This is a genomic window from Marinovum sp., from assembly GCF_034669705.1.
Classification (GTDB): domain Bacteria; phylum Pseudomonadota; class Alphaproteobacteria; order Rhodobacterales; family Rhodobacteraceae; genus Marinovum.
This window is the reverse complement of the sequence record NZ_JAXMOR010000001.1, coordinates 221,707-273,630: the sequence shown is the minus strand read 5'-3', so window position 1 is coordinate 273,630 and position 51,924 is coordinate 221,707. Positions and strand designations below refer to the sequence as shown.

The following is a 51,924-nucleotide window of genomic DNA, read 5'->3' as shown; positions in this document are numbered from 1 at the left end:
CACCCGCTGCTGATGGGGTTGATCCTGGCCGCGCTCGCCACCCGACGCCTGCCCGCCCGCGCGCTGACCGTGGCGGCGCTGGCGGCACTCGCCGTGGCCCTGCCGGCCCTGCGCAGCCCGGCCCCGGCCGAGGCGGCGCAAGGCGCCACCCGCTGGGCCGGTTTCGATCAGGCCAGCCTCGCGGCCCATGTGGCCGAAGGAAAAATCGTGCTGGTCGACGTCACCGCCGACTGGTGCCTGACCTGCAAGGCCAACAAGGCGCTGGTGCTCGACCGCGATCCGGTGGCGGCGCAGCTGTCGGGTGACGCGATCCTCGCCATGCAGGCCGACTGGACCCGCCCCGACCCCGCGATCTCGGCCTATCTGCAAAGCTTCGGCCGCTACGGCATCCCGTTCAACGCGGTCTACGGCCCGGCCGCGCCCAATGGCATCGCCCTGCCGGAAATCCTCACCGAAACCGCCATCTTCGAGGCAATAGAGGCCGCCGGCGGCTGACCGGGTCCAGCCTTCTTCTGTTCACAAATACCCTCGGGGAGCGCGAGGGGCTGGCCCCTCGTTCCTGCCGCCGGCCACAGAGCCTAGCCGTCGAACTCTGCCAGCCCCTGCGCCACCACCTGCCGCCGCGGGTCCTCGGCAGGCAGCCCGTCCAGCAGGCCCTCGGCCGCCCGGTACGCCTCAGCCGCCAGCGCGCGCTCGCCCAGCACCCCGTAGGCGCGGCCAAGCTGCAGCCAGCCGTCGAGGTCGTCCGGCGCGTCCTCGAGCCGCGCCGCGAGGCCAGCCACCATCGAGCGGATGAAGGCGTCGCGCTCCTCGGCCGTCATCTCCTGCGCCGCCTCGACGTCCTCGGCACTGGGACCGCGCAGGTTGACGAAATCGCCAAGCGCCACCGGCTCAGCGCCGGTCTCGGCGCCGATCCGGTTGGCCTGCTGCACGAAGATCTCCATCCAGGGCTGCAGGTCGCTCTCCTGCTCCAGCCGCAGCAAGAGCAGCTCGCGGGCCTGGCCGGCGCGGCCGTCCTGTTCCAGCCATTGCGCCTTGTAGTAGCTCGCCGCCGGGTTCAGCACGTCCATCGCCAGCGCCCGGTCGATCGCCGCCCCGGCGCTGGTGGTGATCACCCCGTCGTTGGCCGCGATCAGCGCCTCGGCCCATTGCGTCAGATGGCCGGAATGCGCGTCCTCGCGGTCGACGATGCGGCCCAACGCCTCAGCCGCGGCGGCGTAGCGGCCCATCTTCATGTAGGTCTGCGCCAAGAGCTCCCAGCCCTCGGTCGGCCCGCCCGCCTCATCCGTCAGCAACCGGTTGCGCAGCTGTTCGGTCAGATCGACGATCTTGCGGTCCTCGGTCCGCTCTGCCTCGCGCGCGACAAACGGCAGGCTCTCGGCGCCGGGTGCGCCGATGGTGACATAGACCGCGCCCGCCAGCAGCGGCACCAGCACCGCCAGCCCCATCAGCACCGGCGCCCCGCCGGTGCCCACCGGGCCGCCGCGCCCCTGGCGTTCCACCGCCAGCATCCGACGCTTGATCTCGATCTGCGCCGCCGCGGCCTCGGCCGGCGAGATCAGCCCGCGGTTGCGCTCGGCCTCGATTTCCCTGAGCTGGTCGACGAAGATCGCCAGCGCGCCCTCGCGGTGCCCGACGGTGGCGCCAGAGCGGCGCCAAAGCGGCAGCAGGATCACCAGCACGGCCAGAAGCGCCAGTGCGGCAGCGGGTACCCAGAATGTCATGCGTCAGATGTCTTTCCTGTTCGCGTCGCCGTCATAGCGCGCCACCAGTTCGGCCACGCGCGCCTCGTCCTCGGCGCTCAGCGCCTCTGCCCCGCCGCGCCCGCCGCGCCGCCGCAGCGCCATGCCGGCGGCCACGCCCCCCAGCGCCAACAGGCCGAAGGGCGCCAGCCAGAGCGCATAGGTGGCGGGCTTGAAGGGCGGCTTGAACAGCACGTAATCGCCGTAGCGGTCAACCAGGTACTGCCTGACCGCGTCATCGCTGTCACCGGCCAGCAGCCGCTCGCGGATCAACAGCCGCAGGTCGCGCGCCACCCCGGCGTTGGAACTGTCGATCGGCTCGTTCTGGCAGACCACGCAGCGGATGTCCCTGGAGATCTCGCGCGCGCGGGCCTCGAGCAGCGGGTCGTCGAGGATCTCGTCGGGCTCCACCGCCGCCGCCATCCCGGCCAGCACGATCAGCAGCGTGGCAAGAAGCCCCCTCACGTGCCCGCCCTTTCGCGCGCCGCCGCCAGCGCCTGGCGCAGGTCGTCCTGCGCCTGCTCGGTGGCGATCGGCCCGACATAGCGCCAGACCACGGTGCCGGTGGCATCGACGAGAAAGCTCTCGGGCACGCCGGAGATGCCCCAGTCAAGCCCGGCGCGGCCGCTCTCGTCCGATCCGATCCGCAGGTAGGGATTGCCCAGCTCTTCGAGCCATGCCTTCGCATCCTCGGGCTTGTCCTTGTAATTAATGCCGAAAAGCGGAAATCCCTCTTGCGTCGCCAGCCGTGTCAGGACCTTGTGCTCGGCCCGGCACGGCACGCACCAGGAGGCAAAGACATTGACCAGCACCGGCTCGCCGCCGGCCAGGTCACCGCTGGCCAGCCCGGGCACATCGACGCCGTCTATCGGCGCCAGGTCGAAGGCCGGCACCGGTTTCGAGATCAGCGCCGAGGGAATGGCATTCGGGTCGCGGTCCGGGTTCAGCCCCCAGACGAAAAAGCCGCCGAGGATCAGCACCACCAGGATCGGCAGCAGGACGAGGATACGTTGCATGTCGTTTACTCCGCAGGTTGCGCCATCTCGGGCGCCCGGGCGCGGCGCGGCGCGCCGACGCGCAGGCGCCGGTCGCTGAGGCTGAGCGCCCCGCCCAGCACCAACATGAAGGACCCGAGCCAGATGAAGTTGACCAGAGGTTCGAACAGCACCCGCAGCGTCCAGGCATTGCCCGCCGTGGCCGCCGCCGGCTCTGCCATCGAGGCATAGAGGTCGCCGCCAAGGGTGTGGCGGATGGCGCTCTCGGTGGTCTGGCTGCGCGCCACCGGGTAGTTGCGCCGTTCCGGGTAGAGGTATTGCAGGAATTCACCGTCGCGGCTCACCGCGAGGGTGCCGCGAGAGGCGGTGTAGTTCGGCCCAGGCACCTGCTCGACGCCCTGGAACTCGAGATCATAGCCTGCCACCTGCACCCGGGTGCCCGGCTCGGCAAAGACGATCACGTCCTCCTTCCAGGCCGAAGAGCCGACAAAGCCGAAGATGCAGACCGCCAGCCCGAGATGCGCCAGGCTCATGCCATGGCTCGCCCGCGGCAGGTTGCGCGCCCGGCGCAGGCTCTCTGACAACGGCGCGCGGAACAGCTTGATCCGCGCCGCCCAGTCCTGCGCCGTGGCGACGAACAGCCAGATGCCGAGGCCGAAGGCCAAGACCGCCAGCGCCGGCCCGCCGGTCACAAGGTACCAGATCACCAGTGCCGCCAGCGCCGCCAGCGCCAGCGCCAGCCAGAGCCGTTGCAGCACGCCCTTCAGGTCGGCCCGCTTCCAGGTCAGCAGCGGTCCCAGCCCCATGACAAAGACCAGGGGCAGCATGATCGGCACGAAGGAGGCATTGTAGAACGGCGGACCGACCGAGATCTTGTCGCCGGTCACCGCCTCGAGAAACAGCGGGTAGAGCGTGCCGAAGAGCACCGTGCCGGTGGCCACCGCCAAGAGCAGGTTGTTGATCAGCAGACCGCCCTCGCGGCTCACCGGGGCAAACAACCCGCCGCCCTCCATCGCCGGCGCGCGCACCGCATAGAGCGTCAGCGAGCCGCCGATCGAGACGCCCAGCAGCCCGAGGATATAGACCCCGCGCTCGGGGTCGACGGCAAAGGCATGCACGCTGGTCAGCAGGCCGGATCGGACGATGAAGGTGCCCAGCAGCGACAGCGAAAAGGTGAGGATTGCCAGCAGGATGGTCCAGGATTTGAACGCCCCGCGCTTTTCCGTGACGATGGCGGAATGCAGCAGCGCCGTGCCCAGCAGCCACGGCATGAAGCTGACGTTCTCCACCGGGTCCCAGAACCACCAGCCGCCCCAGCCGAGCTCGTAATAGGCCCACCAAGAACCCAGCGCGATGCCGGCGGTCAGGCTCATCCAGGCGGCCAATGTCCAGGGCCGCACCCAGCGCGCCCAGGCGGCATCGACGCGCCCCTCGATCAGTGCCGCCACGGCAAAGCTGAAGACGATGGAGAAGCCGACATAGCCCACGTAAAGCAGCGGCGGATGGATCGCGAGGCCGATGTCCTGCAGCAGAGGGTTGAGGTCATTGCCGTCCAGCGGCGGCGGCAGGATGCGCTCGAACGGGTTCGAGGTGAACAGCATGAACGACAGGAACCCGACCGAGATCCAGGCCTGCACCGACAGCGTCCGCGCCCTGAGCGCATGCGGAATGTTGCTGCCGAAGACCGCGACACCGGCGCCGAACAACGTCAGGATCAGCGTCCAGAGCAGCAGCGAGCCCTCGTGGCTGCCCCAGGTGGCGGCGACCTTGAAGATCATCGGTTTCAGAGAGTTGGAGTTCTCGGCCACGTTCCTGACGGTGAAATCGCTGACCACGAAGGCCCACATCAGCGCGCCAAAGCCAAAGCCCACGAAGAGCAACTGCCCCAGCGCGGTCGACTGCGCCGAGCGCATCCACAGCAGGTTGCCGCGCGCCGCGCCCGCCATCGGCACCAGCGATTGCACCAGCGCCAGGGCCAGCGCCAGCGCCAGGGCGAATTGTCCGAGTTCCGGGATCATGGCACCACTCCCCAAGGGCTGTCAGATCATTGCAACAGTCCTAGCCCCTGACACGTGAAGATTTAAGTCACCATTTCGTTGAAACGCGTATCATTTGGTCGCAGCCCGGTGGCTGACCGGCAAAACTTTCCCGCCCGGCCCATTGCCTCCTGCGCCGCGATGGGGTCACTTCCGGTGACCTTTCAAAGCCGCAGGATCGCCCATGTCGCTTCGCATCTTTATCAACGGATTCGGCCGCATCGGCCGCACCATCACCCGCATGGTGCTGACCGATCACTCCGATATCGAGATCGTCGGCATCAACGACATCGCGCCACTGGACACCTGCGCCTATCTCTTCGCCTACGACAGCGTCTTCGGGCCCTTCCCCGGCGGTGCCGAAGCGCGCGACGGGGCGCTGCAGGCCGGCGGGCGGCAGCTGCCGATGCACCGGCTGGAAGACATCTCGACCCTCGATCTCGCTGGCGTCGACATCGTGCTGGAATGCACCGGCAAGGCACAGACCCGCGACATTGCCGAGCGTGGCCTGACCGCCGGCGCGCGGCGGGTGCTGATCTCGGGGCCGTCGCCCGCGGCCGACGACACCATCGTGCTTGGTGCCAATACCGAACGTCTGGCGGATCAACCCGTGATCTCCAACGCCTCCTGCACCACCAATGCGCTGGCGCCGCTGTTGCGCCTGCTTGACGCAGCGGCGGGGGTGGAATCCGGTCACATGACGACGGTGCATTGCTACACCGGCTCGCAGCCGACGGTGGATGCGCCACGCGGCGATCTGGTCCGCTCGCGTGCGGCCGCGCTGTCGATGGTGCCCACCACCACCTCGGCCGGGCGGCTGATCGGCGTGGTGCTGCCGCATCTGGCGGGCCGGATCGAGGCGCGCGCGATCCGCGTGCCGACGGCCTCGGTCTCGGCCATCGACCTGACGGTGCAGACCCGCGCGCCGATCACGGCGCAGGCGCTCAACAGCCTGGTCCGCGATGCCGACCCTGCGCTCTTCGGCTATACCGACCAGCCGCTGGTCTCGACCGACCTGCGCGGCCGCCCGGAATCGCTGGTGGTGGCCGGCCGGGAAACCTCGGTCTCGCTGGGCGGCGTGCTGCGCATCTTCGGCTGGTACGACAACGAATGGGGCTTCTCTGCCCGCATGCTCGACATGGCCCGCCGCATGGCCTGAGGCCGGCGGCAGCGCAACAGAGCCGACGGCAGCGCAACAGGGGGCCAGCCCCCTCGGCCTGCGGCCTCACCCCCGGAGGTTTATTTTGCAAGATGAAGGAGCGGACGGTCTCCCCTGCTTCATCTTGCCGGACAAACTCCCGCCGGAGGCATGAAAGTTCTTCCTTGCACCGCCCGCGCCTCGAACGCGCCCCCGTAGGGTGGGTTTCCAACCCACCGCGCCGGCAAGGAAAAGGGCGGCCCCCAAGGACCGCCCCCCTCTCGAGCCCGGGACCGAAGGCTCAGCCCGCCGCAGCGACCGCCCGCCGGGTCATCACCGCCACCAGATGGGCGCGGTAGGCTCCGGTGCCATGCAGATCGCCGATCATCCCGTCGCCGGAGACCGAGAGCCCCTCGAGCGCGCTCTCGGCAAAGCTGCCGCCCAGCGCCTGCTCCGCCTCGGTCCAGCGGAACACGCCTTCCTCGGAGGCGCCGGTGACGCCGACGCCGACCCGGTCGGCGAACTTCGCAACGAAGACACCCACCAGCGGAAAGCGCGAGGCCGGCTGTTCGAACTTGATGTAGGCCCCGCGCTCGGGGATCGGGACTTTGACCGCGGTGATGATCTCGCCTTCTTCCAGCGCTGTGGTGAACATGCCCTGGAAGTAGTCATCCGCCGCGATCTCGCGATTGTTCGTCACGATCGTCGCGCCGCAGGCCATGGCGGCCGCCGGGTAGCAGGCCGAGGGGTCGTTGTTGGCCAGCGAGCCGCCGATGGTGCCGCGGTTGCGTACCGCCGGATCGCCGATCTTGGAGGCAAGATAGGACAGCCCCGGGAAGCTGTCCTTGGTCTCGCGCGCGATGGTGCCGTGCGTGGTGCCACCGCCGATGGTCACCGTGTCGCCGTCGCGGCGGATGCCCCTGAGCTCCTCGATGCCGGTGAGGCTCACCAGTTTCGACGGGCTGGCCAGCCGCTGCTTGAGCGTCGGGATCAGCGTCTGCCCGCCGCCCAGCGCCTGGGCCTCGTCGTCGGCCAGCGCGGCCAGGGCGTCGGCCAGTGACGTGGGCCGTTCGATGTCAAAGCTGTACATAGGTCAGACCTCCCTCAGGACGCAGAGTTGATGGCCGCCCAGACCCGCGAGGGCGAGGCCGGCATGTCGATGTGATCCACCTTGTGACCGCCGGAATTCAGCGCGTCCAGGATGGCGTTGATCACCGTCGGCGGCGAGCCGATGGCGCCGGCCTCGCCGCAGCCCTTCACCCCCAGCGGGTTGTGGGTGCAGGGCGTCTGGCAGGAGTGGTCGACCGTATAGGCCGACATCTCCGGCAGATCGTCGGCCCGCGGCATGGCGTAATCCATGTAGGAGGCCGAGAGCAGCTGGCCGTTCTCGTCATAGGCGCAGTTCTCGAGCAGCGCCTGGCCGATGCCCTGGGCGATGCCGCCATGCACCTGGCCCTCGACGATCATCGGGTTGACCACATTGCCGAAATCATCCGCCGAGACGAACTTCTCGATGGTGGCGACGCCGGTCTCGGGATCGACCTCGACCTCGCAGGCATAGGCGCCGGCCGGATAGGTGAAGTTCGACGGGTCGTAGAAGGCCGTCTCCTCCAGCCCCGGTTCGATGTCCTCGAGCGGGTAGTTGTGCGGCACATAGGCCGCGAGGCAGACATCGCCCCAGGCCACCTGCTTGTCTGTGCCCGCGACCGAGAACTGGCCGTCCTTGAGCTCGATATCCGCCTCGGCGGCCTCGAGCAGGTGGGCGGCGATCTTCTTGGTCTTGGCGATGATCTTCTCGGCCGCGCGCACCATGGCCGAGCCGCCGACCGCCAGCGAGCGCGAACCATAGGTGCCCATGCCCATCGGCGCATTGGCGGTGTCGCCATGGACGATCTCGATCTGGTCCTCGGGGATGCCGATCATTTCCGAGATCACCTGCGGGAAGGCGGTCTCATGCCCCTGCCCGTGGCTGTGAGAGCCGGTCATCACCACAAGACCACCCGTGGCGTTAACCCGTACCGTGGCGCTTTCGTAAAGCCCCGCGCGTGCGCCCAGCTGGCCCACCAGGTTCGACGGCGCGATGCCGCAGGCTTCGATGAAGCAGTTGATACCGAGGCCGCGCAGCTTGCCCTTGGCCTCGCTCTGCTTGCGCCGCTCGGCAAAGCCGTCGCGGTCGATCAGCTCGAGCATCTTGTCCATGGTGGCGTGGTAGTCGCCGGTGTCATATTCCACCGCCACCGGGGTCTGATAGGGGAACTCGGTGATGAAATTCTGACGCCGCAGTTCCACCGGGTCGACGCCGAGCTCTCGTGCCGCCTTGTCGATCACGCGCTCGAGTTGATAGGTCGCCTCTGGCCGTCCGGCACCGCGATAGGCATCGACCGGCACGGTGTTGGTGAACACCGCCTTGACGTTCACATAGACGTTCGGCGTCTTGTAGTTGCCGGCCATCAGCGTGCCATGCAGCCAGGTCGGCACCGAGGGTGCGAAGGTCGACAGATACGCCCCCATGTTGGCATAGGTCTCGGTGCGCACGGCGGTGAAGTTGTTGTCGGCATCGAGCGCCAGTTCGATCTTGGTCACGTGGTCGCGGCCATGGGCGTCGGACATGAAGGCCTCCGACCGGGTCGAGGTCCACTTGACCGCACGGTTCAGCGCCTTGGCGGCGAAGGTGCAGAAGGCCTCCTCGGCGTAGTGGAAGATCTTGGTGCCGAAGCCGCCGCCCACGTCAGGCGCCACCACCCGCAGCTTGTGCTCTGGAATGCCGAGCACGAAAGCGCCCATCAGCAGCCGGATCACATGCGGGTTCTGGCTGGTGGTGTAGAGCGTCGAATCGCCGGCGGCGCGATTGTAATCGCCCACCGCGACACGCGGCTCCATCGGGTTGGCCACGAGACGGTTGTTGACCAGTTCCAGCGTAGTGACATGGGCGGCCTTGGCAATCGCCTCCTCCACCGCGCCCTTGTTCTCCTCGACGAACCCCCAGTCGTAGCAGAGGTTGTCCGACAGATCGTCATGCACCCGTGCCGAGCCCTCGGCCAGCGCCGCCTTCATGTCGACGACGGCCGGCAGCTCCTCAATGTCGAGCTCGATCGCCTCGGCGGCGTCGCGCGCCTGCTGCAGGGTGTCGGCGACCACGGCGGCGACCGGTTCGCCGACGTGACGCACCTTGCCCTGGGCCAGCACCGGGTGGCCCGGTTCCTTCATCACTTCGCCGTGGCGGTCGGTCACCTGCCAGCCGCAGGGCAGTCCGCCGACGCCTTCGAAATCGGCGCCGGTGAAGATGCGCACCACGCCCGGCATCGCGGACGCCGCGCTGGTGTCGATATTGCTGATCCGGCCATGCGCCACGTCCGAGCGCAGGAACTGCACATAGGCCTGGCCGTGCACGTTGATGTCATCGGTGTAATTGCCGGCGCCGGTCAGAAAGCGCACGTCCTCGCGGCGCTTTGTGCTGGCTCCTATGCCTTGATCTTTCGGCATTCTTTGTCCTCCCATGGGATCGGTGGGTTACAAACCCACCCTACGGTCGGTGCGTGTTCACTGCGCACCCTGGCGAGATGTCATTCGGCGGCGACCGCCGGAACCTCCTGGCCCGACGCCGCGAGGATCGCGCGGACGATGTTGTGATAGCCGGTGCAGCGGCAGATGTTGCCCTGCAGGTAGCTGCGCACCTCGGCCTCGGTCGGCTTGGGGTTGTCCTTGAGCAGCGCCGCCGCCGACATCACCATGCCGGGGGTGCAGAAGCCGCATTGCAGACCGTGGTAGTCCTGAAACGCCTGCTGGATGGTGTTGAGCGAGCCGTCGGCATTGGCCTGACCCTCGATCGTCGCCACCTCGGCGCCCTCCGCCTCGGCCGCGAACATGGTGCAGGCCTTGACCGCCTCGCCGTTGACATGCACCACGCAGGCGCCGCACTGGCTGGTGTCGCAGCCCACATGGGTGCCGGTCAGGCGCAGGTCGCTGCGCAGGAACTCGACAAGCAACGTGTTGCCCGCCACGTCACCGCTCACGGATTTGCCGTTCACGGTCATCGATACCTTGGTCATGAAGTCCTCCCTTGGTTATTTCTTTGATGAATGTGCCGGATCGCCGCTCACGAGACGATCCGCTTGAACCAGCCCTTTTTCGGGGCCTCACCCTCGCCGGTCGCGGCCCCTGTCTCGGCGCCGGCATCAGCCTCCGCCGCGGCCGGCTCCGCCTCGGACGGGCCCTCGACCGCGGCCTTGAAGTTGTCAAAGAACTGGTCGGCCATCTTCTTGGCAAAGCCGTCGATGATCCGGCTGCCCAGCTGCGCCAGCTTGCCGCCGACCTTGGCCTCGACGTCATAGCTCAGCAGCGTGCCCTCGCCCTTGGGTTCCAGCCGCACGTCGGCGCCGCCCTTGGCAAAGCCCGCCGCCCCGCCCTTGCCTTCGCCGGTAAGCGTCAGGCTCTCGGGACGGTTCATCTCGGACAGGGAGACGGTGCCCTTGAAGGTGGCCTTCACCGGGCCGACCTTCTGGACGACCTTGGCCTCGAAGCCCTCTTCGGGGCTGCCGGTCATCTCCTGGCAGCCGGGCACGCATTGCTTGAGCACATCGGGGTCGAGAATGGCAGCCCAGACGATCTCTGGCGCGGCGGCAATCTCTCGGGAATCGGTTAGTTGCATGGTGTTGGTCTCCTCGGGTCCGAACCTAGGCGTGGAACGCCGTAACCTGCTATTATACAAAGGTGCCGAATGGCCCCAGACAGCGGCGGCGCGCGCCATGCGACCTTTGGACAAAGGACCGGCGCCGGTATCGCCGCTAAGCTGAGCCTACCGCAGAACGGACAGTGCACAATGACCAATGACCCCCTGACGCCGATAAACGGCATTTCCCGCGCCCTGGTGATCGACGACCACCCGCTGTTCTGCGATGCGCTGGTGCTCACCCTGCGCTCGCTCTGCACCGGCGCCAGGGTCGAGACCGCTGCCAGCCTCGCCGAGGGGCTGACCCGGGTCGCGGAGGCGCCGGCGCCCGACATCGTGCTGCTCGATCTCAACCTGCCGGACGTCAACGGCCTTGACGGACTGCTGCGGCTGCGCGCGGCGCTGGGCCAGACCAGCCCGGTCATCGTGGTCTCCTCGATGGCCGACAGCCGGACGATCTCCAAGGCGCTCTCGGCGGGAGCTGCGGCCTTCGTGCCGAAACACAGCCAGAAACCGGCCTTTCACAAGGCGCTGAGCGCGGTGCGGCGCGGCGAGGTCTATACGCCGGAAGACTACCTGCCCGACGCGCATGAGGGGTCCGAGGAGAACGACGCCATGGAGCGGCTGGCCACGCTGACCAACCAGCAGTCGCGCATCCTGCAGCTGATCTGCGAGGGCAAGCTGAACAAGCAGATCGCCTTTGACCTGTCGATCGCCGAGACCACGGTCAAGGCGCATGTCACCGCGATCATGCGCAAGCTGGGGGTGCAGAGCCGCACCCAGGCGGTGCTGGTGGCGCAGGACGCGCGGCTTGGCGGCAGCTTGCCAGACCCGTCGCATCACGCGTAAGCTGCGCCGCAGCACGCACGAGGGACCATCGCGCGCCGCAGGGAGGCTGGCGCGCCGCGAAAGGGAGAGCGCGGCCCCCCAAGAGGGCAGCGCACAACGAGGCAACAACGCGGGACAACCGAGAACTTGGACGGCCAGTCAGCAGACCCGGCCGCCGTGGGAGGACAGGGATCGGGGCTGCGCAATGCGCAGGTCTCGGTGCATGACACCGATCCGGTGGGCGCCATCGCGGCGGGGCTCGGCCCCGGCCCGTTCGAGCTCGTGCTGCTGTTTGTCAGCAGCCACGGCGATTTCGACCGCATCGCCGCCGCGGCCCATGCGCGGCTTGACGCCCGCCATGTCTCGGCCTGCACCACCGCCGGGGAAATCGGCGCTTCGGGCTACGAGGACGACCAGATCGTGGCGCTGGGGTTGCTGCCGTCGCATTTCCGCGCCGCCTGCTATCTGGTCGACGGGCTCGACCGGCTCGATCCGCAGTCCGAGATCGACAAGCTGATCCGCCACCGCGTGGCGCTGGCCGACGAGGCGCCGAAGTTCATCTCGGAATTCGCCTTTCTCGCCATCGACGGGCTGTCGCTGCGTGAGGATGAGCTGACCGCCGTGCTCTCGACCGGGCTGGGCGGCGTGCCGCTCTTTGGCGGCTCGGCCGGCGATGGCGAACGTTTCCGCCGCACGCGGCTGGCGCTTGACGGCGAGACCCGCGACAATGCCGCGGTGGTCTCTCTGGTGCGCTCGGTCGGTGCGATCCGTGTGTTCAGCCTCGACCACCTGACCCCTACCGACATCAAGATGGTGGTGACCGAGGCCGATCCGGCGCGGCGCATCGTCTGCCAGATCAATGCCGAGCCGGCGGCGCGCGAATATGCCCGCATCGTCGGCAAGATGCCCGACCAGCTCGACCAGTTCACCTTTGCCGCCCATCCGGTGGTGGTCCAGCTGGGCCAGCGCCACCACGTCCGCGCCATCCAGCGGGTCAACGAGGACGGCGAGCTGGTGTTTTTTTCTGCCATTGACGAGGGCATGGTGCTGACCCTAGCCACCACCGAGGACATGGCCGGCCACCTCGAGACCGAGCTCTCGGGGCTGTCACGCGACCGCGCGCCGGAGATGATCCTCGGCTGCGACTGCATCCTGCGGCGGCTCGAAGCGGGGCAGAACCAGCAGACCCGCGCGGTCTCGGAGGTGCTGCGCCGCCACAAGGTGCGCGGCTTTTCCACCTATGGCGAACAGCTGGGCGCGCTGCATGTGAACCACACCATGACCGGCGTCGCCTTCTATGCGCCGGATGACGGCACATGACCCTGATCAACCCCGCAGACAGCGTCGAGCGCCAGAACGAAAAGCTGCTGCGCATCACCCAGTCGCTGATGCGCCGGGTCGAGCAGCAGCAGGACCCCTCGGGGCTGGCCTATGCCCAGTTCGAACGCGCCGCCCTGCTCGAGGACCAGGTGCGGTCGCGCACCCGCGATCTCGAACGCGCGCTCGACCTGCTGCATGACAGCAACCTGCGACTGGAACACGCCAGCGCCGAGACCGAGGCGGCGCGCGCCAACCTCGCCGATGCGATCGAGGCGGTGCACGAAGGCTTTGCCCTGTTCGACAGCCAGGACCGGCTGGTGCTGTCGAACAGCCGCTTTTGCCAGGACATGCGCGACATTGCCGACCAGCTCACCCCCGGCCTGCCCTTCGATCGCTACGTCGAACTGGTCAGCCAGTCGGCCTACCTTGCCCTGCCGCAGGGCGACACCGCGCTGAGCTGGGCGCTGAAACGCAAGGCGCGGCACCGCGAGAATGACGCGATGTTCAACGTCCGGCTGACCCAGGACCTCTGGCTGCAGGTCTCTGAGCGGCGCACTGCCAGCAAGGGCACCGTGGTGCTGCAGACCGACGTGACCGACCTGATCCGGCTCGAGCGAAAGGAGCGCGCCAGACTGCAGAACAAACAGGCCCGGCTGATCGCCGCGACGCTGGAACACCTCAACCAAGGGGTCTGCATCTTCGACGACGCCGCCCGGCTGATCGGCTGGAACGCCCGGGTGGCAGAGCTGTTGCGGCTGCCGCTGACCCGGGTGCAGCGCGGCGCGGGGTTTGCCGCGCTGATCGACCAGATGCCCGAGGATTTCACCCTGTCGCACGGCATGTCGCGCAAGCGGCTGCTGGAATGGGCCGATCGCCCCTCGCGGCGCGGCGCGCTGCGGTTCGAGGCGGCGCAGGGGGCGGCGCTGACGCTCGATGCCTTTGCCCAGGGGCTGCCGGACGGCGGCTTCGTGATCTCCTTCACCGATGTCACCGCCGAACGCAACGCCGCCCGCGCCCTGCGCGAGATGAACGAACGGCTCGAGGCACGGGTCGCCGAACGCACCACCGAACTGGCCTCGGCGCTGGCCGAGGCCGAGCGTGCCAATGCGTCCAAGAGCCGCTTCGTCGCCGCCGCCAGCCACGACCTGCTGCAGCCGCTCTCGGCCGCCAAGCTGTTTGTCGGCACGCTCTCGGGCGAGGACCTCACGCCGGTCGGCACCGAAACACTGGGCAAGATCTCTTCGGCGCTGGGCTCGCTCGAGCATATCATCGAGGCGCTGCTGGACATGTCCAAGCTCGACAGCGGCCGCGCGGCGTTTGACCTCCGTCCGGTCGATCTGGGGCAGATCTTCTCGACCCTGAACACCCAGCTCGAACCGCTGGCGGCGCAGAAGGGGCTGGACCTGCGGGTGCTGCCCACCACGGCCCGGGTCGAGACCGACCCCTCCTATCTGCGCCGCATCCTGCAGAACCTGCTGGGCAACGCGGTGCGCTATACCGCGCGCGGCAAGGTGCTGATGGGGCTGCGACGTCAGGGCGACCGGGTCAGGATCGAGGTCTGGGACACCGGGCCCGGCATCGCGCCCGAACACCGCGACATGATCTTCCGCGAGTTCAGCCGGGTCGACGCGCCGGCCTCGGCCTCCGAAGGGCTGGGGCTGGGGCTTGCCATCGTCGACCGCGCCTGCGCCGGCCTCGGCCTGCCGCTGGGGCTGCGCTCCGAGCCGGGCCGCGGCACGGTGTTTTCCGTCACCGTGCCGCTGGCCTCGCGCGCGTCGCGCGCCCCCGCCCGCCGCAGCGCGCCGCGGGTGCCGTCGCCGGGGCTGGCCCCACCGGGGCTGCCGGTGCAGGGCCGGGTTGTCTTTCTGGTCGAGAATGACACTGACCTGCGCCGGGCGCTGACCCTGTCGCTCGAGGGCATGGGTGCGGATGTGATCGACGTCGGCAATGGCCGCGAGGCGCTCGACCTGCTCGACGAGCTCGAGATCACCCCGGATGCGCTGATGCTCGACGAAGACCTCGGCCCCGGCATGACCGGCACCGAGCTTCTGGGCGAGATCACCGGGCGCTACGGGCCGATCCCCGCGCGCATCATCTCGGCCCAGCGCGCGCCGACGCTGCGCGAACGCTGTCAGTCGCTTGGCGTGCCGCTGCTGTCCAAGCCGCTCGAACGGCGCGACCTGGAACTTTTCCTGTCGGAGCTGGTGTGAGGTTTGCGGTGACCCTCCGGTTTGACGCCGGCGGGCGTGCCGTGGCGGGAGTGACCGGCAACCTCCGGCGGTGGTGTCGAGCCCCCGGAGCACGTCCGGGGCGCGGGGCGGGAAAACCGGAGACCGTCAGCTCTCAAGAAAACCGACGTCCCGGACCTGATCCTGGTCCTCCTGTGGCGGGGTAGAGGCCCCGGAGCAGGTCCGGGGCATGGGGGCGAAAAAATTGGAGACCGTCAGCTCTCGGAAAAACCGCCGTCCCGGACCTGATCCGAGACCTCCTGCGGCGAGGTAGAGGCCCCGGAGCAGGTCCGGGGCGTGGGGCCGGACAATCGGCCCCGTCAGACCCGTGTGCCGAATTCCACCGGCGCGTTCTTCCCCACGCCGCCTCGCCTCCATGCGACCAAAGTCCGGCCCGAACAGGCGAGACACCCCCGGCAGACCTGCTAAAGTGCCGCGCGGGAGGACCTGTGATGAAGGGCATACCGGAAACCGCGCTCGACTGGCACCGCGCCGGCAAGGGCGCCGCGCTGGCAACGGTGATCGAGACCTGGGGCAGCGCCCCGCGACGGATCGGCGCGCAGCTGGCGATCAGCGGCGCCGGCGAGATGGAAGGCTCGGTCTCGGGCGGCTGCGTCGAGGGCGCGGTGGTGATCGAGGCGCTCGACGCGCTCGAAGAGGGCAAGCCGCGGGTGCTGGAATACGGCGTCTCTGACGGCGATGCCTTTGCCGTCGGCCTCGCCTGCGGCGGCACCATCCGGGTTCTGGTCGAGCCGGTCGGCCCCGCCCTGCCAGAGGACATGCTGGCCGATCTCGTCGCCGCCCGCGCCGCGCGCCGGCCCATGGCCTACGTGGTGGATGTCAAGAGCGGCGCCCGCCGGCTCGACGCCACCGGCCACGAGAGCCGCTTTCGCATGGACCGCTCGGGCTTCGAGGCCGACGGCACCACCTTCGTGGCGATCCACAACCCGCCGCTGCGGCTGATCGTGATCGGCGCGGTGCATATCGCCCAGCATCTGGTGCCGATGGCGCGCGACACGGGCTTCGACCCGGTGGTGATCGACCCGCGCGAAAGCTTTGCCGCCCCGGCCCGCTTTCCGGGCACCCGGCTGCTGCACGACTGGCCCGACGAGGCGGTCTCAACCCTGGGCCTCGATGCCCGCACCGCGCTCTGCCTGTTGACCCATGACCCCAAGCTCGATGATCCGGCGCTGATCGCGGCGCTCTCGGCCGAGGTCTTCTACATCGGCGCGCTGGGCTCGACCCGCACCCATGGCAAGCGGCTCGAGCGGATGGCCGAGGCCGGCTTTACGCCGGCGCACTGCGCCCGCATCCACGGCCCCATCGGCCTTGACATCGGCGCCGCCAGCCCGGCCGAGATCGCGGTTTCGGTCCTGGCCGAGATGATCCGGGTGCTGAGGCACGGCGCATGAGGTTCGGCCCGCTGCCCCTCACCCTGGCCGAGGGCGCGGTGCTGGCGCATTCGGTGCGGCTGGCCGGCGGTCGGCTGCGCAAGGGCGTGACGCTGACCGCGGACCACCTGACGCAACTGGCCGCGGCCGGCGAGACCGAGGTGATCGCCGCCAGGCTCGACCCCGGCGACGTGCATGAGAACGCCGCCGCCGCCCGGCTGGCCGCCGCGCTGGTGCCCGATCCCGAGGATGCCGGGCTGCGGCTGACAAAGGCCTTTACCGGCCGCGTCAACCTGCTGGCGGCGGGGCCCGGAGTGGCGATGCTGGATATCGACCGGCTGCACCGGCTCAACCGGATCAACCCGATGATCACCCTCGCCACGGTGCCCGACTGTCAGCAGATGACCGAAGGCGGCATGGTCGGCACGGTCAAGATCATCTCCTATGCGGTGCCCGGTACCGATCTCGACGCCGCCTGCGAGACCGCCCGCGGCGCGCTGGGGCTCGCCCGTCCGGTGCTGCGCAGGGCGACGCTGATCGTGACGGAGATCCCCGGCGGTGCCGGCGAAAAGGGCGTGCCGGCAATCCGCAGCCGGCTCGAGGCCTTGAACCTGACACTCGACCGGGTGATCCCGGTGCCGCACCGGTGCCAGGCCATCGCCGAGGCCTTGGGAGAGGCTGACAGCGAGTTGGTGCTGATCCTCACCGGCTCGGCCACCTCGGACCCGCATGACGTGGCGCCCGAAGCGCTGCGCCGGGCCGGCGGAAAGGTCGAGCGGTTCGGCATGCCGGTCGATCCCGGCAACCTTTTGTTTCTGGGGGACCTCGCGGGGCGGCCGGTGATCGGCCTGCCGGGCTGCGCGCGGTCGCCGGCGCTCAACGGCGCCGACTGGGTGCTGTCGCGGGTGGCCTGCGGCCTCGCGGTCAACCATGACGACATCGCGGCGATGGGCGTCGGCGGGCTGTTGAAAGAGATTCCCACCCGGCCCCAGCCCCGGCGCGGCTGACGACCTGAGGTCCTGCGCCCGGACAAGACCGGACGCAGGCATTTCGAGCGCGGAGCAGCCTTACTCGGCGGCGGGGGCCTCGACGCCCAGCGCGTCGCGGACGCGCTCGAGCGCGGCTTCGAGCAGCTCCGGGTTGTCGCGGGCCTGTTCGAGCGCTGCCTTCAGCGGGGTCTTGAGCAGCGGACTGACTTCCTCGGTCTCATCGATCAGCGCAATGGCCTGATCATAGTCGAAGCCCTCGACGGTGAGCAGCTCTTCCGGCGGGGTGTCGGTGGTCTCGGCCTCGGTGAGGCCCGCCTCGGGCTCCAGCGCCTCGGTGATCGCCGCGCCCATCTCGGTGCCGGCGTCCGGCGCGTCGGCCGGGGCCGACGCGGCCTCTGGAGCGCCCTCCTCGGCCTCTGGCGAGGCCTCCTCGGTCATCACGGCCTCTTCGGCCGGCGTGTCGGAACTCTCTGACGCGGCCTCCGGGGCCGGTGCGGGCTCCTCGGCGGCGGTCTCCCCGGCGCGCCCGGCCTCGGGTTGCGCCTCTGCCTCGGTCTCGATCGTGGCTTCGGTTTCGGCCTCGGTTCCCGCATCGGTGCCGGGTGTGGCCTCTGCCCCGGTCTCCGCCGCGGTCTCTTCAGACACCGCTTCGACTGCGTCCTCCACCGCGTCTTCGGCCGCCTCGACGGCCTCCTCCATCGCGGTGATGGCCTCTTCGGTGGCCGTCTCGACGTTTTCGACCGCCTCGTCGACCACCTCCTGCAGGGCCTCCGAGCCGGCTTCGGCCTCGTCCTCGACCGCCGGATCGGCCTCTTCGGTCACCGGTTCCGGGTCAGGGTCGGTCACGGGCTCAGGGTCGGTGACGGGCTCAGGTTCGGTGACGGGCTCGGGCGTTTCGGCCACCGGTGTCTCGACGACCTCGGGCTCCTGCTGTCCCGGATAAAGATACACGCCGGCGCCGATCACCACGACGGCGGCGACGGTGGCGGCGACGGCCACACCAACCCAGGTGTTGTTTTTCATCTCGAGATACCCCTCAGAGTTCGGTTTCCGGGACCGGCACAGCGCCAGCGTCCCCAGCAGGACCAGACCTGCGCTGCACCTGCAGCATGCGCAAGGGGAAAAGCGCGGGCCGGAGCCTTGATCCCCTGATTATACGCTTGAAAGACCGACCTGTGGCCACTACCTTGCAGCCTGATTTCCGAAATTGTCAAAGGAACAACGTCATAGCCCGCAGACCTCACAACGCGCCCCCGACAAGAGACACCGGCCCGCGCGTGAATGAACGTATCCGAGCCCCCGAGATTCGCCTGATCGGCGCCGAAGGCGAGAATGTCGGCGTCGTAACGCCCGCCCGCGCGATGGAGATGGCGGCCGACGCCGGTCTCGATCTGGTGGAGATCTCGCCCAATGCCAATCCACCGGTCTGCAAGATCATGGATTTCGGCAAGTTCAAGTACGAACAGCAGAAGCGGGAATCTGAAGCGCGCAAGAAGCAGAAGATCATCGAAGTCAAAGAGGTGAAGTTCCGTCCCAACACGGACACCCATGACTATGAGGTCAAGATGCGCAACGTCTTCAAGTTCCTCGAGAACGGCGACAAGGTGAAGGTCACCCTGCGGTTCCGTGGCCGCGAGATGGCACACCAGAACCTCGGCCGCGAGCTGCTGGAACGGGTCGCCGAAGACACCAAGGAGATCGGCAAGGTCGAGAACATGCCGAAGATGGAAGGCCGTCAGATGATCATGATGATCGGCCCGCTGCCGCAGAAGTAAGGCTGGCTGCCTCCAGACATGATAAACGCCGGGGCCCGATGCTCCGGCGTTTTGCGTTTCGGCGGTCTGCGTTTTGGCGGGCGGGTCAATGGGGGCTCTGCCCCCGGCCTGCGGCCTCCCCCGGAGGTTTATCCGGCAAGATGAAGCCTGGAGGCGGTCCTACTTTCTTCTGGCTCAATATACCCCGGGGGTCAGGGGGGGGGGCTGCCCCCCTGTTGCGAACCGCGGCCATAGCGTCTCTCTGCGGGCCTGACAGAGCGGGCCTGACAGACGGTGAAACCCCGTTTCCGCCGGGCCTGCGCGGCGCGGCCTCAGTCGAGGAAGGCCTTTTCCACGACGTAATGCTGCGGATTGGAATTCGCGCCTTCGACCAGCCCGTAGCCCTCGAGCATTTCCTTGAGCTCGAGGTTGAAGGCGAGGTTGCCGCAGATCATCGCGCGGTCGGTCTCGGGGCTGAGCGGCGCCACGCCGAGATCGGCGAAGGCTTCCCCCGAGCGCATCAGGTCGGTGATCCGGCCCATCTTGGCGCTCTCTTCGCGGGTCGTGGTGGGGTAGTATTTGATCTTCTTCCAGAACCCCTCGCCAATCACCTCGTTGAGCAGCTCGTCGCCTTTCAGGCTCTCGATCAGCTCGGCGCCATAGGTCAGCTCGCCGGCCTCGCGGCAGGTGTGGGTGATGACGATCTCGTCGTAATCCTCGTAGGTCTGCGGCTCGCGCAGCAGGCTGGCGAAGGGCGCGAACCCGGTGCCGGTGGCGAAGAACCACAGCCGCTTGCCGGGCAGGAGCGCGTCATGCACCAGGGTACCGACGGGCTTGGGGCGCAGGATGATCTCGTCGCCGGGCTGGATGTGCTGCAGGCGCGAGGTCAGCGGACCGTCCTGGACCTTGATCGAGTAGAACTCCAGCTCCTCGTCCCAGGACGGCGAAGCGATGGAATAGGCGCGCAGGAGCGGCTTGACCTTGCCGGTCCCGGGATGCGGTTCGCCCATCAGGCCGATCATCACGAACTCGCCAGAGCGGAACCGCAGCGAGGCGGGGCGCGTCACCCGGAAGGAGAACAGCCGGTCGGTCCAGTGGGTGACCGAGGTCACGGTCTGGGCGTCCGGCAGTGTGGGCACTTTGATGGCTTTGGCTTCGGTCACGTTGGTCAACTCTGTCATTTCATCCTGCCGGCGGGCCTTGCCGACACCTCACTTTATACGTTGCTGCAGGGCAGAGAAAGGGGCGCGCTGTCGCGCCCCCCTGCCCGGTCTCAGGGTCGCTCAGGCGCCGGCGCGCAGCCGCGACTGGTAGTCGTGGCCCTGCCAATCGGCGCGGAACTGCCATTGGTCCTCGGGCTGGCGGGCGGCGAGATCGGCGGAGATCTCCACCTCGTCGAAGCCAGAGCGACGCGCCATGGCATATTGGTCGGCCAGCACATGGCCGCGCGCGCGCAGCCGGCCGGTGTAGCCCTTGAGCCGCAGCAGCCGGGCGATGGTGAACCCGCGGCCATCGGCGAAGCTGGGGAAATCCACCCGGATCATCCGCAACCCGGCCAGATCGGCAATCTCATCCACATTTGCATCCGAGGCGAGGTCGCGCGTATCCGCGCCCGCGAACCCCTCGGTCCAGTCGTCGGGGCCAAACCCCGTGTCGCGCACGATCACTGTATCCGTCATGCTGTCTCTCCTTTTCGCACCATCCTGCCGTTGACAAAATGGATGCCGCATTCCTCTTTTTCCGCGCCGCGCCAGCGGCCGGCCCGGGGGTCTTCGCCGGGTGCCACCTTCGACGTGCAGGGCGCGCAGCCGATGCTGGGATAGCCCTGCGCCACCAGCGGATGGCGCGGCAGGCGGTTCTCGTCCATATAGGCCGCCACGTCGCCCGGCGCCCAGAAGGCCAGCGGGTTGACCTTGATGCGGCCGGTGGCGTCCTCGATCTCGAAGAACTCCATCTGTGCCCGGGTGCCCGACTGGAACCGCTTGCGGCCGGTGATCCAGCCATCGAAGCCGGCCAGCGCGCCCTCGAGCGCTTCGGTCTTGCGCAGGGTACAGCAGGCGTCGGTGTCGCTCAGGTGCAGGCGCCCGTCGGGGTCACGGCGGGCCAGTTCGCCTTCGTCGGCATGCACCGCGCGGACGTTCTTCAGCCCCAGCCGTTCGGCCACCTCGGCCTGATAGACCAGGGTCTCGGCAAACAGCATCTGGGTGTCGATGAAGAGCACCGGCGTCGTGCGGTCGACCATCGCCACCAGATGCAGCAGCGCCACGGATTCCGCACCGAAGCTCGAGACCATGGCGATCCGGCCGAACTCTGGGCGCGAGAGCGCCGCTTCCAGCACCGAGGTCGCGCCGTGGTGGCGGAACTCGGTGTTGAGCGCGGCAATCGTTTCGCGCAGGTCTGTGATGTCAGTGACATGGGTCACGGTGGGGAGCCTCCGGCGGGAGTTTACTGGGCAAGATGAAGGAGCGGTCTGCGCTCCTTCAGCCCCGTCACGCGGCTTTTTCGCGGGCTTGCGGGTAAAGCAGCGCCTTGAAGGGCTCGGCGCCGAGACGGCGATAGGCCTCGAGGAAGGTCTCGTCGCGGCTCTCGCGCAGGTCGAGGTAGCCTACCACCAGCCGTTCGATCGCCGGGATGATCTCGTCCGCCGAGAAGCCGGGGCCGGCGCGGGTGCCGATGCTCGCGGTCTCGGTGCCGTCGCCGCCGAGGGTGATCTGGTAGTTCTCCACCCCGGCCCGGTCGAGCCCGAGAATGCCGATATGGCCGACGTGGTGGTGGCCACAGGCATTGATGCAGCCCGAGATCTTGATCTTGAGCGCGCCGATGTCGTGCTCCAGCTTCAGCTCGTCGAAGCGGGTGGCGATCTCCTGTGCGATCGGAATCGAGCGGGCGGTGGCCAGAGCGCAATAGTCCATGCCCGGGCAGGCGATGATGTCCGACACCAGGCCGATGTTGGCGGTGCCCAGACCAGCGGCTTTCAGCGCCTGATAGAGCGCGGGCAGCGCGTCCTTCGGCACATGCGGCAGGATCACGTTCTGCTCGTGGCTGATGCGCAGCTCGTCATAGGCGTGGGTCTCGGCGAGATCGGCCATCACACGCATCTGCGCATCGGTGGCGTCGCCCGGGGTCTTGCCGTGGGCCTTGAGCGAGATCGAGACGATGGCGTGATCGGCGCGGCGGTGGGCGGTGATGTTGGTATCCACCCAGGAGCGGAACAGCGGGTCATTGCTGTAGGCCGCCTCGAAACCGCCGGTCTCGGCGTCGCGGAAATCCGGCGCGGCGAATTGCGCCTCGATATTGGCCAGCATCGCCTGATCGACACCGCCGAACTGCGGTTTCAGCAGGGCGAAGCGCTCTTCGACCAGATCGCGGATCTTCTCAAGCCCGTTCTCGTGCACGGTGATCTTGATCCGCGCCTTGTACTTGTTGTCGCGGCGGCCGAGCAGGTTGTAGACCGAGACGATCGCCTCGAGATAGGGCAACAGGTCGGCCTTGGGCAGGAAGTCGCGCACCACCTTGCCCAGCATCGGCGTGCGGCCGAGGCCACCGCCGACAAACACCCGGTAGCCGGTTTCACCACCCTGCGAGACGATCTCGAGGCCGATGTCATGCGACTGGATCACCGCCCGGTCGTTCGGCGCACCGGTGACGGCGATCTTGAACTTGCGCGGCAGGAACTGGAACTCGGGGTGATCGGTCGACCATTGCCGCACCAGCTCGGCGGTGGGGCGCGGGTCCTCGATCTCGTCGGCGGCAGCGCCGGCGAAGTGGTCCGAGGTCACGTTGCGGATGGTGTTGCCGGAGGTCTGGATGGCGTGCAGGTTCACCTCGGCCAGCGCGTCGAGCATGTCGGGAATGTCCGACAGTTTCGGCCAATTGTACTGGATGTTCTGGCGGGTGGTGAAATGGCCGTAGCCCTTGTCCCACTTTTCCGCCAGCAGCGCCAGCTGGCGCATCTGGGCCGAGTTCAGCGTGCCATAGGGGATCGCCACGCGCAGCATGTAGGCGTGCAGCTGCAGGTAGAGGCCGTTCATCAGGCGCAGCGGCTTGAATTCATCCTCGGTCAGCGAGCCGTCGATGCGGCGTTGCACCTGTGCGCGGAACTGGCGGTTGCGCTCGGCGAGGAAGGCGCGGTCGAAGTCGGTGTAGCTGTACATGTCGTGTCCTTGCGTTGGGCTGGGGCGAGATCGGAAGCGACCTCAGCCCTCGGCCTGTTTGCCGTGGAAGTAATTCGAGGGGCCGGTGCGGCGGAACTCTTCGCGGAAATGCGTGGGCTCCGGCGTGCCGTTCTTAAGCGCCACATCGGCGAGATAGACGCCCACCGCCTCGGCATGACGGGCGGAGGCATCGAGCAGGCGCACTTCGGCATGAGCCTCGTCGGTGATGACCTCGGCCTCGGCCAGCGCGCGGCTCCAGCGGTCGTCTTCGGTGAGATAGACCACATCGCCCTCGATCAGGGCATTGGCGGTGATCACCTTGGGGGTAAAGGGTCGGGGCATCAGGCAAGCTCCTGGGTCAGAGTAAGGTCTTTGTCGGCCAGCTCTTGTTGCGCGAGCATCGCGGCGCGCGGGGCGAGGCCATAGAATGTGAGGGCGGGACCGTTCAGTTCGGCAGCGGCAAGATCGGCGGGCAGATCGGCAAGACAGGTCTCGAGAATGCGCTGCTCGGCGCGCGAGGCGTTCTCGATCAGCGTGACCGGGGTGGCCGGGTCGGCGCCATGCATCAGCAGGCGGCCTTGGATGAAGCGGGCGGATTTCTTGCCCATGTAGATCGCCGCGACCTCGCCGTCGCGGGCGAGCGTGCGCCAGTCGTGGTCGGCAAAGCCTTGGGTGTCATGGCCGGTGAGGAAACGGACCGAAGAGTTGCGGCCGCGTTTCGTCAGGCTCTGGCCGATGGCGGCGACGGCGGCGGAGGCCGAGGTGATGCCGGGGACGATGTGCCAGGAGAGGCCGGCGGCCTCGACCGCGTCGATCTCCTCGTCCAGCCGGCCAAACACCGTGCTGTCGCCGGATTTCAGCCGCACCACCTGGGCGCCCTGGCGGGCGTGCTCGACGATCAGCGCGTCGATGTCTTCCTGCTTGGTCGAGGGGCCGAAGCCTTCCTTGCCGACGTCGAGCAGCGTCGCCTCGCGGCGGGCCAGCTCGAGGATCTCGGGGCTGATCAGCCGGTCGTGGATCACCACGTCGGCTTCGTCGAGCGCGCGGCGGGCCTTGAGCGTCAGCAGCTCCGGGTCGCCGGGGCCGGCGCCGACAAAGGCGACATGGCCCTTGCGCGACTGGCGCGACAGGTGATCACTAAGCAGATCGTCGAGCGCCTGATTGGCCCCACGCTCGCCACCATCGTCAAACGCCCGCGGGCCGGCGTTGAAATAGTAGTCGGCCCAGAAATCGCGGCGAGCGCGGCCCATGGGCAGGTGATCGGCCATCTTGCGGAAGGCCTTGCCGATGCGGGCCAGCGGGCCGAGGCGCACTGGAAGGCGCGCTTCGAGATCGGCCTTGATGGCGCGGGCCAGCACCGGGGCGGCACCCTCGGTGCCGATCGCCACGGTCACCGGATCGCGATCGACGATGGCGGGGGTGATGAATTCGCTGTCGTGCAGGTTGTCGACGATATTGGCCAGCGCGCCCTCGGCGCGGGAAATGGCGGAGGTGCGGGCATCCTCGGTCGCATCCTCGTCGGCGGCATAGAACAGCCGCGCGCCAGCGACATCGCCTTGGGCCAGCGGGCGGCGCACCAGGGTCAACCGGCGTTCCTCGGCCCATTGCACGATCTCACCGGCGGGGGTGGCGGCATAGACCACCAGCGCGGCCTCGGTCTTGAACAGCAGGCGCAGCTTGGCCAGCGCCGCCTCGCCACCACCGGAGACGACAACGCGCTGCCCGGCGAGGTTCACGAAGATCGGAAAATGCTGCATCTGACTCTCCTGGCGTTTGGTCTGGCGTCTGGCCTGCCTGTCCTAGGGGATATATAGGAAATTTTCCCGTTTCGGCGCTAGTGGCTTGCGGATTTAAGGATGATCGTTCTAATGGTGAGCGCAGAGGGAACGCTTGTTTCGAAAACGCGGGAAAGGCCGGACAGATGGCACGTATCGACGACACCGATCGGAAAATCCTCAGGGCACTGCAGGAGGATGCCAGCCGGTCGCTGGACGAAATTGCCAAGGTTGCGGGCTCTTCCAAGACGCCGGTGTGGAACCGCATCCGCAAGATGCGCGAGGCCGGGATCATCGGCGCGCAGACGGTGCAACTCGATGCCGAGAAGCTGGGGTTCGAGGCCTGTTTCTTCGTGCTGATCCGCACCTCCGAGCATGACGCGACCTGGCAGAAGGCGTTTCTGAAGGCGCTGCAGGAACGGCCGGAGGTGCAGGAGGCGCACCGGCTGGCAGGCGATATCGACTATATCCTCAAGGTGCGGGTATCGAACGCGCGGGCCTATGACACCTTCTACCAGGCGCTGATTTCAGAGGTAAAGGTGCACAACGTGACGGCGCTCCTGTCGATGGAAGAGATCAAGTCGACCACGGCGCTGGCGTTGTAGGACAGCCAGTCGGGTCCGGAGCCCCCGTTTCGACGGCAGAGACCGAAGTCGAAGACAGCAGTGACGCTGCAGGACAGGCAGCCGGGTCCGAAGCCCCTCGTAAAGGGGAAGAGATCGCGGCTACCGCGCTGGCGCTCTTGGGGTCGCAAGAACGGAGCTGTCAGCCCGCCTCGGCGCGCATCTCGGCCATCAGCCGGGCCTTCTCGCCGGGATCATCCGGTTTCGAGATCGCCTCGGCGAGGGCGGCGAGACTGTCGATGCTGTGGCCGGCGCGGAAGGTGTCGACATGCGGCAGCATGGTGCGGATGCCGGTCGCCTTGGCGGCGAAGCCGTCCCAGCGCAGCAAGGGGTTGAGCCAGAGCAGGTGCCGCGAGGAGAGCTGCAGCCGCTCCATCACCTTGTCCAGACGCTCGGGATCGCCCCGGTCGAGCCCGTCGGTGATCAGGAGCACCACCGCCCCCTGCCCCATCACCCGGCGCGACCAGTCGCGGTTGAAATCATGCAGGCAGTCGCCGATCCGCGTGCCGCCCTCCCAGTCCTGCGCCTCTGAGCCTGCGGCGGCGAGCGCCGCGTCGACATCGCGCTGGCGCAGGTGGCGGGTGATGTTGGTCAGCCGGGTGCCGAAGGTGAAGGCATGCACCTTTGCCCATCCCGCGCCCTTTTCGTTCGAGACGGCGTGCAGGAAATGCAGGATGGTGCGGGAATAGGTGCTCATCGAGCCGGAGATGTCGCAAAGCACCACCAGATTGGGCCAGCGCAGCCGCGGCTGTTTCAGCGCCAGTTCGCGCAATTGCCCGCCACGGCGCATCGAGAGCCGCAGGGTCTTGCCGAAATCCACCCGGTGGCCTTGGTGGCTGGCGCGCGCGCGCCGCGATTTGATCGGCGGCACCGGCAGGGTGAGACGCGCCAGCATGCGCCGCGCCTCGGCCATCTCGGCGGTGCTCATCTGTTCGAAATCGAGGCTGCGCAGCTTTTCCTCGGCGGACATGGTGCGCGCGGCGTCGACCTCGATCAGCGGCTCCTCCTCGCCGCCTTGCGGCGGCTCCTCGGGCTGGGGCAGATCGGCGCCGTCGAGCAGCGCCTCGGCGGCGCGTTTCTCGGCAGCCTTGGCGCTGCGCTCCTCCTGCACACCGCGGATCGCCGGCAGCAGCAGCGACATCATGTGCTCCATGTAGCGCGGATCGCGCCAGTAGAGCCGGAAGATCTGGGCGAAAACCACGCGCTGTTCGGGCTTGTTGACGAAGACCGAATGCAGCGTCCAGTAGAAGTCGCGTTTCTCGGTGAAGCCCGCCGCCTCGACCGCGCGGATCGCCTCGATCACCCGGCCGGGGCCGATCGGCAGGCCCGCCTTGCGCAGGGCGCGGGCGAAATGGGTGATGTTGGCGGTGAGGGCGGGGTTTTCCGGCAATTCGAGCGGGGCGTATTCTGGCATCTGTTGATTTTCGGGGGCGCTGCCCCCGGACCCCCGGAGTTTGTCTGGCAAGATGAAGGATGGAGCCTGTGGGTGTCTCAGGCCGGTGCGAGCGTGGCGCGGGCCTCGTCAAGGATGCGCTTGGCCTCTGAGCCTTGCAGGCGGGCGATGTCGTCCTGGTATTTCAGGATCGCGCCGAGGGTGTCCGAGATCACCTGCGGTGACAGCGCGATGACATCGAGGGCGAGCAGGCATTTCGCCCAGTCGATGGTCTCGGCCACGCCCGGGCGCTTGAAGATGTCCTCGGTGCGCAGCGATTGCACGAAGGCCACGATCTCGCGGCTCAGGGTCTCGGCGGCCTCGGGGACGCGGGCGTGCAGGATCTCCATCTCGCGGTCAAAATCCGGGTAGTCGACCCAGTGGTAGAGGCAGCGGCGCTTGAGCGCGTCATGCACCTCTCGGGTGCGGTTCGAGGTGAGGATCACGATCGGCGGCGCGGGGGCCTTGATGGTGCCGAGTTCTGGAATGGTGACCTGATAGTCCGACAGCGCCTCGAGCAGGAAGGCCTCGAAAGGCTCGTCGGTGCGGTCGAGCTCGTCGATCAGCAGCACCGGGGCGCCGGCCTCGTCGGGGCGCATTGCCTCGAGCAGCGGGCGTTCGATCAGGTAGTCGGGGCCGAAGAGTTCCTGTTTCAGCAGGGTGCGGTCGGCGCCCCCCTCGGCCTCGGCGGTGCGGATCGCCACCATCTGGGCCGGGAAGTTCCATTCGTAGACCGCCGAGCCCGCGTCGAGGCCTTCGTAGCATTGCAGCCGGATCAGCCGGCGGCCGAGACCCCTGGCGATGGCCTTTGCGATCTCGGTCTTGCCGGTGCCGGGCTCGCCCTCGAGAAACAGCGGCTTGCCGAGGGTGAGCGCCAGAAAGGTCACCGTGCCGAGCGCCCGGTCGCAGACGTAATCCTGTGCGTTCAGCATGGCCTGAACCGCGTCGATGCTTGCCGGTGTGTTGGTCATTCTGGCCCTCTCCCTTGTGCTGCAAGGGCTACACGCACCGCCCGTCGGGTCAAGGCGACAAAAGTCGCGGCCGGCCGCGACCGGGTGGCGGCGCGATTGACGCAGAGCCTGCAACATGCGATTCTTTGCCAAAAGATAACCAAGAGACGGCAGTATCGCGGCCAATCGCGATCAGGGGCGGCCATGCAGAGCGTCAACCACGGGCGTCGGGATGCGGCACGATGCGCATAACGGCGGTGACATGTGTCAAGAACGAGGGCCCGTTCCTGCTGGAATGGATCGCCTACAACCGGGTGATCGGGGTGACCGACCACCTGTTCTATTCCAACGATTGCTCTGACGGCACCGACCGGCTGCTGGACCGGCTGGCGGCGCTGGATGTGGTAACGCATCTGGCCAACCCCGCGCAGGGGCGCAACTACCAGATGGAGGCGCTGAAAGACGCGCGGCAGCAGGCCGTCGTGCAAGCCGCCGACTGGCTGTGGGTGGCGGATGTCGACGAGTTCCTCAACATCCACGTCGGCGATCATTCCATTGCCGCGCTGATCGAGGCCTGCGGCGATCCGCAGGCGATCTCGGTGACCTTCCGGTTCTTTGCCAATGGCGGGGTCGAGCCTTTCGAGGACCGGCCGGTGATTGCCCAATTCACCCGATGCCACAATCCCGACCTCTGGTGCGCCGAGAGCGCGATCGAGGTCAAGACCCTGGTGCGCAAGGATTTCCCGCTGCACTACTACGGCGCGCACCGGCCGTTTCACCGGCCCGGCAAGGCCCCCGCGCCCCGGTGGACCGATGGCGCCGGGCGGGCGGTGCCAGAGCCCTTCCTGCTGGCGGCCAACAAGCGGCGGCTGCGCAAGTTCCCGGCCGCCGGCGCGCGCCGGTTTGCGACGTTGAACCATTACGCGCTGCGCTCGCTCGACAGTTATCTGGTGAAGAACGACCGCGGCGACGTCAACCGCGAGAACCGCGACTTCGACGACACCTATTGGCGCGAACGCAATGACGATGCCTGCGAGGATCGCTCGATCCTGCGGATGCTGCCGCAGCTCGAGGCCGGGGTTGCCGCGCTGAAAGCGCTGCCGGGGGTGGCGGCGCTGCACGAGGACTGCGTGGCGCAGCACCGGGCGCGGCGCGATGCGCTGTTGCAGCAGGAGAGCTACCGCGAGATGCGGGCGCAGCTGCGCGCCGCACCGACCCTGCCGCCCGTCGAGCAGGATCTCCTGACGCGGATCGGGACCCGGCCGGTGCTGGCGCTGCCATGAGCCGGTTGCGGGTGATCAACCTCGGGCTGCCGAAATCGGGCACCACCACGCTGGCCCGCGCGCTGCGCAAATCCGGCCTGCATGTGGCCGACCACCGGATCAAGAAGGTGCAGACCGGCGACCGCGCGCTGCACGGGCGCTTTGTCGGCGAGGTGATGTATGACGGCTATTTCCTGCGCGGCGATCCGCTGCACGGGCTGGAGGATTTCGACGGCTTTGCCGAGATCAACGCCCTGCGCCCGCCGCGCTCGATCTGGCCGCAGTTCGACTTCGGTCTGCTGGCCGCGATCCGCGCGCTGCATCCCGGGGCGCGCTTCCTGGCCACCTGGCGGCCGCCAGAGGCGATCTCGGATTCGATGCTGCGCTGGTCGAACCTCGGGACAGAGCGTCTGCCGGCGGCGGATATCCCCGGGCTGCCGGCCGGCTACGGGGTGACGACGCGCGAGCGTGAGACCTGGATTGCCGGGCATTACGCCGCGCTCGACGGGTTTTTTGCCGGCGCCGGGGATTACCTGCGGATCGACGTCTCGGCCGCGGACGCGCCAATGCGGATCGGCGGCTTTCTGGGGCGCGAGATGCCCTGGTGGGGCAAGAGCAACGTCAACCCGGTGAACGTCGCCGAAGGTGAGGACAGGGCATGAAGATCAGCCTCCATATCGGGCCGGACCTCTGGGCCACGACCCGGCTGCAGCAGGTGCTGGCGGCCAAGCGACGGCAGCTTTTGCGCAGCGGCGTGCTCTTTGCCCGCAGCCCCGGGGCGCAGAACCACACCCGGCTGTTCATGGCGGTGACCGATCCCGGCGCGGTCGATACCCTGCGCCACAACCGCGGCTTTGCCGCGCCAGAGCGGCAGGCGCAGCTGCGCGCCGATGTCACCGAGGCGCTGGCCCGCGAGGTCGAGACCAGCGGCGCCGACCACCTGATCCTCTCGGCGCACCAGTTCGGCACCACCCTGCTGGCGCGGTCGGAGCTTGAGCGGCTGAAGGCGCTCCTGGCGCCGATCTCCACCCGGATCGAGGTGATCGCCCATGTGGACGGACCGGCACGGATGCTGCTGCGGCACTATATCGTGCAGGTGCTGGACGGGCGAATGCGGCCGCTCGACCTCGAACTGCGGCTGGCCGGGCGCGCCGACTGGTGGGCGGCCTGCCTGGCGGACCGGCCCGAGGCGCGGCCGGATCGCGGCCTTTATCCGGAGGTGCAGATGGCACCGGCCTGGCTTGATTACGCCGGGCTGCGGCGGCATTGGCAGGGGGTGTTCGGCGCCGGCTGCTTTGGCTTCCGGCCGCTGGATGTGGACGCGCTCTGCCGTGCGGAGGTGACCGAGGAACTGCGCGCCAGCTTTGACCTCGACCCGCAGATCGGCAAGCATGAGGAGATCCGCCCGCCGGCCATGCCCTCGGCCGAGTGGATCGCGCGGGCGCGGCAGTTCAACGACATGCTGACCCGGCTGCTGGCGCGGGGCGATCACGCGGTCTCGCGGCAGGTCTGGAAGCGGCTGCTGGGCGAGCTGCGGACCCCTGGCCCGACGATGCAGCCCGGCACGCTGGCCCCGATCGCCGAGCGGTTCGCCGGCACCCTGGCGACGCTGGCGCAGGAGACCCCGGCGCTGGCCCCGGTGCTGGCCGCCGATCCGCCGCTGCCGCGCTGGCAGGAGGCCGAGACGACGGAGGGCTTTCGCGCCTCGCAATACCTGGCCGCCGCCCTGCCCCGGATCGAGAAATCCACCCGCGAGCTGCGCGCCGCCGAGAAAGCCCAGAAGGGCGAGGTCGCGGGGCTGACGAAACAGGCCGAGGCCGTGCTGCCGGATCTCGCCAAGGAGAAATTCGCCCAGTTGCGCGGCGGGCCGTTTGCGCCGCACAACCGTCTGGGGCTGGTCAACGAGGAAGAGCTGGCCGCAGCCTTTGCCCCGGCCCCGCGCCGGCCCCTGCCGCCGGGTTCCAGCGGCACCGTCATCGTCGGCTGCATGAAGAACGAGGCGCCCTATATCCTCGAGTGGATCGCCTATCACCGCGCCATCGGCGTCGACAGTTTCCTGATCTACACCAATGGCTGCGAGGACGGCACCGACGAGATTCTCGCCCGCCTGCAGGCGCTGGGGGTGATCGAACACCGCAACAACGACGACTGGTCGGGCAAGTCGCCGCAGCAATATGCCCTCAACCGGTCGCTCAAGGAACCGGTGATCGTCAACTCGGACTGGATCATCCATATCGACGTCGACGAGTTCATCAACATCCGCTGCGGCAACGGCACGCTCGACGATTTCCGCGACCGGGTGCCCGAGGCCACCAATGTCGCGATGACCTGGCGGCTCTTTGGCCACAATGGCGTCACCCGGCTCGACGACAGCTTTGTGATCGAGCAGTTCGACGCCTGCGCGCCGAAGTTCTGTCCCAAGCCGCACACCGCATGGGGCTTCAAGACCATGGTGCGCAATATCGGCGCCTATACCAAGCTGTCGTGCCACCGGCCCAACAAGCTGGTGCCGGGCATGGAGACCCGGGTGCACTGGGTCAATGGCTCGGGCCAGCCGATGGGCGACGAGGTCAAGGTCAACGGCTGGCGCAATTCCAAACGCTCGATCGGCTATGACCTCCTGCAGCTCAACCATTACGCCCTGCGCTCGGCCGAAAGCTTCCTGATCAAGCGGCAGCGCGGCCGCGCCCTGCATGTCGACCGGTCGATCGGGCTCAACTACTGGATCCGGATGGACTGGAACGACCACCGCGACATCACCATCAAGCGCAATGTGCCGCGGGTGCGGGCCGAGTTTGACCGGCTGCTGGCCGACCCTGAACTGGCGGCCTGTCACGCGCGCGGGCGCAACTGGCACCGCGCCAAGGCGCAGGAGCTGCGGAACATCCCCGAATTCGCAGAGCTCTATGAGCAGGCCATGACCCTGCGCCTGACCGGCACCGAGCGCGCCGCCTATGCGCTGGCGCTCGACATGGAGACCTGAGATGCCCGTCGATCCCCCGCCGGCCCGAGGCTACATCCGCTCGCGCGGGATGCGGGTGCCGCGGGCCGTCGGCATTACCACGGGCCGCATACGTGCCGCCCTCCGGGCCGAGACCTTCGAACGCAAGGAATGCGAGGCGGTGCTGCGCGTGGTCAACGAAGGCGACCGTGTGCTCGAGCTCGGCGGCGGCATCGGCTATGTCTCGACCCTGATGGCTGTCGCGCGAAAGGTCACCCAGCTGGTCACCTATGAGGCCAACCCTGCCCTCATCCCCCACATCCGCCGCATGCACGAGGCAAACGGCGCCGAACATATCGACCTGCGCAACGCCCTGCTGACGCCTCTGCCTTCCGATCCGGTGCCCTTCTACGTACGCCGCAACATCCTGTCGTCATCGCTCGACGGCTCCGTCAATCCCGACGGCGTCCTGCAGACCGTCGATGTCGACTGTCACGCCGTCGAAGCGGTGCTGGAGGAGGTGAAGCCTGACGTCCTGATCTGCGATATCGAGGGCGGCGAGGCCGATCTGCTGCCCGCTGCTGACTGGTCCTGCCTGCGCGTGGCGGTGATCGAACTGCACCCGCAATGGATCGGGCAACCGGGCGTTCAGGCGGTGTTCGACGCCATGCAGCGCGCCGGGCTGACCTATTTCCCCCGCGCTTCCGAAGGCAAGGTCGTGACCTTCCGCAAGCCGTGGTGAGCTGATGCAGGCCACCGCCGTCCTCTGCCTGCGCAACGAGGCCGCCTTTCTGCTCGACTGGCTGGCGCATCACCGCGCGGTGGGGTTTTCGCATGTGGTGATCTGCACCAATGACTGCTCCGACGGCACCGACCTGATCGCCGACCGGCTGGCCGCGCTGGGCGGGGTCACCCATATCCGCAACGAGGGGCCCTACGACAGGTCCGGCATCCAGTTCACCGCGCTGAAACTGGCCGGCAAGGTCAAGCCGGTGCGTCAGGCCGATTGGCTGATGGCGCTGGACATCGACGAATATGTCAACATCCACGTCGGCGGGCATCGCCTGCCCGACCTGATCGCCGTCCTGCCAGAGGCCACGGCCATCACCCTGACCTGGCGGCTGTTTGGCAACGGCGGCGAGGTGGCCTATCGCGACGCGCCGGTGAGCCGGGTCTTCACCCGCGCCGCGCCGGAGGTGATGCACTGGCCGTGGCGGGCGCAGATGTTCAAGACGCTCTACCGCAACGACGGCAGTTTCCGGCAGCTTGGGGTGCACCGGCCGCGCGGGCTGCGCGAGGGCCATGCGGTTCACTGGCGCGATTGCGAGGGCCGTGCGCCCGATCTTCAGGCGCATGACCGGCGGGTGTTCTCGCCGCCGGGCCAGCGCCACATCCGGCTGGCCCAGCTCAACCACTACGCGCTGGGGGCGATGGAGAGCTTCGTGCTGAAATCTGCCCGCGGCCGCGCGGTGCATTCCGACCATCGGCTGGGTCTCGACTACTGGACCGAGCGCAATTTCAACACCGACGAGGACCGCACCCTGCTGCGGCTGGCGCCCGAAGTGGACAAGGAACGCGCCCGCCTCGCCGCCGACGCCGAGCTGTCCCGGCTGCACGCGGAGGCCGTGGCCTGGCGCCATGCGCGCTTTGCCGCGCTGATGCAGGACGAGCCTGCACGCGCGCTCTTTGGCCGTCTGCTGATGACCCCGCCGTCACAGCCGCTGCCGCCAGAGGTGGCGCTGCGGCTGCACCGCCACGCCCGCAAGGCCCGGCCCGCAAGCCCCTGACCGGGCGGACGTCGTCAGGAATTCGCCTTGATCGACGGTCAATCCTTCCAATTTTCGCCTAAATTGTTCGATATCCCTGTTGCAAACGCGCAAGAGCCGCGTGCGCTTCGAGGAATTGACGATGCAGGACACGCCGAACACATTCGATGCCCCGATGACCTCTCTGCCCAAGGCGCAGTGGTTCGGCGCGCTCAAGGCGATTGCCGAGGAAGAGGGCTTCTACGCTCCGCTCGGCCCCAAGCACGCCGCCGCCTTCATCGAGGAGGGCGACACGCTGCTGGTCACCTTCGAAAGCTTCCAGGGCATCCAGGCGCTGTCGGAAACCGGCCATCCGCTGGGCTTTGACCTGGTGCGTGCCATGGGCTGGTCGCATCTTGGCGTGGTCTGCGACGGCGAGACATGGTTCCGCACCGAAGAGGTCTATGAATTCTTCGACGAGCTCACCGACGACGGGTTCTTCGACGAATTCGACCGGGTGATCTTCTACGGCGCCGGCCCCTGCGGCTATGCGGCCACGGCCTTCTCGGTGGCCTGCCCGGGCGCCACCGTGGTGGCGGTGCAGCCGCAGGCGACGCTCAATCCGCGGCTCGCCGGCTGGGACGACCGGTTCAACGACCTGCGGGCGATGGATTTCACGTCGCGCTACGGCTATGCCCCCGACATGGCGCAGGCCGCCGACCAGCTGCATGTGATCTACGACCCGCGCGAACAGCTCGACGCCATGCATGCCGCACTGTTCCATGGCCCGCAGACCACGCTGCTACCGGTGCCGGGGCTCGGCGACACCATCCAGAGCGAGCTTCTGGAGATGGCGGTGCTCTATCGCATCCTCGCCAAGGCCGGCACCGGCAAGCTCGACCGCCACAGCTTCTACCGGCTGATGCGGGCGCGGCGCAGCCACCCGGCCTATCTGCGCAACCTGCTCGGCGCGCTCGACCGCGACAAGCGCACCGCCCTGGCCGAACGGCTCTGCCGTTTCGTGGTCTCGCGTCAGAACGCGCCCAAGTTCCAGCGCCGGCTCGACGAGATTGAGGCCCGCAAGCAGAAGGCCGGCTAAGCCCTCTGGCACCCTTCCCGCGGCTGGTGTAACTGCTGGCGCATGACCCAGAGCCTGACCCTCCGCCGCCCCGACGACTGGCACCTGCATCTGCGCGATGGCGCCATGCTGCGCGCCGTGCTGCCCGAAACCACGCGCCACTTCGCCCGCGCGATCATCATGCCCAACCTGGTGCCGCCGGTGGTGACCGGGGCCGATGCCACGGCCTACCGCGACCGCATCCGCGCCGCGCTGCCAGCGGGCGCCGATTTCACGCCGCTGATGACGCTCTACCTCACCGAGGACACCGATCCGGACGATCTCGCCGCCGCGCACGCAAGCGGCCTGATCACCGCGGTCAAACTCTACCCTGCCGGCGCCACCACCAATTCCGCCAGCGGCGTCGCCGATTTCGACAAGGTCCGTCCGGTGCTGGAGAAGATGGCCGAGATCGGCTGCCCGCTCTGCGTGCATGGCGAGGTGGTCGACCCCGAGATCGACATCTTCGACCGCGAGGCGGTGTTCATCGACCGGGTGCTCGACCCGATCCGTCGCGCCACCCCGGGCCTGAAGGTGGTGATGGAGCACATCACCACCCGCAACGGCGTCGACTACGTGAAATCCAGCGACGCGGGCCTCGGCGCGACGATCACAACCCATCACCTGATCATCAACCGCAACCACATCCTCGTCGGAGGCATCAAGCCGCATTACTACTGCCTGCCGGTGGCCAAACGCGAGGAGCACCGGCTGGCCCTGCGCGCCGCCGCCACCAGCGGAGACCAACGCTTCTTCCTCGGCACCGACAGCGCGCCGCACACCGATCCCAACAAGGAAAGCGCCTGCGGCTGCGCCGGCTGTTTCACCGCCACCAACACCCTGCCCCTGCTGGCCCATGTCTTCGAGGAAGAGAACGCCCTCGACAGGCTCGAAGCTTTCGCCTCGCGCAACGGCCCCGCCTTCTACGGCCTGCCGGTCAACGAGGACACGATCACCCTTACCCGGGGCGACGCCGTCACCTTCCCCGAGAAGATCGACACCGAAGACGGCCCGGTGACCGTTTTCGATCCGGGCTTCGCGGTGCATTGGACCGTCACCTGAGGCTTCTTCTGGCCAAAAATATTCCCCGCCGGAGGCATGAAAGTTCTTTCGGCGCTCCGCCTCCAAAAGGACCCCCGTCATGATCCCCTCGACCTACCCCGCCAAGGAAGAAATCGCCCGCCTCACCGCCCGCATGCTGCTCGAGATCGGCGCGGTGAACTTCAACACCGACACGCCCTACACGCTGGCCTCCGGTCTGCCGTCGCCCAGCTATATCGACTGCCGCAAGCTGATCTCCTTTCCGCGGATCCGGTCGACGCTGATGGATTTCCTCGCCGTCACCGTGATGCGCGAGGCCGGCTTCGAGGCCTTCGACAACATCGCCGGCGGCGAGACCGCGGGCATCCCCTTTGCCGCGCTGATGGCCGAACGCATGGCGCTGCCGATGACCTATGTGCGCAAGAAGCCCAAGGGCTATGGCAAGAACGCCCGCATCGAAGGCGCGATGTCCGAGGGCGAGCGGGTGCTTCTGGTCGAGGACCTGACCACCGACGGCGGCTCCAAGCTCTCCTTCGTCGACGCGATCCGCGAGACCGGCGCCAGCTGCGGCCATACGGCGGTGATATTCTACTACGACATCTTCCCCGAGACCGAGAAGACGCTCGGCGATCACGGCGTCGCGCTGCACCACCTCTGCACCTGGTGGGACGTGCTGGCCGAGGCGAAGGCGCAGGGCAAATTCGCGGCCGAGACGCTGACCGAAGTCGAGGCTTTCCTCAACGATCCGCGTAAGTGGCAGGAAGCCAACAAGAAATAAATCCACCTGTGGATAGCTGGGGAAAACACACCCGCGACTCACAGTCCAAATCTACATTTGGCAGAACTCCTGCAATCGGCTACCATATGAGCCGAGGCAAAGGCGCTGTGACCCTGGGTCACCGAAGTTATCCCTGCGGATCATCCACAGGGTTATCCAGATGGATCGGCATCCCCGGTTTGGCTAGAACAGGCCTCCACGGGGCAGAGACAAGAGCGGGCAACATGAACGAGATCACGACATGAACGAGATCACGACAATCAATCCAACAGGCGTGGAAATTCAAGCCGAAGAAACCATGCCGCACTCGATCGAGGCCGAGCAGCAGCTTCTCGGCGCGATCCTCACCAACAACGACGTCTACGACCGCATCGCCTCGATCATCGGCGCGCGGCATTTCTACGAGCCGGTGCATGCGCGGATCTTCGAGATCGCCGCCGCCCGGATCGCCAAGAACAATCTCGCCTCGCCGGTCACGCTCAAGGCTTTCATGGAAGACGACGAGGGCCTGCGCGAGCTCGGCGGCGCCGCCTATCTGGTGCGGCTGGCGGGGGCCGCGGTTTCGGCCTTCGCGGTGCGCGACTATGCGCAGATGATCTATGACCTCGCGGTGCGCCGCGACCTGATCGGGCTGGGCCGCGACATCAGCGCCAAGGCGGCGCGGGTCGACGTGGCGTCCGAGCCGCGCGAACAGATCGTCGAGGCCGAGCAGAAGCTCTACAAGCTGGCCGAACAGGGCCAGACCGAGGGCGGCTTCCAGTCCTTCCTCAAGGCGGTCACAGATGCGGTCAACGTCGCCAACGCTGCCTATCAGCGCGAGGGCGGCCTCGCCGGGCTCTCGACCGGGCTGATCGACATGGACAAGAAGCTGGGGGGCCTGCACCCCTCGGACCTGCTGATCCTCGCCGGGCGGCCCTCGATGGGCAAGACCTCGCTGGCCACCAACATCGCCTTCAACGTCGCCAAGGCCTACAAGCGCGGCATGCGCCACGACGGCACCGAGGGCGCGATCGACGGCGGCGTGGTGGGCTTCTTTTCGCTCGAGATGAGCGCCGAACAGCTCGCCGGCCGTATTCTGGCCGAAGCCTCCGAGATCTCCAGCCACAAGATCCGCCAGGGCGACATGACCGAAGAGGAGTTCCGCCGCTTCGTCGATGCCGCCAAGGCGCTCGAGGCCTGCCCGCTCTATATCGACGACACGCCGTCGATCCCGATCTCGCAGCTTGCCGCCCGCGCCCGGCGGCTCAAGCGCACCCACGGGCTTGACCTGTTGATCATCGACTACCTGCAGCTCGCCCGCGGCACCGCCGAGAACCGGGTGCAGGAGATCGCCGAGATCTCGATGGGCCTGAAGGCCATCGCCAAGGAGCTGAACATTCCGGTGGTCGCCCTGTCGCAGCTGTCGCGTCAGGTGGAAAGCCGCGAGGACAAGCGGCCGCAGCTCTCGGACCTGCGGGAATCCGGTTCGATCGAGCAGGACGCCGACGTGGTGATGTTCGTGTTCCGCGAGGAATACTACAAGGAACGCGAGAAGCCCGGCGATCACGAGCTCGACAAGATGGCGGAATGGCAGGAGGCGATGTCGCGCCTGCACGCCAAGGCCGAGGTCATCATCGGCAAGCAGCGTCACGGTCCGATCGGCACCGTCGAGCTGAGCTTCGAGAGCCAGTTCACCCGCTTCGGCAACCTCGTCAAACCCTGGCAACAGGACGGCGGCGGCCAGAGCTTCTAGGAATAATCGAGCGAGGGCAGGTTTGCGGGTCGGATCAGGCAAGGGTCCGGCCCGCAGTCATTTCCGCCGCCGGATTTCCCCCTTGACCTTGCCCTCCGGCGGACCGACTAAGCCCGCATGGCACAGGCGAAACTGACAATCGATCTCGACGCGCTGCGCGCCAACTGGCGGGCGCTGGATGCCCTCTCTGAGGGTGAGACCGGCGCCGTGGTCAAGGCCGACGGCTACGGTCTGGGCGCCGCCCGGGTCGCCGGGGCGCTGGCCCGCGAGGGGGTGCAGCGGTTCTTCGTGGCGCTGGCCGAGGAAGGCGCCGCGCTGCGCGAGGCATTGGGGGCCGGGCCGGAAATCTGCGTGTTCTCGGGCCATATGCCGGGCGACACGCGGCTGATCCGCGATCTCGAACTGGTGCCGATGATCAACAACATCGACCAGATGCTGCGCCACGTCGAGGCCCTGCCCGGCGCGCCTTTCGGCCTGCAGCTCGATACCGGCATGAACCGGCTGGGCATGGAGCCCGCCGAATGGGCCGCCCTGCGCGACATCGCGCTGGCGCAGAAGCCGGTGCTGGTGATGAGCCATCTGGCCTGCTCCGACACCGCCGATCACCCGATGAACGCACAGCAACTGCAGTGTTTCCGCGACATGACCGACGGCATCGAGGCCCCGCGCTCGCTGGCCGCCACCGGCGGCATCCTGCTGGGTCCGGAGTATCATTTCGACGTCACCCGCGCTGGGGTCGGGCTCTACGGTGGCCTGCCCTTTGCCGGGGCCGCGCCGGTGGTGACGCTCGAGGTGCCGGTGATCCAGTGCCGCGACCTCGCCCCGGGCGAAAGCGTGGGCTATGGCAACACCTTCACCGCGCAGCGGCCGACCCGCATTGCCACCATCGCTGCGGGCTATGGTGACGGGGTGCTGCGCGCCATGGGGCCCAAGGCCAGCCTGATGGCGGGCGAGACCCGCTGTCCGGTGGCCGGCCGGATCTCGATGGACCTGATCGGCGTCGATGTGACCGGGCTGCGCGCGGTGCCCGACACGCTGGAGCTTTTGGGTCGGCACCAGACGGTCGACACGCTGGCCGGCTGGGCCGGCACCATCGGCTACGAGGTGCTGACCGCGCTTGGCCAGCGCTACACCCGGGTCTATCTCGGCGGATGAGCGTGCTGCTTTCTCCGGTGGCGGCGCTGGGCCGCAGCGTTCTGGCGCTTCTGGCCTATGTCGGACGGATGGCGCTCTTTGCCGGCGCGGCCGTCGGGCACATCTTTCGCCCACCGTGGTACTGGCGCGAATTCGGCGTGGCGCTGGTGCAGATCGGCTGGCTTTCGCTGCCGGTGGTGGGGATGACCGCGCTCTTCACCGGCGGCGCGCTGGCGCTGCAGATCTATGATGGCGGCGCGCGGTTCCAGGCCGAATTCGCCGTGCCCTCGATCGTCGCCATCGGCATGGTGCGCGAACTGGGCCCGGTGCTGGGCGGGCTGATGGTGGCGGCGCGGGTCGCCTCCTCGATCGCGGCCGAGATCGGCACCATGAAGGTGACCGAGCAGATCGACGCGCTGGTGACCCTTTCGACCCACCCGATGAAATACCTCGCCGTGCCGCGGGTGCTGGCGGCGACGCTGGCGGTGCCGGTGCTGGTGGCGGTGGGCGACAGCATCGGCATCCTCGGTGGCTATCTGGTGGGGGTGACGCGGCTCGACTTCAACGCCGCCGCCTATCTCAAGAACACCTTCGATTTCCTCGAGCTCTGGGACGTCACCTCCGGTCTGATCAAGGGCGCGGTCTTCGGCTTTATCGTGGCGCTCTGCGGCTGCTATTTCGGGATGCAGTCGGGGCGCGGCGCGCAGGGCGTGGGCCGGGCCACCAAATCGGCGGTGGTCACCGCCTCGGTGCTTATCTTTGCCGCCAACTACATCCTGACAGAGGTGTTTTTCGCGGCATGATCCGGCTCAGTGGCGTTCACAAATCCTTTGGCAGCAACCACGTGCTGCGCGGCGTCGACCTGCATGTGCCCAAGGGGCAGTCGATGGTGATCATCGGCGGCTCCGGCACCGGCAAATCGGTGACCATCAAGTCGGTGCTCGGTCTCGTCGAGCCCGACCGCGGCCGCATCGAGGTCGACGGCCGCGAGGTGCACGAAGGCGACCGCGATGCCTTTCTGGCGCGGTTCGGCATGCTGTTCCAGGGCGGCGCGCTGTTCGACAGCCTGCCGGTCTGGCAGAATGTCGCCTTCCGCCTGCTGCGCGGCGCGCTCAGGCGGCCCTGGCCCGAGGCGCGCGAGATCGCCATCGACAAGCTGCGCCGGGTCGGGTTGAAGCCCGAGGTGGCCGACCTCTATCCCTCGGAGCTTTCGGGCGGGATGCAGAAACGCGTCGGCCTGGCGCGGGCCATTGCCGCCGAGCCCGAGATCATCTTCTTCGACGAGCCCACCACCGGGCTCGACCCGATCATGGCCGGGGTGATCAACGCCCTGATCCGCGAGATCGTGACGGAACTGGGAGCAACCACAATGACGATCACCCATGACATGACCTCGGTGCGCACGATTGCCGACCGGGTGGCGATGCTTCATGACGGGGTGATCCAATGGGAAGGGTCTGTCGCCGACATGGAAGGCGCCCCGGACCCCTACCTGCAGCAATTCACCCACGGCCGCGCCGACGGCCCGATCGAGGCAGTCCGCTGATGTCCTTCCTGCAACCGAGCCCTGCGGTCATGGCGCTTCTGAGCCTGCAGACCTTTCTTTACCTGCCGCTGCTGGCGATGCTGGCCGCTGCCCGCACCGGTGCCGCGCGGGGCCCGAGCCGCTGGCTGGGATTGGCGAGCCTGCTGCTGGCGCTGCTCGGCATGGCGGCGCATTTCGGCCCGCCGCTGCTCAACCTCTATACCGGCCCGCTGCCGCAACTGGCCGCCGGGCTGACCAAGCCGCTGGGCGGAATGATGCTGCCGCTGCTGGCCTCCGCCCCGCTGCTGGCCTCGCGCTTCGCGCCCGGACGCGGCTGGAGATGGGTCGACTGGGCGCATCTGCTGCTTCTGGCGGTGCTGCTCGGGCTCTGGGGCTTCACGCGGTTTTACTGAGCACAAGGACGCAGACCGCCGATGCGCTGGCTCAACCTGTCGCTGCTGCTGCTCTACCCGCTGGCCTGGGTCGCGCCCTTGATGCAGGCCGGTCTGCTGCCGCTCTTCGGGCTCGAGCGGATCAGCGTGCTCACCGGGCTGCGGGCGCTCTGGGCCTCGGACCTGATGCTGGCGGCGGTGGTGACGCTCTTTGCCCTGATCGCCCCCTACCTCAAGACCCTCGGTCTGGCGTTGGTGCAGTTCGGCCGCGCGGACGCCCGGATCCTGCCGGCGCTGACGTTCATGGGGAAACTGGCGATGGCGGACATCTTCCTGATCGCGCTCTACATCACGGTGATCAAGGGAATCGGTGTCGGGCGGATCGAAACCCTCTGGGGGCTCTACCTCTTCACCTTCTGCATATTGGCGTCTTTGGCCTGCTCGATTTTCACGAAACGTGACGAAACGAAATATTGATCACGAGGGACCGCCAAAGGTTGACGCATTATTAAATACTTCTAGGTCGAAAAGTCGCAGGCCTGCATACTCATCCGGGCCGCCCACATTCAAGATCCTAGGGGGATCAGATGCGCAACTTTCACACTGCCCTGCGGCTGGTCGCCGTAGTCTTCCAGATGATTTTCATGGCATTTTATGCCATCGCCGGTTTGGGCCTGCTTGCCTATACCGTTGCAAGCGCCGTGGGGCAAGCACCCTGGCTCTCGCTACCCCTGCAGTTCGGCAGCAATCCGCCGGTGGATCTTGGCTGGATCGTCCAGATCGCGGTGACCGCGGCGGTGCTCGGGCTCTGTGTCTACCTGCCGACAAACCAGCGCATCCTGCGTCTGGAAACCAGCCATCGCCGCTTTGCCATCAACATGCAGGACGTCGCCCGCGCCTATGACGCAGTGCACAAGGCCGACCGCGAAGGCGTGTTCCAGCTGAAATCCGAGTTCGACGCGGTGCGCGAACGGATGAACTTTCTGCGCAACCACCCCGATCTGAGCGTGCTCGAGACCGATCTTCTTGAAGTCGCGGCGCAGATGGGCGCGATCAGCCACGAGCTGGCCGAGGTCTATTCCGATGAGCGCGTCGACCGCGCCCGCAGCTTCCTGACCCAGCGCCAGCAGGAGGTGAAGCTGATCGAGGACCGGCTGGAAGAGGCCAAGGTGATCGCCAACGACATCCACAAATGGGCAATGCGGGTCGAGATCGAGGAAGACGTGGCGCGCTCGGAAATCCAGCGCCTGTCGGAGCTGCTGACCGACGTGATGCCCGAGATCGACATGCCCGCCGGCGCCGACCTGCGACAGGCGAGCCGGATGGCCAATGGCCGGATGATCGAACTGGCCGGGCGCCAGGCCGCCGAATAGGCGAAGACCGCTTGGCAAGGCGTCTGTCCTCGGGCATGACGCCTTCCCATGGCCAAGTCGAAACAAACCTTCTCCTGCACCGCCTGCGGCAACGTCACCACCAAGTGGTCTGGCCGTTGCGAGGCCTGCGGCGAGTGGAACTCCATCACCGAGGACGCCGGCATCTCGACCGGCCCTTCCGGCAAGTCATTGGGCGAGGCGCGCGGCCGGGCTGTGGCGCTCTCGGACCTCTCGGCCGAGGAGGCCCCCCCGCCCCGCACCCACTCCGGCATGGACGAGCTCGACCGGGTGCTCGGCGGCGGGTTGGTGCCGGCCAGCGCGATCCTCGTGGGCGGCGATCCCGGCATCGGCAAGTCGACCCTGCTGCTGCAGGCGGCAGCGCGCTTTGCCGGGGCGGGATTGAAGACCGTCTACATCTCCGGTGAGGAGGCCAGCGCCCAGGTGCGGATGCGGGCGCAGCGGCTCGAGCTGACACAGGCACAGGTGCGGCTCGGTGCCGAGACCAATCTGCGCGACATCCTCACCACGCTCGACAAGGAGCGGCCGCAGCTCGCAATCATCGATTCGATCCAGACCATGTGGGCCGACAACGTGGGCTCGGCCCCCGGCTCGGTCAGCCAGGTGCGGGCGGCGGCGCATGAGCTGACGTCATTTGCGAAACGTAAAGGAATGTCGGTCATCCTTGTGGGACATGTCACCAAGGACGGCCAGATCGCCGGCCCCCGGGTGGTGGAGCACATGGTCGACACGGTGCTCTATTTCGAGGGCGAGCGCGGCCACCAGTTCCGCATCCTGCGCGCGGTCAAGAACCGCTTTGGCCCCGCGGATGAGATCGGCGTCTTCGAGATGACCGGCGCCGGCCTGCAGGAGGTGCTGAACCCCTCGGCGCTGTTTCTCAGCGAACGGGGCACACCAGCGCCCGGTTCGGTGGTGTTTTCCGGCATCGAGGGCACCCGGCCGGTGCTGGTCGAGATGCAGGCGCTGGTGGCGCCGACGCCGCATGCGCAGGCGCGGCGCTCGGTGGTCGGCTGGGACGGATCGCGGCTGGCGATGATTCTCGCGGTGCTCGAGGCGCGCTGCGGCATTCCGTTTGCCGGGCTCGACGTCTATCTCAACGTCGCTGGCGGCATGAAGGTAAGCGAACCGGCCGCCGACCTGGCGGTGGCGGCTGCGCTGCTTTCCGCGCGTGAAGATGCGGCCTTGCCGCCGGAAACCGTTGTTTTCGGGGAAATCAGCCTATCTGGTGCGCTGCGCCCGGTGGGTCAGAGCGAAAACAGGTTGAAAGAAGCGGCCAAACTTGGTTTTACGTCCGCGATCGTGCCCGAGGGTGGCAAGATGTCGGGCGATGCCGGTCTCAGCCTCAACCGCATGGCCGATCTGACCGCATTCGTGGGTGAAACGTTTGGTGCCGGATAGGCGCCGCTGAGGGCAGTGAAGGGCAGGACATGGAAGGTTTTACACTTGTTGACGGCATCGTGGCTGTTGTCATCGTGCTATCCGCACTCTTGGCCTATTCGCGGGGTCTGGTGCGCGAAGCGATGGCGATTGCCGGCTGGGTCGCCGCGGCGGTCCTCGCCTTTGTCTTTGCCCCGCAGGTCGATCCGCTGGTCAAGGAAATTCCCGTGCTGGGCGATTTCATCCGCGACAGCTGCGAGCTGAGCATCATCACCGCCTTTGCCGTGGTCTTTGCCGCGGCGCTGGTCGTGGTGTCGCTCTTTACCCCGCTGTTTTCCTCGATCGTGCAGCGTTCGGCGCTTGGTGGGCTCGACCAGGGGCTGGGCTTCCTGTTCGGCGTGGCACGCGGCATCCTGTTGGTGGCGATCGCGTTCTTCGTCTACGAGACGGTGATCACCAGCCAGGACATCGCGATGATCGACGACTCGCGCTCGGCGCAGGTATTCGGCCGGATGACCGACGCCATCGAAGAGCGCAACCCCGAGCAGGCGCTGGGCTGGGTCACCACGCAATACGAGGAACTGGTCGGCGTCTGCGACGCTCCGGCGCAGTAAACCGGGCCCCACGGTCCTAGCGACACGCGTCCCGGGCTTGACCCGGGACCTCGCCGCCCGACGCACCCTCATTCGCCGCACAGTCGCACTCTGCACAGCGACGCATGCATGCGCCGCGAAACCTGCCTTCCCATCTCCGGTACAAAGCGTTCCACCGCCGGTTCTGCATAACATCGTCATAGTTCCGTGACATGCCCGCACCGAAGGCTTAAGTAACCCCCGAAAGCAATAACGGATTCGGAGCCACCCATTGGCCGACGCCCTGATGCCCCCTGCTCATCCCTTCGATGACGACAAACTGAAAGAAGAATGCGGCGTGTTTGGCGTTGTCGGCGTGACCGACGCGGCCAACTTCGTGGCGCTCGGGCTGCACGCGCTGCAGCACCGCGGACAGGAAGCCGGGGGAATCGTGTCGTATCACCCCGACCACGGCTTCAACTCCGCCCGCCGCTTCGGCTATGTGCGCGACAACTTCACCAAGCAATCGCTGATGGAGACGCTGCCCGGCGATCTGGCCATCGGTCACGTGCGCTATTCCACCGCCGGCTCGAAGGGCCAGACCGCGATCCGCGACGTGCAGCCGTTCTTCGGCGAGTTCTCGATGGGCGGGGCGGCAATTGCCCACAACGGCAACATCACCAATGCCGACGCGCTGCGCCGAGAGCTGATCGAGCGCGGCTCGATCTTCCAGAGCTCGAGCGACAGCGAATGCATCATTCACCTGATGGCGCGCTCGCTGCAGCGCAAGGTGCCCGACCGGATGCAGGACGCCCTGCGCCGGGTCGAGGGCGCGTTTTCCATCGTCGCCATGACCCGCACCAAGCTGATCGGCGTGCGCGACCCGCTGGGTGTGCGGCCTTTGGTGCTGGGCAAGATCGGCGATGACGGCTATGTGCTCAGCTCTGAAACCTGCGCGCTCGACATCATCGGTGCCGAGCTGGTGCGCGAGGTCGATCCCGGCGAGATGGTGGTGGTCGAACACGGCCAGGTCCATTCGCATCGCCCCTTCGCCCAGGCGAAATCGCGGTTCTGCATTTTCGAGCATGTCTATTTCTCGCGCCCCGACAGCATTCTCGGCGGCCGCTCGGTCTATGAAACGCGCCGCCAGATCGGTGTCGAGCTGGCCCGCGAGGCACCGGTCGAGGCCGATCTGGTCTGCCCGGTGCCCGACAGCGGCACCCCGGCGGCCATCGGCTTTGCGCATGAAAGCGGCATCCCCTATGGCATGGGCATCATCCGCAACCAGTACATGGGCCGGACCTTCATTGAACCGACCGAGCAGATCCGCAACATGGGCGTGCGGCTCAAGCTCAACGTCAACCGCGCGCTGATCGAGGGCAAACGGGTGATCCTGGTCGATGATTCGGTGGTGCGCGGCACCACCTCTCGCAAGATCAAGGAGATGATCCTCGATGCCGGCGCCGCCGAGGTACACTTCCGCATCGCCTCTCCGCCCACAGCCTGGCCTTGCTTCTACGGCGTCGACACCCCGCAGCGCGAAAAGCTGCTGGCCGCGACCATGAGCGAGGACGAGATGCGCGATCACCTGTCGGTCGATTCGCTCAAGTTCATCTCGCTCGACGGTCTGTACCGCGCGGTCGGCGAGGCCGAGGGCCGCAACCCCGCCTGCCCGCAGTACTGCGACGCCTGTTTCTCGGGGGAATACCCGGTGATTCCGGCGGATATGATCGAAAAGGGATTCGAGATGAAGGCGGCGGAATAACCTCCGGTTCATTCCGTGTGCCCGCCCCCGCGACCCAGTGCCGCAATAAGCCGTAATCTGCCGCCCCGATCGCCGATCGGGGCACCATTCTGCCGATGAAATCCCGGCCCCTTCCCCCGTTACCGCAAACGTTTTAGACCCCGATCGCGGCGCCGCAGTGCGACAGCCTGACGATCAGGTTTGCGGCGCTTCTACTTATGGGGAAAGCCACATGGCACAGACTGTCAAGATCACACCAGAAACCCAGGCCGCGGCCACGCAGCAGGCGGAAATGCCGATGCTCGAAACCGTTCTGCTGGGAACCCTGACCTCGCAATCCGGGCCCAAGGCCATCCTGCGCAACGGCTACGGCGGCGTCACCACCGTGGGCCTCGGCGCGCAGATCAACGGCGGCGAGGTCACGGCGATCGGCGATGGCGAGGTCATCATCTCGCACGAGGGGCATGGCATCAAGCTGACCATCCCCGGCTCCTGAGCCCGGGCAATATTCCAAAGACCCGGGCGGCGGTGCGACAGGCATCGCCGCTTTTTTCATGCCGGCGCACGGCCGGTCTGACGGTGCGTTTTCGCAAATCCGCCCCGGCCGCCCTGCCCGCGTCTTGACCTTCGCGCCGAACCGCCGCAAACCCGGCCCATGACCGAGAAAACCGCCCTGATCACCGGCGCCTCCCGCGGGCTTGGCGCTGCCCTCGCCGAAGCGCTGGCGCCGACCCATCACATCATCGCCGTGGCACGCACCACCGGCGCGCTCGAAGAGCTTGATGACCGCATCCAGGCCAAGGGCCACAGCGCCACCCTGGCGCCGATGGACATCACCACCGAGGCCGCCATGGCGCAGCTTTGCCGCGGCATCCATGACCGCTGGGGCAAGCTCGACCTCTGGTGCCATACCGCGGTGCATGCCGCGCCGCTGACGCCGGCCGATCATCTCGACATGAAGGACTGGCAAAAGAGCATCGAGGTCAATGTCACCGCCCTTGGCCGGCTGATCCCCTTCATTGCGCCGCTGCTGGGCACTCAGGGCCAGGCGGTGTTCTTCGACGACCCTCGCGCCGGCCAGAAGTTCTTTGCCTCCTACGGCGCCACCAAGGCGGCGCAGGTCGCTCTGGCCCGCAGCTGGCAATCCGAGACCGCGAGCATGGGGCCGAAGGTGCATGTGCTGGAACCGGCGCAGATGGCCAGCGGCACCCGGGCGCGGTTCTTTCCGGGTCAGGACGCCGGTGCACTCGCGCGCCCGCGCGACGAGGCCGGACGAGTGCTCTCGGCGCTCGGGCTGGGCTGAGCCTGCCGCCGGGTGACTGGTATTTAGGCACCGCTCCCCGGCCCGATCGGTCCTGCCCCGGCTTGCCCCTGCGCGCCTGCTCCACTAAGCAGAGGCCAGCTATTGCTCGGGGACTTCATGCGCATTCTCATCACCAATGACGACGGCATCAACGCGCCCGGCCTCAAGGTCCTGCACGAGATCGCCAGCGAGATCGCCGGCCCCGGCGGCGAGGTCTGGACCGTCGCCCCGGCCTTCGAGCAATCCGGCGTGGCGCATTGCATCTCCTACACCCATCCCTTCATGGTCTCCGACATGGGCGACCGCCGCTTTGCCGCCGAGGGTAGCCCGGCCGATTGCGTCATGGTCGGCCTGCATGACGTGCTGAAGGACCGGCGCCCCGACCTGGTGCTTTCTGGCGTGAACCGCGGCAACAACTCGGCCGAAAACGCGCTCTATTCCGGCACGCTCGGCGGCGCACTGGAAGCCGCGCTGCAGGGGCTGCCGGCGATGGCACTGTCGCAGTACTACGGCCCCGGCAACCGCGATCTGGACGATCCCTTCGAGGCCGCGCGGGTGCATGGCGCCGCGGTGGTCCGCCGGGTGCTTCAGGCGCGGATCGAGAACCCCTCGGCCTACCAGCTGTTCTACAACATCAACTTCCCGCCGGTGGCCGCGGCCGCGGTCAAGGGCACCCGCGCCGCGCCGCAGGGTCTGCGTGACAACACCGCCTTCTGCGTCGAGCCGCAGCTGTCGCCCTCGGGCCGGCGTTTCTTCTGGATCCGCGGCGGCGACCAGCATGCCGCGGTGGCGCCTGAGAGCGATGCCGGCGTCAATCTCGACGGCTTTATCTCGGTCACCCCGATGCGCGCCGACCTGACGGCGACCGACGCGCTGACGGCGTTGGAAGGCGCGCTGGAATGACCCCCGAGGCCGAACGCAAGATGCAGTTTCTCTACGCGCTCCGCTCCAAGGGGGTGACCGAGCGCCGGGTGCTGATGGCGATGGAGAAGATCGACCGCGCCGATTTCATCCAAGGCTTCTTTTCCGAACGCGCCTATGAGGACATGCCGCTGCCCATCGCCTGTGGCCAGACCATCAGCCAGCCCTCTGTGGTGGGCCTGATGACCCAGGCGCTCGACGTGCAGCCGCGCGACACCGTGCTCGAGGTCGGCACCGGCTCGGGTTATCAGGCGGCGATCCTGAGCCAGCTGGCCCGGCGGATCTACACCGTCGACCGCCACAAGCGGCTGGTGCAGGGCGCGCGGGCGGTGTTCGACAAGCTCGACCTCGCCAATATCACCGCCTTCACCGCCGATGGCTCCTTTGGCCTGCCCGACCAGGCGCCGTTCGACCGCATCCTTGTGACTGCCGCCGCCGAAGACCCGCCGGGCCCGCTGCTGGCGCAGCTCAGGGTCGGTGGCGTCATGGTGCTGCCGGTGGGCCAGTCCGACGCGGTGCAGCGCCTGATCCGCGTAAAACGCGAACCTGACGGGTTTGAATACGATGAATTGCGCGCCGTGCGCTTTGTACCGCTGGTCGAAGGGCTTGGGCGTGACACGTGATCGGTGTATGTTTTCGGCAACATCAAATCCGGGCCAACCGGACGAAATTTGAGGGATATCGAGATGTGGCATTTTCCGCCCCGCTTTCCGGTGATCGTGGCTGGCTCGGCGCTGGCCGTTCTGGCGGGCTGTGACAGCCTGCCGAACGATTTCGATCTTCGTGGCAAGATCGGCAGCAGCCAGTACGACACCTCCGAGGCCGCGCGCAACGCCACGGCAAGCCGGCCAAGCCCGGACGAACGCGGGATTATTTCCTATCCCAGCTACCAGGTCGCGGTGGCGCAGCGCGGCGATACCCTGGGCAAGCTGGCCGGCCGCGTCGGCATCAGCGTGCCCGATCTGGCGCGGTTCAACGGCATGCGGGCCGACGACAGCCTGCGCGCCGGAGAAATTATCGCCCTGCCCTACAAGGTCGAGGAACCCGCCACCGGCCCGATCCGCCCGGCCGCCGAGGCGCCCGACATCACCGCCATCGCCGGGGCCGCCATCGACAGCGCAGCCGCCACGCCGGTGCAGACAAGCGAACTTCCGCCGGTGCAGACCGGCGCCGAGCCGGTGCGCCACCAGGTCGAGCGCGGCGAGACCGCCTTTACCATCGCCCGGCTCTACAACGTCTCGGTGCGGGCTCTGGCCGACTGGAACGGGCTCGACAAGGAATTCACCGTGCGCCAGGGCCAGTTCCTGCTGATCCCCACTGTGCGCGAGAGCGCCGCCGCCAGCACCCCCGTCGCCGCACCAGAGCCGGTCAGGACGTCAGAGCCCGGCCAAGGCTCGCCGACGCCGACCCCGCCGAGCGCCGCCAAGCCGCTGCCGGCAGCGACGCCTGTCGCGGCGGCCACCCCGGTGCCGGTGCCGCCCTCGCCCGATCTCGGCAAGGAGCAGACCAAGGCGCCGGCCAAGGCGGCGCGGATGCAGATGCCGGTCTCCGGCTCGGTGATCCGCGAATACGCCAAGGGCCGCAACGACGGCATCGACATCGCCGCCAGCGCCGGCACCCCGGTCAAGGCCGCCGAGGCCGGCACGGTGGCGGCGATCACCGCCAGCGCCGATCAGGTGCCGATCGTGGTGGTCAAACACGCCAACAACGTGCTGACCGTCTATGCCAATGTCGACGGTATCACCGTCAAGAAGGGCGACACCGTCAGCCGCGGCCAGACCCTTGGCAAGGTGGCGGCGGGCGATCCGTCCTACCTGCACTTCGAGGTGCGCGAAGGCTTCGAGAGCGTCGATCCGCTGCCCTACGTGCGCTAGTCTCACCAGAGGGAGAACGCCATGCCGACACCCAAGCCGATTGCCGGAAGCCTGCTTGCGCCCCTGTCCTTTGCCAAGGTCGGCGGCGGCGAGATCACCATCGGCGGCACGCGCGAGGCCTGGACGCTGCTGGTGGTCTACCGCGGCAAGCACTGCCCGCGGTGCAAGAAATACCTCAACACGCTCGACGCCATGCGCGGTGACTGGCAGGCGGCCGGGTTCGAGATTGCGGTGGTGTCTGCCGACACCGAGGCCAAGGCGCAAAGCGATCGTGACGACTTCGGTTGGGGCTTCGACCTGGGCTACGGGCTGAGCCGCGAGCAGATGGAAACGCTCGGGCTCTATGTCACCCAGCCGCTGTCCGACGCGGAAACCGGCGCGCCCTTTGCCGAGCCCGGAGTGTTTGTCCTGCGGCCCGACGGCAGCCTGCTGCTGATCGCGATTTCCAACGGTCCCGCGGCGCGGCCGGACTTGGCGGAATTGCTCGACGGGATGATCTTTACCAAGGAAAACGACCGCCCACCGCGCGGCATGCTGTAGCGCGGGACGGTGAGAGGCCCCGGATCGCGTCCGGGGCTGGGTCTCGGTCGGCCGCTTGCGGAGCCGGGCCGGTGTGAGGCCGCAAAGGCGCTCTGTCGCGATGACAGGAGCCGGGCCAGTGGCGGCCCGCGGGGTGCCGCAGCGACCGTGCTGTAAGGCAGTTTATGCCAACCAAGTCCGTCAAATCTCCGAGGCAAGCGCCTCCAGCGGCCAAAGCGGCAGCCCGGTGGGGCGGGCCACCGCTGGCCCGGCGGGCTGCGCCCTTGTTCCGGGCCGGCGCATGCGGCGACCGAAGCGGATCAGGTTGAAACTCGGACCGAGAATAGCCGATTCCGTTTCGAGCCCTATCCCTGACGTGAGCCGGGCCAGCGGCGGCTCGCGGGGTGCCGCAGCAACCGTGCTGTATGGCAGTTTATTCCGGCCAAGTCCGTCTGATCTCAGATGCAAGCGCCTCCCGCAGCCAAAGCGGCAGCCCGGTGGGGCGGGCCACCGCTGGCCCGGCAGGCTGCGC

50 protein-coding genes are annotated in these 51,924 nt (G+C 67.6%); 33 read left to right on the top strand and 17 right to left on the bottom strand.

Features of this window, described 5'->3' with window-relative positions:
• Window positions 1-495: thioredoxin family protein (locus VOI27_RS01405; protein WP_323763487.1), on the top strand; the 495-nt coding region annotated here is incomplete at its 5' end.
• A gap of 83 nt (window positions 496-578) precedes the next feature.
• Here VOI27_RS01405 and ccmI read toward each other — a convergent pair.
• From ccmI to VOI27_RS01385, 4 genes are read right to left on the bottom strand one after another with little or no spacing between them, the layout of a single operon-like run.
• Window positions 579-1,724, bottom strand: coding sequence for a c-type cytochrome biogenesis protein CcmI (gene ccmI / locus VOI27_RS01400; RefSeq protein WP_323763486.1), 1,146 nt, complete (start codon window positions 1,722-1,724; stop codon window positions 579-581).
• Window positions 1,725-1,727: 3 nt separating this feature from the next.
• A complete protein-coding gene (locus tag VOI27_RS01395; RefSeq protein ID WP_323763485.1) occupies window positions 1,728-2,207 on the bottom strand; it encodes a cytochrome c-type biogenesis protein in 480 nt (159 codons plus the stop codon).
• On the bottom strand, window positions 2,204-2,758 hold the full coding sequence (locus VOI27_RS01390) for a DsbE family thiol:disulfide interchange protein (protein WP_323763484.1): 555 nt from the start codon (window positions 2,756-2,758) through the stop codon (window positions 2,204-2,206). The genes VOI27_RS01395 and VOI27_RS01390 overlap by 4 nt, the downstream gene beginning before the upstream one ends.
• A 5-nt stretch (window positions 2,759-2,763) precedes the next feature.
• A complete protein-coding gene (locus VOI27_RS01385; RefSeq protein ID WP_323763483.1) occupies window positions 2,764-4,755 on the bottom strand; it encodes a heme lyase CcmF/NrfE family subunit in 1,992 nt (663 codons plus the stop codon).
• A 202-nt stretch (window positions 4,756-4,957) separates the two neighbouring features.
• Between VOI27_RS01385 and VOI27_RS01380 the strand changes: the two genes are divergently transcribed.
• Window positions 4,958-5,932, top strand: coding sequence for a type I glyceraldehyde-3-phosphate dehydrogenase (locus VOI27_RS01380; RefSeq protein WP_323763482.1), 975 nt, complete (start codon window positions 4,958-4,960; stop codon window positions 5,930-5,932).
• Window positions 5,933-6,212: 280 nt separating this feature from the next.
• Here the strand turns inward: VOI27_RS01380 and VOI27_RS01375 are convergent, their stop codons facing one another.
• The 4 genes from VOI27_RS01375 to VOI27_RS01360 all read right to left on the bottom strand — a co-directional run bounded on the left by VOI27_RS01375 (window position 6,213) and on the right by VOI27_RS01360 (window position 10,559).
• Window positions 6,213-7,001: an FAD binding domain-containing protein gene (locus VOI27_RS01375; RefSeq protein WP_323763481.1), complete on the bottom strand. Its 789-nt coding sequence runs from the start codon at window positions 6,999-7,001 to the stop codon at window positions 6,213-6,215.
• Between the two features lie 14 nt (window positions 7,002-7,015).
• Window positions 7,016-9,394, bottom strand: a complete 2,379-nt coding sequence (locus VOI27_RS01370) for a xanthine dehydrogenase family protein molybdopterin-binding subunit (RefSeq protein ID WP_323763480.1) — start codon at window positions 9,392-9,394, stop codon at window positions 7,016-7,018.
• A gap of 80 nt (window positions 9,395-9,474) precedes the next feature.
• A complete protein-coding gene (locus VOI27_RS01365) occupies window positions 9,475-9,960 on the bottom strand; it encodes a (2Fe-2S)-binding protein (protein ID WP_323763479.1) in 486 nt (161 codons plus the stop codon).
• A 47-nt stretch (window positions 9,961-10,007) separates the two neighbouring features.
• The gene (locus VOI27_RS01360; protein ID WP_323763478.1) at window positions 10,008-10,559 is read right to left on the bottom strand and encodes a carbon monoxide dehydrogenase subunit G; all 552 of its coding nucleotides are present in this window, start codon (window positions 10,557-10,559) and stop codon (window positions 10,008-10,010) included.
• Between the two features lie 171 nt (window positions 10,560-10,730).
• On the opposite strand from VOI27_RS01360, the gene VOI27_RS01355 reads away from it, so the two are divergent.
• The 5 genes from VOI27_RS01355 (at window position 10,731) to VOI27_RS01335 (ending at window position 17,354) form a co-directional block, all read left to right on the top strand.
• Window positions 10,731-11,429, top strand: coding sequence for a response regulator transcription factor (locus VOI27_RS01355; RefSeq protein ID WP_323763477.1), 699 nt, complete (start codon window positions 10,731-10,733; stop codon window positions 11,427-11,429).
• A gap of 126 nt (window positions 11,430-11,555) precedes the next feature.
• Entirely contained in the window at window positions 11,556-12,728 is a 1,173-nt protein-coding gene (locus VOI27_RS01350; RefSeq protein ID WP_416374624.1) for an FIST N-terminal domain-containing protein, read from the top strand.
• Complete coding sequence (locus VOI27_RS01345) at window positions 12,725-14,938, top strand: PAS-domain containing protein (RefSeq protein ID WP_323763475.1); 2,214 nt, start codon at window positions 12,725-12,727, stop codon at window positions 14,936-14,938. Before VOI27_RS01350 ends, VOI27_RS01345 begins: the two co-directional genes overlap by 4 nt.
• A gap of 470 nt (window positions 14,939-15,408) precedes the next feature.
• Entirely contained in the window at window positions 15,409-16,368 is a 960-nt protein-coding gene (locus VOI27_RS01340; protein WP_323763474.1) for an XdhC family protein, read from the top strand.
• Window positions 16,365-17,354 carry a molybdopterin-binding protein gene (locus VOI27_RS01335; RefSeq protein WP_323763473.1) on the top strand — a complete coding sequence of 330 codons (990 nt, stop codon included), beginning with the start codon at window positions 16,365-16,367 and terminating at the stop codon, window positions 17,352-17,354. The genes VOI27_RS01340 and VOI27_RS01335 overlap by 4 nt, the downstream gene beginning before the upstream one ends.
• Window positions 17,355-17,414: 60 nt before the next feature.
• Here VOI27_RS01335 and VOI27_RS01330 read toward each other — a convergent pair whose 3' ends face one another.
• Complete coding sequence (locus VOI27_RS01330) at window positions 17,415-18,359, bottom strand: hypothetical protein (RefSeq protein WP_323763472.1); 945 nt, start codon at window positions 18,357-18,359, stop codon at window positions 17,415-17,417.
• 203 nt (window positions 18,360-18,562) lie between these two features.
• On the opposite strand from VOI27_RS01330, the gene infC reads away from it, so the two are divergent.
• Entirely contained in the window at window positions 18,563-19,111 is a 549-nt protein-coding gene (infC, locus tag VOI27_RS01325) for a translation initiation factor IF-3 (RefSeq protein ID WP_416374626.1), read from the top strand.
• 311 nt (window positions 19,112-19,422) lie between these two features.
• Here the strand turns inward: infC and VOI27_RS01320 are convergent, their stop codons facing one another.
• From VOI27_RS01320 to cysG, 6 genes are all read right to left on the bottom strand, one after another.
• A complete protein-coding gene (locus VOI27_RS01320) occupies window positions 19,423-20,271 on the bottom strand; it encodes a ferredoxin--NADP reductase (protein WP_323763470.1) in 849 nt (282 codons plus the stop codon).
• A gap of 102 nt (window positions 20,272-20,373) precedes the next feature.
• The gene (locus tag VOI27_RS01315) at window positions 20,374-20,769 is read right to left on the bottom strand and encodes a DUF934 domain-containing protein (protein ID WP_323763469.1); all 396 of its coding nucleotides are present in this window, start codon (window positions 20,767-20,769) and stop codon (window positions 20,374-20,376) included.
• Window positions 20,766-21,512: a phosphoadenylyl-sulfate reductase gene (locus VOI27_RS01310; RefSeq protein ID WP_323763468.1), complete on the bottom strand. Its 747-nt coding sequence runs from the start codon at window positions 21,510-21,512 to the stop codon at window positions 20,766-20,768. The genes VOI27_RS01315 and VOI27_RS01310 overlap by 4 nt, the downstream gene beginning before the upstream one ends.
• 67 nt (window positions 21,513-21,579) lie before the next feature.
• Window positions 21,580-23,244: a nitrite/sulfite reductase gene (locus VOI27_RS01305; protein ID WP_323763467.1), complete on the bottom strand. Its 1,665-nt coding sequence runs from the start codon at window positions 23,242-23,244 to the stop codon at window positions 21,580-21,582.
• Between the two features lie 42 nt (window positions 23,245-23,286).
• The gene (locus VOI27_RS01300) at window positions 23,287-23,586 is read right to left on the bottom strand and encodes a DUF2849 domain-containing protein (RefSeq protein ID WP_323763466.1); all 300 of its coding nucleotides are present in this window, start codon (window positions 23,584-23,586) and stop codon (window positions 23,287-23,289) included.
• Complete coding sequence (gene cysG, locus VOI27_RS01295; RefSeq protein WP_323763465.1) at window positions 23,586-25,001, bottom strand: siroheme synthase CysG; 1,416 nt, start codon at window positions 24,999-25,001, stop codon at window positions 23,586-23,588. The genes VOI27_RS01300 and cysG overlap by 1 nt, the downstream gene beginning before the upstream one ends.
• 164 nt (window positions 25,002-25,165) lie before the next feature.
• Here cysG and VOI27_RS01290 point away from each other — a divergent pair, with 164 nt between their 5' ends.
• On the top strand, window positions 25,166-25,624 hold the full coding sequence (locus tag VOI27_RS01290; RefSeq protein WP_323763464.1) for an Lrp/AsnC family transcriptional regulator: 459 nt from the start codon (window positions 25,166-25,168) through the stop codon (window positions 25,622-25,624).
• Between the two features lie 160 nt (window positions 25,625-25,784).
• On the opposite strand, the gene VOI27_RS01285 is transcribed toward VOI27_RS01290, so the two are convergent.
• Both VOI27_RS01285 and VOI27_RS01280 read right to left on the bottom strand, forming a co-directional pair.
• Window positions 25,785-27,056 carry a VWA domain-containing protein gene (locus tag VOI27_RS01285; protein ID WP_323763463.1) on the bottom strand — a complete coding sequence of 424 codons (1,272 nt, stop codon included), beginning with the start codon at window positions 27,054-27,056 and terminating at the stop codon, window positions 25,785-25,787.
• Between the two features lie 77 nt (window positions 27,057-27,133).
• Complete coding sequence (locus VOI27_RS01280) at window positions 27,134-28,045, bottom strand: MoxR family ATPase (protein WP_323763462.1); 912 nt, start codon at window positions 28,043-28,045, stop codon at window positions 27,134-27,136.
• A 221-nt stretch (window positions 28,046-28,266) separates the two neighbouring features.
• Here VOI27_RS01280 and VOI27_RS01275 point away from each other — a divergent pair, with 221 nt between their 5' ends.
• From VOI27_RS01275 to VOI27_RS01160, 24 genes are all read left to right on the top strand, one after another.
• Entirely contained in the window at window positions 28,267-29,307 is a 1,041-nt protein-coding gene (locus VOI27_RS01275) for a glycosyltransferase family 2 protein (protein ID WP_323763461.1), read from the top strand.
• Entirely contained in the window at window positions 29,304-29,948 is a 645-nt protein-coding gene (locus tag VOI27_RS01270) for a hypothetical protein (RefSeq protein ID WP_323763460.1), read from the top strand. The genes VOI27_RS01275 and VOI27_RS01270 overlap by 4 nt, the downstream gene beginning before the upstream one ends.
• Window positions 29,945-32,269: a glycosyltransferase family 2 protein gene (locus VOI27_RS01265; RefSeq protein WP_323763459.1), complete on the top strand. Its 2,325-nt coding sequence runs from the start codon at window positions 29,945-29,947 to the stop codon at window positions 32,267-32,269. The genes VOI27_RS01270 and VOI27_RS01265 overlap by 4 nt, the downstream gene beginning before the upstream one ends.
• 1 nt (window position 32,270) lies before the next feature.
• A complete protein-coding gene (locus VOI27_RS01260) occupies window positions 32,271-32,969 on the top strand; it encodes an FkbM family methyltransferase (protein WP_323763458.1) in 699 nt (232 codons plus the stop codon).
• A 4-nt stretch (window positions 32,970-32,973) separates the two neighbouring features.
• Window positions 32,974-34,014, top strand: coding sequence for a glycosyltransferase family 2 protein (locus tag VOI27_RS01255; protein ID WP_323763457.1), 1,041 nt, complete (start codon window positions 32,974-32,976; stop codon window positions 34,012-34,014).
• A 121-nt stretch (window positions 34,015-34,135) separates the two neighbouring features.
• On the top strand, window positions 34,136-35,071 hold the full coding sequence (locus VOI27_RS01250; RefSeq protein WP_323763456.1) for a phosphoadenosine phosphosulfate reductase: 936 nt from the start codon (window positions 34,136-34,138) through the stop codon (window positions 35,069-35,071).
• 42 nt (window positions 35,072-35,113) lie between these two features.
• A complete protein-coding gene (gene pyrC, locus VOI27_RS01245; RefSeq protein ID WP_323763455.1) occupies window positions 35,114-36,151 on the top strand; it encodes a dihydroorotase in 1,038 nt (345 codons plus the stop codon).
• A gap of 79 nt (window positions 36,152-36,230) precedes the next feature.
• Window positions 36,231-36,908 (top strand): orotate phosphoribosyltransferase, encoded by a 678-nt coding sequence (locus tag VOI27_RS01240; protein ID WP_323763454.1) that lies wholly within the window; start codon window positions 36,231-36,233, stop codon window positions 36,906-36,908.
• Window positions 36,909-37,149: 241 nt separating this feature from the next.
• Window positions 37,150-38,640, top strand: coding sequence for a replicative DNA helicase (locus tag VOI27_RS01235; RefSeq protein WP_323763453.1), 1,491 nt, complete (start codon window positions 37,150-37,152; stop codon window positions 38,638-38,640).
• A 117-nt stretch (window positions 38,641-38,757) separates the two neighbouring features.
• Window positions 38,758-39,795, top strand: coding sequence for an alanine racemase (gene alr / locus VOI27_RS01230; RefSeq protein WP_323763452.1), 1,038 nt, complete (start codon window positions 38,758-38,760; stop codon window positions 39,793-39,795).
• The gene (locus VOI27_RS01225) at window positions 39,792-40,577 is read left to right on the top strand and encodes an ABC transporter permease (protein WP_323763451.1); all 786 of its coding nucleotides are present in this window, start codon (window positions 39,792-39,794) and stop codon (window positions 40,575-40,577) included. The genes alr and VOI27_RS01225 overlap by 4 nt, the downstream gene beginning before the upstream one ends.
• Complete coding sequence (locus VOI27_RS01220) at window positions 40,574-41,320, top strand: ABC transporter ATP-binding protein (protein ID WP_323763450.1); 747 nt, start codon at window positions 40,574-40,576, stop codon at window positions 41,318-41,320. The genes VOI27_RS01225 and VOI27_RS01220 overlap by 4 nt, the downstream gene beginning before the upstream one ends.
• Window positions 41,320-41,712, top strand: coding sequence for a hypothetical protein (locus tag VOI27_RS01215; protein WP_323763449.1), 393 nt, complete (start codon window positions 41,320-41,322; stop codon window positions 41,710-41,712). Before VOI27_RS01220 ends, VOI27_RS01215 begins: the two co-directional genes overlap by 1 nt.
• A 21-nt stretch (window positions 41,713-41,733) precedes the next feature.
• Entirely contained in the window at window positions 41,734-42,168 is a 435-nt protein-coding gene (locus VOI27_RS01210; RefSeq protein ID WP_323763448.1) for a paraquat-inducible protein A, read from the top strand.
• Between the two features lie 110 nt (window positions 42,169-42,278).
• The gene (locus VOI27_RS01205; RefSeq protein ID WP_323763447.1) at window positions 42,279-43,064 is read left to right on the top strand and encodes a DNA repair protein; all 786 of its coding nucleotides are present in this window, start codon (window positions 42,279-42,281) and stop codon (window positions 43,062-43,064) included.
• Between the two features lie 48 nt (window positions 43,065-43,112).
• On the top strand, window positions 43,113-44,480 hold the full coding sequence (radA, locus tag VOI27_RS01200; RefSeq protein ID WP_323763446.1) for a DNA repair protein RadA: 1,368 nt from the start codon (window positions 43,113-43,115) through the stop codon (window positions 44,478-44,480).
• A 29-nt stretch (window positions 44,481-44,509) separates the two neighbouring features.
• Entirely contained in the window at window positions 44,510-45,073 is a 564-nt protein-coding gene (locus VOI27_RS01195) for a CvpA family protein (protein WP_323763445.1), read from the top strand.
• Window positions 45,074-45,338: 265 nt separating this feature from the next.
• The gene (gene purF / locus VOI27_RS01190) at window positions 45,339-46,796 is read left to right on the top strand and encodes an amidophosphoribosyltransferase (RefSeq protein WP_323763497.1); all 1,458 of its coding nucleotides are present in this window, start codon (window positions 45,339-45,341) and stop codon (window positions 46,794-46,796) included.
• Between the two features lie 211 nt (window positions 46,797-47,007).
• Window positions 47,008-47,271, top strand: coding sequence for a hypothetical protein (locus VOI27_RS01185; protein WP_323763444.1), 264 nt, complete (start codon window positions 47,008-47,010; stop codon window positions 47,269-47,271).
• Between the two features lie 159 nt (window positions 47,272-47,430).
• Complete coding sequence (locus tag VOI27_RS01180) at window positions 47,431-48,078, top strand: SDR family NAD(P)-dependent oxidoreductase (RefSeq protein ID WP_323763443.1); 648 nt, start codon at window positions 47,431-47,433, stop codon at window positions 48,076-48,078.
• Between the two features lie 117 nt (window positions 48,079-48,195).
• A complete protein-coding gene (surE, locus tag VOI27_RS01175; RefSeq protein ID WP_323763442.1) occupies window positions 48,196-48,981 on the top strand; it encodes a 5'/3'-nucleotidase SurE in 786 nt (261 codons plus the stop codon).
• Window positions 48,978-49,622, top strand: coding sequence for a protein-L-isoaspartate(D-aspartate) O-methyltransferase (locus VOI27_RS01170; protein ID WP_323763441.1), 645 nt, complete (start codon window positions 48,978-48,980; stop codon window positions 49,620-49,622). The genes surE and VOI27_RS01170 overlap by 4 nt, the downstream gene beginning before the upstream one ends.
• Before the next feature lie 63 nt (window positions 49,623-49,685).
• The gene (locus VOI27_RS01165) at window positions 49,686-50,873 is read left to right on the top strand and encodes a peptidoglycan DD-metalloendopeptidase family protein (protein WP_323763440.1); all 1,188 of its coding nucleotides are present in this window, start codon (window positions 49,686-49,688) and stop codon (window positions 50,871-50,873) included.
• A gap of 21 nt (window positions 50,874-50,894) precedes the next feature.
• Window positions 50,895-51,413: a redoxin domain-containing protein gene (locus tag VOI27_RS01160; RefSeq protein WP_323763439.1), complete on the top strand. Its 519-nt coding sequence runs from the start codon at window positions 50,895-50,897 to the stop codon at window positions 51,411-51,413.
• Window positions 51,414-51,924 lie beyond the last annotated feature (511 nt).

What these genes read in the sequence shown, in the direction of transcription:
- ccmI (WP_323763486.1), bottom strand. Translation starts at nt 1,724, where the DNA reads ATGACATTCTGGGTACCCGCTGCCGCACTGGCGCTTCTGGCCGTGCTG.
- VOI27_RS01390 (WP_323763484.1), bottom strand. Translation starts at nt 2,758, where the DNA reads ATGCAACGTATCCTCGTCCTGCTGCCGATCCTGGTGGTGCTGATCCTC.
- VOI27_RS01385 (WP_323763483.1), bottom strand. Translation starts at nt 4,755, where the DNA reads ATGATCCCGGAACTCGGACAATTCGCCCTGGCGCTGGCGCTGGCCCTG.
- VOI27_RS01380 (WP_323763482.1), top strand. Translation starts at nt 4,958, where the DNA reads ATGTCGCTTCGCATCTTTATCAACGGATTCGGCCGCATCGGCCGCACC.
- VOI27_RS01375 (WP_323763481.1), bottom strand. Translation starts at nt 7,001, where the DNA reads ATGTACAGCTTTGACATCGAACGGCCCACGTCACTGGCCGACGCCCTG.
- VOI27_RS01370 (WP_323763480.1), bottom strand. Translation starts at nt 9,394, where the DNA reads ATGCCGAAAGATCAAGGCATAGGAGCCAGCACAAAGCGCCGCGAGGAC.
- VOI27_RS01365 (WP_323763479.1), bottom strand. Translation starts at nt 9,960, where the DNA reads ATGACCAAGGTATCGATGACCGTGAACGGCAAATCCGTGAGCGGTGAC.
- VOI27_RS01360 (WP_323763478.1), bottom strand. Translation starts at nt 10,559, where the DNA reads ATGCAACTAACCGATTCCCGAGAGATTGCCGCCGCGCCAGAGATCGTC.
- VOI27_RS01355 (WP_323763477.1), top strand. Translation starts at nt 10,731, where the DNA reads ATGACCAATGACCCCCTGACGCCGATAAACGGCATTTCCCGCGCCCTG.
- VOI27_RS01345 (WP_323763475.1), top strand. Translation starts at nt 12,725, where the DNA reads ATGACCCTGATCAACCCCGCAGACAGCGTCGAGCGCCAGAACGAAAAG.
- VOI27_RS01340 (WP_323763474.1), top strand. Translation starts at nt 15,409, where the DNA reads ATGAAGGGCATACCGGAAACCGCGCTCGACTGGCACCGCGCCGGCAAG.
- VOI27_RS01335 (WP_323763473.1), top strand. Translation starts at nt 16,365, where the DNA reads ATGAGGTTCGGCCCGCTGCCCCTCACCCTGGCCGAGGGCGCGGTGCTG.
- VOI27_RS01330 (WP_323763472.1), bottom strand. Translation starts at nt 18,359, where the DNA reads ATGAAAAACAACACCTGGGTTGGTGTGGCCGTCGCCGCCACCGTCGCC.
- VOI27_RS01320 (WP_323763470.1), bottom strand. Translation starts at nt 20,271, where the DNA reads ATGACAGAGTTGACCAACGTGACCGAAGCCAAAGCCATCAAAGTGCCC.
- VOI27_RS01315 (WP_323763469.1), bottom strand. Translation starts at nt 20,769, where the DNA reads ATGACGGATACAGTGATCGTGCGCGACACGGGGTTTGGCCCCGACGAC.
- VOI27_RS01305 (WP_323763467.1), bottom strand. Translation starts at nt 23,244, where the DNA reads ATGTACAGCTACACCGACTTCGACCGCGCCTTCCTCGCCGAGCGCAAC.
- VOI27_RS01300 (WP_323763466.1), bottom strand. Translation starts at nt 23,586, where the DNA reads ATGCCCCGACCCTTTACCCCCAAGGTGATCACCGCCAATGCCCTGATC.
- cysG (WP_323763465.1), bottom strand. Translation starts at nt 25,001, where the DNA reads ATGCAGCATTTTCCGATCTTCGTGAACCTCGCCGGGCAGCGCGTTGTC.
- VOI27_RS01290 (WP_323763464.1), top strand. Translation starts at nt 25,166, where the DNA reads ATGGCACGTATCGACGACACCGATCGGAAAATCCTCAGGGCACTGCAG.
- VOI27_RS01285 (WP_323763463.1), bottom strand. Translation starts at nt 27,056, where the DNA reads ATGCCAGAATACGCCCCGCTCGAATTGCCGGAAAACCCCGCCCTCACC.
- VOI27_RS01280 (WP_323763462.1), bottom strand. Translation starts at nt 28,045, where the DNA reads ATGACCAACACACCGGCAAGCATCGACGCGGTTCAGGCCATGCTGAAC.
- VOI27_RS01275 (WP_323763461.1), top strand. Translation starts at nt 28,267, where the DNA reads ATGCGCATAACGGCGGTGACATGTGTCAAGAACGAGGGCCCGTTCCTG.
- VOI27_RS01270 (WP_323763460.1), top strand. Translation starts at nt 29,304, where the DNA reads ATGAGCCGGTTGCGGGTGATCAACCTCGGGCTGCCGAAATCGGGCACC.
- VOI27_RS01265 (WP_323763459.1), top strand. Translation starts at nt 29,945, where the DNA reads ATGAAGATCAGCCTCCATATCGGGCCGGACCTCTGGGCCACGACCCGG.
- VOI27_RS01260 (WP_323763458.1), top strand. Translation starts at nt 32,271, where the DNA reads ATGCCCGTCGATCCCCCGCCGGCCCGAGGCTACATCCGCTCGCGCGGG.
- VOI27_RS01255 (WP_323763457.1), top strand. Translation starts at nt 32,974, where the DNA reads ATGCAGGCCACCGCCGTCCTCTGCCTGCGCAACGAGGCCGCCTTTCTG.
- VOI27_RS01250 (WP_323763456.1), top strand. Translation starts at nt 34,136, where the DNA reads ATGCAGGACACGCCGAACACATTCGATGCCCCGATGACCTCTCTGCCC.
- pyrC (WP_323763455.1), top strand. Translation starts at nt 35,114, where the DNA reads ATGACCCAGAGCCTGACCCTCCGCCGCCCCGACGACTGGCACCTGCAT.
- VOI27_RS01240 (WP_323763454.1), top strand. Translation starts at nt 36,231, where the DNA reads ATGATCCCCTCGACCTACCCCGCCAAGGAAGAAATCGCCCGCCTCACC.
- VOI27_RS01235 (WP_323763453.1), top strand. Translation starts at nt 37,150, where the DNA reads ATGAACGAGATCACGACAATCAATCCAACAGGCGTGGAAATTCAAGCC.
- alr (WP_323763452.1), top strand. Translation starts at nt 38,758, where the DNA reads ATGGCACAGGCGAAACTGACAATCGATCTCGACGCGCTGCGCGCCAAC.
- VOI27_RS01225 (WP_323763451.1), top strand. Translation starts at nt 39,792, where the DNA reads ATGAGCGTGCTGCTTTCTCCGGTGGCGGCGCTGGGCCGCAGCGTTCTG.
- VOI27_RS01220 (WP_323763450.1), top strand. Translation starts at nt 40,574, where the DNA reads ATGATCCGGCTCAGTGGCGTTCACAAATCCTTTGGCAGCAACCACGTG.
- VOI27_RS01215 (WP_323763449.1), top strand. Translation starts at nt 41,320, where the DNA reads ATGTCCTTCCTGCAACCGAGCCCTGCGGTCATGGCGCTTCTGAGCCTG.
- VOI27_RS01210 (WP_323763448.1), top strand. Translation starts at nt 41,734, where the DNA reads ATGCGCTGGCTCAACCTGTCGCTGCTGCTGCTCTACCCGCTGGCCTGG.
- VOI27_RS01205 (WP_323763447.1), top strand. Translation starts at nt 42,279, where the DNA reads ATGCGCAACTTTCACACTGCCCTGCGGCTGGTCGCCGTAGTCTTCCAG.
- radA (WP_323763446.1), top strand. Translation starts at nt 43,113, where the DNA reads ATGGCCAAGTCGAAACAAACCTTCTCCTGCACCGCCTGCGGCAACGTC.
- VOI27_RS01195 (WP_323763445.1), top strand. Translation starts at nt 44,510, where the DNA reads ATGGAAGGTTTTACACTTGTTGACGGCATCGTGGCTGTTGTCATCGTG.
- purF (WP_323763497.1), top strand. Translation starts at nt 45,339, where the DNA reads ATGCCCCCTGCTCATCCCTTCGATGACGACAAACTGAAAGAAGAATGC.
- VOI27_RS01185 (WP_323763444.1), top strand. Translation starts at nt 47,008, where the DNA reads ATGGCACAGACTGTCAAGATCACACCAGAAACCCAGGCCGCGGCCACG.
- VOI27_RS01180 (WP_323763443.1), top strand. Translation starts at nt 47,431, where the DNA reads ATGACCGAGAAAACCGCCCTGATCACCGGCGCCTCCCGCGGGCTTGGC.
- surE (WP_323763442.1), top strand. Translation starts at nt 48,196, where the DNA reads ATGCGCATTCTCATCACCAATGACGACGGCATCAACGCGCCCGGCCTC.
- VOI27_RS01170 (WP_323763441.1), top strand. Translation starts at nt 48,978, where the DNA reads ATGACCCCCGAGGCCGAACGCAAGATGCAGTTTCTCTACGCGCTCCGC.
- VOI27_RS01165 (WP_323763440.1), top strand. Translation starts at nt 49,686, where the DNA reads ATGTGGCATTTTCCGCCCCGCTTTCCGGTGATCGTGGCTGGCTCGGCG.
- VOI27_RS01160 (WP_323763439.1), top strand. Translation starts at nt 50,895, where the DNA reads ATGCCGACACCCAAGCCGATTGCCGGAAGCCTGCTTGCGCCCCTGTCC.